Origin of the sequence: Flavobacterium haoranii (genome assembly GCF_009363055.1) — a bacterium.
Taxonomy (GTDB): domain Bacteria; phylum Bacteroidota; class Bacteroidia; order Flavobacteriales; family Flavobacteriaceae; genus Flavobacterium; species Flavobacterium haoranii.
Map to the genome: position 1 here is coordinate 2,768,229 of NZ_CP045292.1, position 57,671 is coordinate 2,825,899.

Below are 57,671 nucleotides of genomic sequence, written 5' to 3' on the forward strand. Positions count from 1 at the left end.
TAGCTTAAATATTAATGTTCCAAATGATTTATCAGTTATCGCCTTTACTGATGGAATTATTTCTAAATTCTCTACACCAACCATAACAACTGTGAGTCAAAATGGAGTTAAGATGGGTAGAAAAGCGGCAGAAATGCTTATCAGAAGATTAGAAGAAGAGGAGCATGAATTGGAAGAGTATGATAGTGAGTATTATAGAACTGAAGTTATCGAGACAAGCTTGATTTTAAGAGAGTCTACGAAAACGAGATAGTTTTTATAAACAACTAATAGTCAATAAATTAGTTTTTTATTTTTAAAATACATTTATTTTTTTTGTTAAATTTGGATTAACTTTCTATACATAAAAATAAATTTGTGAAATCAAAGCTTATATCACTTCCACAATTAAGTTTTGATAAGCACATAAGTGCGCTTGTCGAGTAATTTAAAATTACAATAATGGAAAAGCGTAGATTAAGTTTCTGGGAAATTTGGAACATGAGTTTCGGTTTCTTAGGGATCCAGATGGGTTTTGCCTTGCAAAATGCCAATGCAAGTAGAATTCTTCAAATTTTTGGTGCCGATGTTCATGAATTATCTTGGTTTTGGATTATTGCCCCATTAATGGGTTTAATAGTTCAGCCAATAATTGGACATTACAGCGATAATACTTGGGGAAAATTTGGTAGAAGGAAACCTTACTTCTTAACTGGAGCTCTTTTAGCATCTATAGGTTTAGTGCTAATGCCACAAGCTGAAATTTTTATTGCGTTGATGCCAGCTCTTTGGGTTGGTGCGGGAATGTTAATGATTATGGATGCCTCTTTTAATATCGCAATGGAACCTTTCCGTGCATTAGTAGGAGATAATCTTAGAGCCGATCAACACACACTTGGTTTTAGTGTGCAAACTGCATTAATTGGTATTGGTGCTGTTGTAGGTTCATGGTTGCCATATGTTTTAACACATTGGTTTGGAATTAGTAATCAATCTACTGAAACATCAGCAGTTCCCCAAAACCTAATCTATTCTTTTATCATAGGAGCACTTATTTTAGTCGCTTCCATCTTAATTACAATATTTACAACCAAAGAATATTCACCTGAAGAATTAGCTCAATTTACTGAAGAGAAAATTAGTAATGAATCAGAAGAAGAAGTTAAAGAATCAAAATTAACTGATATTTTTTCTGATTTTGCTAAAATGCCTGAAACAATGCGCCAATTAAGTTGGGTGCAATTCTTTTCATGGTTTGGACTTTTCGGAATGTGGGTTTTTACAACTCCAGCGATAGCTCAACACATTTATGGTTTAGCTCCCGATGATATTAAAAATCCTGACTTTCAATCCGCTGGTGATTGGGTAGGAATTATCTTCGGAGTTTACAATTTTGTTTCTGCCATTTTCGCATTTGCTTTACCAGTAATTGCTAAACAAGTAGGAAGAAAGAAAACACATGCTATTTCTTTAGTCTTAGGTGGAATTGGTTTAATTTCTATGTATTTCATGCCAACAAAAGAAGCGCTAATATTTTCAATGGTATTAGTCGGAATTGCTTGGGCAAGTATTTTAGCAATGCCTTATGCGATTTTAGCGGGCTCAATTAAGCCTAAGAAAATGGGTGTCTACATGGGAATTTTCAACTTCTTTATTGTAATTCCTCAAATCATTAATGCATTAATAGGTGGGCCAATTGTAAAATACCTTTACAACGACCATGCAATTTATGCAATTGTAACTAGTGGTGTAAGTTTCTTAATTGCAGCATTATTAGTAATGAAAGTTAAAGATATCAAAGGAGAATAAGCAATGAAACAAAAAACTTTCATATTCGATTTAGACGGAGTGATTGTTGATACCGCAAAATATCACTTTTTTGCATGGCAAAACTTAGCCAAAAGTATTGGTGTCAATTTCACACACGAAGACAACGAACAGTTAAAGGGTGTTAGTCGCGTTCAATCGCTTGAATTAATTTTAGGTTTGGGAAACAAAAAGGCAACACAAGAAGAAAAAGATATATGGCTTGTTCAAAAAAATGAAGAGTATTTAACTTTTATCGAAAAAATGGATGAGTCAGAAATTCTTCCAGATGTAGAAAGAGTATTACAATTCTTAAAAGAACATAACCAAAAAATCGTATTGGGTTCGGCAAGTAAAAATGCGAAACCAATTTTAGAAAAAGTAAACTTGTTTCGATATTTTGATGCTATTGTAGATGGAAATGATGTGTCAAAAGCAAAACCAGATCCTGAAGTATTTTTAGTAGGAGCTGACAAAGTTTATTCTAAACCCAAAAGCTGTATTGTGTTCGAAGATTCTGTGGCTGGCGTCCAAGCGGCTAATCAAGCAGCTATGCTTAGCATCGGAATTGGAGAACAAAATGTATTACATGAAGCAAAATTTTGCTTTACAGATTTTACAAAAATTTCTAATGAGTTTTTATTAGACTTAATTAATTGTTAAAACAGATGAACCAAGATTATATAGTACCAAACGAATGGTCAATTATTGAAGAAGGATTTGATGCAGGCAGAGTAAAATCGTCTGAAAGTTTATTTAGTATAGGAAATGGAGCTATGGGGCAACGTGCCAACTTTGAAGAGTTTTATTCTGGTAAAACATTTCAAGGTTCTTACATTGCCGGAGTTTATTATCCTGATAAAACGAAAGTGGGTTGGTGGAAAAATGGCTACCCAGAGTATTTTGCAAAAGTATTAAATGCACCAAACTGGATAGGAATTAATGTTGAAATTAACGGTGAAAAATTAGATTTAGCATCATGTAAAGACATCAAAAATTTCCGCCGTGAGTTAAATATGAAAGAAGGTTGGTACAATCGTTCTTTCGAAATTACATTGAAAAACGGTGTTGATGTTGCAGTTAATGTTAATCGTTTTCTTTCTTTAGAAATTGATGAATTAGGTGCTATTCAATACGAAGTTACGCCACTAAATCAAGATGCAAAGCTTGTTTTTAAACCGTATGTTGATGCCGGAATCGAAAATGAAGACACCAATTGGGAAGAACGTTTTTGGGAAACTTTAGAAGTTAAAAATCAAGACAATCAAGCGTATGTTGTAGCGCGAACTTTAAAAACAAAGTTTACGGTTTCAACGTATATGCACAATTCGGTTTTAGTCAATGATGCAGTTTCTGATGTAAAACTTGTTGAGGTAGAAAAAGAAGCTTCGAAAATTTCATTCTCTTACGAAATAGCCGCTTCAAAAGGGCAAAAAGTAACACTTCAAAAATTTGGTGGATATGTTTCAAGTATGAATCATCCGGTTGAAGAATTAATTTTGGCTTCAAAAAAAGTAATTGAAAAAGCAAACGGAATAGGCTACAATCAATTATTAGAAAACCAAAAACAAGCATGGGCTAAAATTTGGGAAATGAGCGACATTACTATCAATGGAGATGTAAAAGCGCAACAAGGAATTCGTTTTAATATTTTCCAGTTAAACCAAACGTATTTAGGAAAAGATTCAAGATTAAATATTGGTCCAAAAGGATTTACTGGTGAAAAATACGGGGGTTCTACGTATTGGGATACCGAAGCGTATTGTATTCCGTTCTATATGGCAACCAAAGACCAACAAGTAGCTCGTAACCTATTAGCTTATCGTTATAATCAATTGGATAAAGCGATTGAAAATGCTGAGAAGTTAGGTTTCAAAAATGGTGCAGCTTTGTATCCAATGGTAACTATGAATGGAGAAGAATGTCATAACGAATGGGAAATTACATTCGAAGAAATTCACCGTAATGGAGCTATCGCTTTCGCTATTTATAACTACTATCGTTTTACTGGAGATTATTCTTACATTCCTGAAAAAGGATTAGAAGTTTTAATCGGAATTGCACGTTTTTGGCATCAAAGAGCTACGTTTTCAACGTATAGAAATCAGTATGTAATTCTTGGTGTTACTGGACCAAATGAATACGAAAACAACGTAAACAACAATTGGTATACAAATTATATTGCCAAATGGTGTATTCAATATACTTTAGAACAAATTCAAAAAGTGAATTCAGATTACCAATCTGATTTTACTAGAATTATGAATAAGGTAAAATTATCGCAAACTGAAATGGATTCATGGAAAGAAGTTGCTGATAATATGTATTTTCCTTATTCTGAAGAATATGGCGTATATTTACAACAAGACGGATTTTTAGATAAAGAATTGGTAACGGTTGCCGAATTAGATAAAGCGCAACGTCCAATCAATCAAAAGTGGTCTTGGGATAGAATTTTACGTTCGCCATATATCAAACAAGCCGATACATTACAAGGTTTCTATTTCTTTGAAGATCATTTTACAAAAGAAGAATTAGAGAAGCATTTTAATTTTTACGAACCTTTTACCGTTCATGAAAGTTCACTTTCGCCTTGTGTACATTCTATTCAAGCTGCTGTTTTAGGTAGAATGGAACAAGCGTATACGTTCTATTTACGAACGTCTCGTTTGGATTTAGATGATTATAACAAAGAAGTTCACGAAGGTTTACACATTACATCAATGGCGGGAACGTGGATGAGTATTGTAGAAGGTTTCGGAGGAATGCGTGTGAAAGACGGAAAATTATCTTTCGAACCAAAAATTCCTTCACAATGGAAAGGATTCTCGTTTAAAGTAAACTTCAGAAATACAATCGTAAAAGTTGAAGTAAACCAAAACGAAGTTTCTATAAAAGTAGATGGTGAAAACGATTTTACGGTTTTAGTAAATGGAAAAGAAACTATTGCGAAGACATTACAAACAAATTAGTACCAAATGAAAAAAATTGCAGTAATCTTAGTTGTCGTTCTAAACCTTTTTAATGGTTATGCACAAAAACTAAAATCTCCAAACGGAGCATTTGAAATGGATTTTTCACTTTCTAAAAGTGGTGAACCAACGTATGCTTTGTATTTGAAAGGAAAAGAAGTAATCAAACCTAGTAAATTAGGTTTTTATATTAAAGATGATAAAAAGTCTTTAGTTAATGATTTTGAATTAATAAATGAAGCTAGAGGTGCCCATAATGAAATGTGGAATCCGGTTTGGGGAGAAGAATCTGCAATCAAAAATCATTACAACGAGTTAGCGGTAACGCTTAAACAGAAAGAAACCAATAGAAAATTAATTGTTCGTTTCCGTTTGTTTGATGAAGGTTTGGGTTTCCGTTATGAGTTTCCTGAACAAAAAGAGTTGATCTATTTTATCATCAAAGAAGAACGTACAGAATTTGCAATGACTGGCGATCACACTGCTTTGTGGATTCCAGGCGATTATGATACACAAGAATACGATTATACTGAATCAAAATTATCAGAAATCAGATCGTTATTTAAATCGGCTTTGACTTCAAATGCTTCGCAAACGCAATTTTCTGAAACTGGAGTGCAAACATCATTAATGATGAAATCGGCTGACGGATTGTATATCAATTTACACGAGGCGGCTTTAATCAATTATTCGTTAATGAATTTGGATTTAGACGATAAAAACATGGTGTTTAAATCGCATTTAACTCCTGACGCTCGTGGCGATAAAGGTCACATGCAAGCGCCGTTTACTTCACCATGGAGAACAATTATTGCAAGTTACGATGCACGTGATATTTTAGCTTCGCGTATGACATTGAACTTAAACGATCCTTGTAAACTTGAAGATACTTCTTGGATTAAACCAGTAAAATACGTTGGTGTTTGGTGGGAAATGATTACAGGAAAAAGTTCTTGGGCTTATACAGATGATGTTCCTTCAGTACAATTAGGAATTACGGATTATGCTAAAACGAAACCAAACGGAAAACATGGTGCTACTACTAAACATGTAAAAGAGTTAATCGATTTTGCTGCGCTTCATGGTTTTGATGGTGTTTTAGTAGAGGGTTGGAACCAAGGTTGGGAAGATTGGTTTGGTCACGAAAAAGATTATGTTTTCGATTTCGTGTCGCCTTATCCTGATTTTAATGTGGTGGAAATTGAAAATTATGCCAAATCAAAAGGTGTAAAAATGATTATGCATCATGAGACTTCAGGTTCAACCAGAAATTATGAGCGTCATTTGGACAAAGCGTTTAGATTTATGAACGACCATGGTTACGATGCTGCTAAAACAGGTTATGTGGGGAATATTTTGCCATTAGGTGAGCATCATTATTCGCAATCAATAATTAATCACTACCAATTTGTAATTGAAAAAGCAGCTGATTATAAAATTATGATTAATGCACATGAAGCGGTTCGTCCAACAGGAATTTACAGAACGTATCCAAATATGATTGGAAACGAATCCGCTCGTGGAACAGAATTCCAAGCTTTCGGTGGTTCAAAAGCAAATCACACTACGATTTTACCTTTCACAAGATTAATTGGAGGGCCAATGGATTATACTCCTGGAGTTTTTGAAATGGATATTGCAAAATTAAATCCGGATAATAATTCTCATGTAAATGCTACAATTGCGAACCAATTGGCATTGTATGTAACCATGTACAGTCCACTTCAAATGGCAGCCGATTTACCTGAAAATTACAATCGTTTCTTGGATGCATTCCAATTCATTAAAGATGTTCCGGTTGATTGGTCAACAACAAAATATTTAGAAGCTGAGCCAGGTTACTATTTAACTATTGCTAGAAAAGATAAAAATTCAAACAATTGGTTTGTTGGTAACACTAACGGATACAATAAAAGAAGTGCAACAATTAGCTTAGATTTCTTAGAAAAAGGTAAAAAATATGAAGCAACTATTTATGCTGATGCAAAAGATGCAGACTATAAAACAAATCCTCAAGCTTATGTAATTTCGAATCAAAAAGTTACCAATAAAACAAAACTAAAAATGACTTCAGCTGCAGGTGGTGGTTACGCTATCAGTATTGTTGAAGTGAAATAATCATAAATTCCTCCTTTTGTCATGCTGGCGATAGGAGGAATTTTATTAAGTAGACAATTTTAGATTATGAAAAAACTACTGTACATACTTACAACGCTATTTACAATTTCAATTTCTGCCCAAATCGATAAAATGGAACCGCCATTTTGGTTTGAAGGAATGAACAAAAGCGAAATTCAAATTCTGTTTTACGGAAAAAATATAGCACAAAATTCAGTTTCAGTTTCTAATAATGTTGTGATTACAAATGTCACTAAAACTGAAAATCCGAATTATCTTTTCGTTACGATTGACACAAAAAATGTTGTAGCACAAACTTTGAAATTTCAATTTAAAAACGGTAAAAAATCGTTTTCAAAAGATTTCGAAATCCAAAAGAGAAAAGAAAATTCAGCTAATAGAAAAAGCTTCGATGCTTCAGATGTAATGTATTTGCTAATGCCAGATCGTTTTGCAAATGGTGACGAAAGCAACGATTCCTCTTCAAAATTACAAGAAAAAGGAAACAGAAGTTTACCAGGTGGAAGACACGGTGGCGACATTCAAGGAATTATAGATCATTTAGATTATATCCAAGAATTAGGTGCAACGGCAATTTGGTCAACCCCACTTTGCGAAGACAACGATAAAGGCTATTCGTATCACACCTACGGACAATCGGATGTGTATCAAATTGATGCTAGATATGGAACCAATGAAGATTACAAACGTTTAGCTGCGGAAATGCACAAACGTGACATGAAATTAATCAAAGATTATGTTACCAATCATTGGGGAGCAGAGCATTGGATGTTTAAAGATATTCCAACATACGATTGGTTTCATCAATTTCCGGGTTATGCACAAAGTAACTATCGAATGACTACTCAATTTGATTCAAATGCTTCAAAACGAGATGCCAAATATTGTATGGATGGTTGGTTTGTGCCAAGTATGCCCGATTTAAATCAATCCAATCCTTTAGTGTTGAATTACTTAATTCAAAATGCAATTTGGTGGATTGAATATGCTGATTTAGACGGTTTACGTGTAGATACTTACTCTTATAATGATAAAGACGGCATTGCAAAGTGGACCAAAGCCATTACAGATGAATATCCATATTTCAATATAGTTGGCGAAGTTTGGATGCACGATCAAGCTCAAATGTCTTATTGGCAAAAAGATAGTCCAATTGCTAAAATCCAAAGTTATAATTCGTATTTGCCAAGTGTAATGGATTTTACATTGCACGATGCTTTTGGAAATGTTTTCAATGAAAACAATGCAGGTTGGAATGATGGTGTAATCAAATTCTATGATAATTTTACCAATGATTTCTTGTATGCCAACCCAAATAATCTATTGATTTTCCTAGAGAATCACGATACGGGTCGTTTCAATCAAATCTATCAAAACGACATTAAGAAGTACCAATTAGGAATTACGTTATTGGCAACCACTCGCGGAATTCCACAATTGTATTATGGTTCCGAAATTGGAATGGCAGGTGATAAAGGAAAAGGCGATGCTGATATTCGTCAAGATTTCCCTGGCGGATGGAAAGGCGATGCAAATAATGCGTTTACCAATTCTGGACGAACTGAAATACAAAAGCAATTTTTTGATTTCACCAAAAAACTATTGAATTGGAGAAAAAATAAAGAAGTCATTCATTCGGGGAAATTAACGCATTACATTCCGGAAAATAATGTGTATGTGTATTTCCGGCACAACGATACAGAAAGCGTGATGGTAGTTTTGAATAATTCGTTAGACAATCAAAAAATAAAATTGAATCGATTCCAAGAAAATCTAAAGGGATTTACGTCTGGAAATGATATTCTTACTGGAAAAACTATCGATTTAAAAGAAGAATTATCAGTTGAAGGAAAATCAAGTTTAATTTTAGAATTAAAATAATGTTACATTGTCATTTCGAGCGTTAGCGAGAAATCTCATAAAGCATATTTTTTTAAAATAACTAACATAATGAAGAAAATAATTGTATCAGTTTTAACCATTTTGATTTTGTTTAGCTGTAAAAAAGAACAGCCGACAGAAATTCAACCTGAAGAGCAGAAATTAGAAGCTATAAACGAAACAACAGCAGAAAACGCGGTTATTTACGAAGTAAACGTTCGTCAATATTCTCCTGAAGGAACTTTTAATGCATTTACAAAAGATATTCCGCAATTAAAAGAATTAGGTGTAAAAATTATTTGGGTAATGCCCATTTTTCCTATTTCGGAAACCAAAAGAAAAGCAACCGGTGGCGATGATAGTAAATTTGCTTCTGAAATGCCAGAAGCGGAACAACACAAATATTTAGGAAGTTATTATGCAGTTTCCGACTTTAAAAAAGTGAATCCTGAGTTTGGAACTATTGAAGATTTTAGAAATTTGGTAAAAACGGCTCATGAAAACGGGATGTATGTTATTTTAGATTGGGTTCCAAATCACACGGGTTGGGATCATGTTTGGATAAAAGAACATCCAGAATTTTACACTCAAAATGCTAAAGGGGAAATTATCGATCCAATTAATCCTGAAAATGGAAAATCTTGGGGTTGGTCAGATGTAGCGGATTTAAATTACGATAATCAAGAATTGCGCAAAGAAATGACTTCTGATATGTTGCATTGGGTGAAGAACGAAAATATTGATGGTTTCCGTTGTGATGTAGCAAGTAATGTGCCTTTAGATTTTTGGCAACAAGCGATTCCGCAATTAAGAAAAGAAAAAAATATCTTCATGTTAGCAGAAGCTTGGGAACCAGAATTATTAAAAGAGGGTTTGTTTGATATGGCGTATGCTTGGGAAGGTCATCATTTAATGAATGATATTGCAAAAGGCAAAAAGCTGGTTGCTGATTGGGATAACTACATGCAAAAAGTTTCTAAAGAATATGAAGCAAATGATATTCTAATGAATTTTGTGGATAATCATGATGAAAATTCTTGGAATGGAACAATCAATTCAAGGTTAGGTAAAGCTAGAGAAGCTATGATAGCTTTGTCTTATGTGACGCCGGGAATGCCTTTGATTTATAGCGGAGATGAATATGGATTAGACCATAGTTTAAAGTTTTTTGAAAAGGATTCTATTCCAAAAATAAAAGGGAAGGAATGGGATTTGCTAACGAAGTTAGGAAAATTGAAAAATAACAGAATCGCTTTAGCTGGAGGAAAACAAAAAGCGAGTTATAAGAAAATTGAAACGTCTAATCCTAACATTTTAGCATTTGAAAGAGCTAAAGATGGTAATAAAATAATTTTCATAGCTAATTTAAGTAATGAAGTACAAGGATTTGAAAATCCATTTCATCAATCTTTTACAGATTATATAAAAAATGAAAAATATGATTTGTCATCTACATCTTATTTAAAATTAAAACCTTGGCAGTATTTTATATTAGAAGAATAAAATAGCTTTCATTTAAAATTTTACAGCATTTGGTTCGTACCAAATGCTTTTTGTTTTAAATAACTTGAAAATTAAATAATTAAGGTTTGGATTATAAAAAATAATTTCTACCTTTGCCGTCCCTAAAATAGGGTAGTTAAAAAAAGTATTAATTTATTAGTAATTATGCCAACAATTCAACAATTAGTAAGAACTGGAAGAGCCAAAATAACTAAGAAGAGTAAATCGGCTGCTTTAGATTCTTGTCCTCAAAGAAGAGGGGTTTGTACGCGTGTTTACACTACAACACCTAAAAAACCAAACTCAGCAATGCGTAAAGTTGCGCGTGTGCGTTTGACAAATGGTAATGAAGTAAATGCTTACATCCCAGGAGAAGGACACAATCTACAAGAGCACTCGATAGTATTAGTTAGAGGTGGAAGGGTAAAAGATTTACCAGGAGTTAGATACCACATCGTTCGTGGTGCTTTGGATACAGCCGGAGTTAACGGTCGTTTACAAAGAAGATCTAAATATGGTGCTAAACGCCCTAAAGACAAAAAGTAATTTTAAAAACTTTTAAAGAAAAGACATGAGAAAAAGACAGGCCAAAAAAAGACCTCTTTTACCAGATCCAAAGTTTAACGATCAATTAGTAACACGTTTTGTGAATAACTTAATGTGGGATGGTAAAAAATCAGTTGCTTTCAAAGTGTTCTACGATGCTTTAGAAATTGTAGAAAACAAAAAGCAAGATGCTGAAAAATCAGCATTAGAAACTTGGAAAGACGCTTTAACTAATGTTATGCCTCACGTAGAAGTTCGTTCTCGTCGTGTGGGTGGAGCTACTTTCCAAATCCCAATGCCAATTCGTCCAGATAGAAAAATTTCTATGGCGATGAAATGGATGATTCTTTATGCAAGAAGAAGAAATGAGAAATCTATGGCTGCTCGTTTAGCGTCTGAAATTTTAGCTGCTGCTAAAGAAGAAGGTGCTGCAGTTAAGAAAAGAATGGATACTCACAAAATGGCTGAGGCTAACAAAGCATTCTCTCACTTTAGATTTTAATTCATAAAGAACACAACAAAATGGCAAGAGATTTAAAATATACAAGAAATATCGGTATTGCAGCTCACATTGATGCGGGTAAAACTACAACAACTGAGCGTATTTTATTCTATACTGGTAAAACTCATAAAATTGGTGAGGTTCACGAAGGTGCCGCTACAATGGACTGGATGGAGCAAGAAGCTGAAAGAGGTATTACAATTACTTCTGCAGCTACTACTTGTGAGTGGAATTTCCCAACTGAGCAAGGTAAGCCAACAGCAGATTCGCATTCTTACCACTTTAATATTATCGATACTCCAGGTCACGTTGACTTTACAGTTGAGGTAAACCGTTCGTTACGTGTATTAGATGGTTTAGTATTCTTATTTTCTGCGGTAGATGGTGTTGAGCCACAATCAGAAACTAACTGGAGATTAGCTGATAACTATAAAGTTCCTCGTATGGGATTTGTTAACAAGATGGACCGTCAAGGGTCTAACTTCTTAGCAGTTTGTCAGCAAGTTAAAGATATGTTGAAATCAAACGCTGTGCCTTTAGTGTTACCTATTGGTGATGAGGCTGATTTCAAAGGAGTAGTTGATTTAATCAAAAACCAAGCAATTGTTTGGCATGATGATACTCAAGGAGCTACTTTTGATATCGTTGCAATCCCAGAAGATATGATTGCTGATACTAAGAAATATAGAGCGCAATTAATCGAAGAGGTTGCTGCATATGATGAAAACTTATTAGAGAAATTCATGGAAGATGAAGACTCTATTACAGAAGAAGAAATCAATAATGCATTAAGAAGAGCAACAATTGATATGGCTATTATTCCAATGTTATGTGGATCTTCATTCAAAAACAAAGGAGTTCAGTTTATGTTAGATGCTGTTTGTAAATTCTTACCTTCTCCATTAGATAAAGAAGCTATTGAAGGAACAAACCCTGATACTGATGAGCCAATTTCAAGAAAACCATCTGTAAATGATCCATTCGCGGCTTTAGCATTTAAAATTGCTACTGACCCTTATGTTGGTCGTTTGGCTTTCTTCCGTGCTTATTCAGGACGTTTAGATGCTGGTTCTTATGTGTTGAACAACCGTTCAGGTAACAAAGAGCGTATCTCTCGTATCTATCAAATGCACGCTAACAAGCAAAATGCAATTGAATATATTGAGGCTGGAGATATTGGAGCAGCTGTAGGATTTAAAGATATCAAAACTGGAGATACTTTATCAGATGAAAAACACCCAATCGTGTTAGAATCAATGGTATTCCCTGATCCAGTAATCGGTATCGCAGTTGAGCCTAAAACAAAAGCTGATGTTGATAAAATGGGTATGGCTTTAGCTAAATTGGCTGAAGAAGATCCTACTTTTACAGTAAGAACTGACCATGCTTCAGGACAAACAATTATTTCTGGAATGGGTGAGCTTCACTTAGATATCATCGTGGATCGTATGAGACGTGAGTTTAAAGTGGAAGTTAACCAAGGTGAGCCACAAGTTGAGTACAAAGAGGCATTTACTAGAAAAGCACAACACAGAGAGGTTTATAAAAAACAATCTGGAGGTCGTGGTAAATTTGGTGATATCGTATTCGAAATTGGACCAGCTGACGAAGTTGACGGAAAAGTTCCAATGGGATTACAATTCGTTAACGAAGTTAAAGGTGGTAACGTACCAAAAGAGTATATTCCAGCTGTAGAAAAAGGTTTCAGAGAAGCTATGAAATCAGGACCTTTAGCAGGTTATGAAGTTGATAGTTTGAAAGTAACTTTAACGGATGGATCTTTCCACCCTGTGGATTCGGATGCTCTTTCTTTCGAATTGGCTGCTAAATTAGGATATAAAGAATCTGCAAAAGCTGCAGGTGCTGTAATCCTTGAGCCAATCATGAAATTAGAAGTGTTAACTCCAGAAGAGAACATGGGTGATATCGTTGGGGATTTAAATAGAAGAAGAGGTCAAGTAAACAATATGGATGATAGAGCTGGTGCTAAAGTTATTAAAGCGTCTGTGCCTCTTTCTGAAATGTTTGGTTATGTAACTACTTTAAGAACATTATCTTCAGGTAGAGCAACTTCAACTATGGAATTCTCTCACTATGCAGAAACTCCTTCTAATATTTCTGAAGAAGTTATCAAAAAAGCTAAAGGTGGTAATTAATTTTTAAAAAGATGAGTCAAAAAATTAGAATAAAATTAAAATCTTACGATCATAACTTAGTTGATAAATCAGCTGAGAAAATCGTAAAGACTGTAAAAAGTACAGGTGCTGTTGTAACTGGTCCAATTCCGTTACCAACGCATAAAAAGATTTTTACTGTATTACGTTCTCCACACGTAAACAAAAAATCTAGAGAGCAATTTGAATTAAGCTCATATAAAAGATTATTAGATATTTATAGTTCTTCTTCAAAAACTATTGATGCTTTAATGAAATTAGAGTTGCCAAGTGGTGTTGAAGTAGAAATTAAAGTTTGATAGAATTTTTAACTACTTAGAGTAACTCCCAGCGAAAGTTGGGAGTTTTTTTGTTTTTAAAATAGTTAAAACGAATAGAATATGTGAAGTTGAATTTAAAAAAAATAAAAAACATAAGTTAAAAACGGAAATAAATTATGTTTTTCTTGCACATGTCATTTTTTTTTTTTTTCGCATGTATAATTTTTAAAACATTATACAATGAAAAAAGTTCTTTTAATTTTAGCTTTAATGCTAAGCGTGGTAAGTTTTGCTAACAATAGCGAAGCAAAGACAGAAATTGCTGAAGTAGTATCTTATACTTTAGAAGTAAGAAACAATAAAGGTACGGTTTTACATACAAGACAGTTTAGTACTGAAAAAGATTTATTGACATATTGTTATGATTCTGTAATGATGTATTATATGTATTCATATACAGATTTTGAAACAGGTCAATCGATGGATATGTATCAAGTTGTAACAACTAGACGCTGTATAACAGTTTAATAACACTTAAATAATCCCAAATTTAAGTTTGGGATTTTTATTTTTTATATGAAAAAAATCTATAAAATAATTATAATTTATTTGGGGTTTACAATTTCTACATTCGGACAAACTTTACTAGTTAAATATTGTGAAAATTCTATTATTTCAGAGGAAAGATTAAAGGAGTTGCCAGAAGAAATTAGGAATGAAAGAATGAAGAAAAAAAATATAATTTATTTGTTGATGTAAATAAAGGTTTGTCTTATTATGTGAATGATGTTTATACTAAAAACTCTAGTTATAACACTGAATATGAAAAAGAGACGCAATATGACGATCATGTAGAAATAATTACTACAAAAGTAATTGTTGACCTGAAGAATACTGAAAAATTTTATTATAAAGATTTTGGTAAGGATGAAATGCTCTTTGAGTTTTTTAACGGTGACCAGTTGTTTACGGGTAAAGACTCTTTAAAAAATTGGAATTGGCAATTAACAAATGAAACTAAAATAATTTATGGTTATACTTGTAAAAAAGCAACGGCTGTTTGGGGTAGAGGTGAGTATGTTGCATGGTTTACTGAAGATATTCCTGTACAGGCAGGTCCTGAAAAATTTGATGGTTTACCTGGTTTGATTTTATATGTGGGAACTCCGTATTATGAATATTCTGCTGTGTTGGTTAAAGAGATGAAAGATAAGGTTAATATTGAAAAACCAAATTTTGATAAAATAAAAACATATACGCTTGAGGAAATTAATGATATAATTAAACAAAAGATAAAAGGATTACAGTCTTCAAGCATTACAACTCAAGATGGTGATAAAACAATTACCCGCGAAACAATTATTTACAAAAACTAAATGCAAAAAAGATTAATTTGGTTATTATTATTTTATCCTTTTTCATCTTTTTGCCAAAGTTTAGAAGGAATAGTTCTTGATAGTCTACAAAAACCCATACCGTTTGCAAATGTGCAGTTAATAGAAAAAAACACTTTTAAAAGTGTTTTTTTTTCGCAAACAAATGACGATGGGCAATTTTCAATTAATTGTAAAACTATTGATTTTCCAATAGTTTTAAAAATTACACATTTATCTTTTCAAAAAGAAGAAATAGAAATAAATAATTGTGATAAGATACGTCTCATACTAAAAAGCAAAACTACTCTTTTAAAAGAAATTATTCTTGAGCAAAATGTTTTTGATGTTGTAGAACAAAATGATACTTTAAAGTATAATTTAAAAAGACTTTTAAATGGTTCCGAGAGTAAACTTAAAGATATTATTGAAAAACTTCCAGGTTTATCAATTGACGAAAATGGAAAAATACGTTATAATGGAAAAAAGATAGATCATTTACTTTTAGACGGTGACGATTTTTATAACGACCAGCACCAACTGGCGACAGAAAATTTAACACCCGAAATGATCGAAAAAATTGAAGTTCTCAAAAATTACCAAGACTTATCTTCAATTAAAGGATTTGAAAATTCAGGAGCAACTGCATTGAACATTGGCTTGAATGAAAAATTTAAAAATATGTTTAAGGGAACTGTTGAGGTAGAAGGTGGTTATAAAGAAAAATATAAACTCAATGCCAATACATTTAATTTTGGTAAAAGCCTTAAATACAATTTATTATTGAATACAAACAACATCAATAAGAATGTATTTACAATAAACGATTTTTTAAATATAAAAAAGAGTTTAGGTTCAAAAGCGTTGAGTGAAAGCTCAGGTAATTCAGAGATAATACAAGAAGAAGATTTGCCGGAGTTTTTATTTAGCACTGATCTAATTAAGGGTAAAACGGTTCAAAATTATACATTCAATTTGTCCCAAAAACAGAACAATAAAAAAATCGATTTTTTTTCAGTTTTAAATAAAATAAATCAAAATGAATTTACTAATGGTAAACAGATATTTTTTGACGGTAGTCCATCTGTTTTAAAACATAACACAATTGGTGGAGTTTCGGTATATTCAACTAATATTCTAAAATTTGAGAACAAAATAAATGAAAAAAAATACTTTTCTATAAATTCCTATCTTATATTTAATAAAGACATTCAGGATTCCTACATAGGCAATCAAATTTTAACAACAGGTGGTGAAACTGCTTTTGAAAATGATTTGGTAAATAAACATCTGAAATTGGGCTTTAATACCAAGTATAAAAATAAACTTTCCGAAAAAATTCTTTTAGAAGCAAATCTAATTGGTGATTATTCAAAGGTTTCTAATAATCTTGAAATTGTTTCAACCAAAGTTTTAACCCAATTTGATTCAAATGAAAATTGGTTAACACAAAAAAATAATTACAATTCTTTTTTTTAGGAGCAAAAGGTAGCTTGGTGGTTAAGATAAATAGTAAAAGTAGTCTTAATTTAGGGTTAAAATCGATAAATAGAAATGAAACATTGCAAAATAGAAATACACTACAAGAATCATATATTTTTAGAACTAATTTTCAAACAACTGAGAATAGTATGTTAATTAAATATAATTGTAAAATAAATAAGTTTTTTAAATATTCAGCGGGTATTGACTTTATAAGTAAAAATTACTCAATAAATTCAGTAAATGATAAATTTTTCATAGTGCTACCAAGTGCTGAATTTACATATACACCAAGTAAAAATTTAAACTTCGGAATTTTTTATAATGCTGCAAAATCCGATTATTCGGTATATCAAATGGCAAATGGTAAAATAATTCAAGATTATAGAACTTTAACTCAAAAAAGTAATTTGACAATTGAAAAAATTAGAACTAATAATTTACAATTCAACACTTCTTATTCAAAGCCAACTGCGAATATTTTTTCTTTTTTAAATATTTCATATTCGCAACTTCCTAAATCAATTAATAAGTCATTTGATAATAATAATCAATTAACGAAAGAACAATATATATATTCAAACTTAGATAAATCTTTATATATGCTTTTCTTTGGTGAAAAAAAATTTAATAAGATTCCACTTGGCTTTAACATAGAATCATTAAATTCAGTTTTTAAGAAAGCAACTTATATTAATGAGATAAGAAATGTAAATGAAAATTCTCAAAATAAAATTACAGTTGAAGCAAAATCCTATTTTAAAAAGAACAATTTCAATTTGGCAACAGGTTTTGAATATTTATCAAGTAAAAATGATAACCTGACAAGCAATATAACTAATAGTTATAAGCAATACAGTCCATACTTAAAATTCAATGGAAAGATTTTAGAAGATAAAATTTATTGGGAAACCAAAGTGACATTGCATAAATTTGAAACATCTTCCACTGCTGTTGATGATATTTACGATATTGGCTTTTTGTTGAAATATGATTTAAAAAATTTTAACTTTTATCTTTTGGGTAGCAATATTCTTAATATTAGTGAGAATAATACTAAAAACTCGATTAATTATAATCAAGTATTTGCAGAAGAAACAACTGTAAGTTCTTTTTCAGGATTTGTCAATTTAGGAATTTCTTTTTCGTTTTAATATAGACTATTTAAAGTCATTTTATATGGTTTAAAATTCATCAAAAAAAAATCTTTGTAAAATTTCTTAAAAAAAAGAAAATCAATTGTTTGTATAATAAAATAAAAAGTTTACCTTTGCACCCCATTGGGAAAAGTGTTTTTCTCAACGAAATAAGAATATTAATTAATAATTGTTAAATATGTCTGGGTTAATCGGAAGAAAAATCGGCATGACTAGTATCTTTGACGAAAACGGAAAAAACATTCCGTGTACAGTTATTGAAGCAGGTCCATGCGTTGTTACCCAAGTCAGAACCAACGAGGTTGACGGGTACGAAGCTCTTCAACTTGGTTTCGATGACAAGACTGAAAAGCATACAGTTAAAGCTGAAGCAGGTCACTTCAAAAAAGCTGGTACTGATGCTAAGAAGAAAGTCGTTGAATTCAAGTATTTTGAAGAAAAACACAATTTAGGAGATGTGTTAACTGTTGATTTATTCAACGAAGGAGAATTTGTAGATGTACAAGGTGTGTCTAAAGGTAAAGGTTTTCAAGGGGTTGTTAAACGTCACGGATTTGGTGGTGTTGGTCAAGCAACTCACGGTCAACATAACCGTTTAAGAGCGCCAGGTTCTGTAGGAGCATCTTCTTATCCATCAAGAGTATTCAAAGGAATGCGTATGGCGGGTAGAACAGGAGGAGAAAATGTAACAGTTCAAAACCTTAGAGTTTTAAAAGTAGTAGCTGAGAAAAACCTTTTAGTTGTTAAAGGTTGTGTTCCTGGTCACAAAAACTCTTACGTAATCATTCAGAAGTAATGGAAGTAAAAGTATTAGATATCAACGGAAAAGATACAGGTCGTAAAGTACAACTTTCTGACTCTGTTTTCGCAATTGAGCCTAATAACCATGCTCTTTATCTTGATGTTAAACAATATTTAGCAAATCAAAGACAAGGTACTCACAAGTCTAAAGAGAGAGCTGAGGTAGCTGGAAGTACTCGTAAAATTAAAAAACAAAAAGGTACAGGTACAGCGCGTGCAGGTAGTGTTAAATCTCCTGTATTTGTAGGTGGTGGTAGAATTTTTGGTCCAAAACCAAGAAACTATTCTTTCAAATTAAATAAAAACTTAAAAAGATTAGCTCGTAAATCTGCTTTATCATTAAAAGCTCAAGAGTCTAACTTAGTAGTTGTTGAGGATTTTACATTTGAAGCACCAAGCACTAAAAATTTCATTAATGTATTGAAAGCTTTAGGGTTAGAAAGTAAAAAGTCATTATTCGTATTGGGTGATACAAATAAAAATGTATATTTGTCGTCGCGCAATTTACAATCAACTTCTGTTGTAACCGCTTCAGAATTAAACACTTATGCAGTAATGAATGCAAAAAGTTTAGTTTTAACTGAAGGTTCAGTAAACGGAATTGAATCTAATTTAAGTTAATAATAAGGTTATGAGTATCATTATTAAGCCAATTATTACTGAAAAAATTACCAAAGATGGTGAAGTTTTTAACCGTTTTGGTTTTGTAGTTGCAAAGAATGCTAACAAAATTCAAATCAAAAATGCAGTAGAAGCTGCTTATGGTGTGAATGTAGTTGCTGTAAACACTATGAACTATAGAGCTGATAGAAGTGTTAAATATACCAAAAGTGGTTTAATCAGTGGAAAAACAAATGCTTACAAAAAAGCAGTTGTTCAAGTTCAAGAGGGTGAAACAATAGATTTTTATAATAATATCTAATAGAAAATGTCAGTTAGAAAATTAAAACCTATTACCCCGGGTCAGCGTTTTAGAGTTGTGAATAGCTTTGACACTATTACAACTGATAAGCCGGAAAAGTCATTATTGGCTCCGAAAAAAAACTCTGGAGGTAGAAATAGTCAAGGAAAAATGACCATGCGCTACACAGGTGGTGGTCACAAACAAAAGTATCGTGTTGTAGATTTTAAAAGAGCTAAAGCTGGAGTTCCAGCTGTAGTTAAAACTATTGAGTACGATCCAAATCGTTCAGCTTTTATTTCATTAATCGCTTATGCTGATGGAGCTAAAACTTACATCATTGCACAAAACGGTTTACAAGTTGGACAAACTGTAGTTTCTGGTGAGAATGCAGCTCCTGAAATTGGAAATGCATTACCTTTAAGTAAAATTCCTCTAGGTACAGTTATTTCTTGTATCGAATTAAGACCAGGTCAAGGAGCAGTTATTGCTCGTTCTGCAGGAACTTTTGCTCAGTTAATGGCAAGAGATGGAAAATATGCTACAATTAAAATGCCTTCTGGTGAAACAAGATTAATCTTGTTAACTTGTACGGCTACAATTGGTGCAGTATCTAACTCAGATCACCAATTAGTTGTATCAGGTAAAGCTGGTAGATCTAGATGGTTAGGTAGAAGACCTAGAACTAGACCAGTAGCAATGAACCCTGTTGATCACCCAATGGGTGGTGGTGAAGGACGTTCTTCTGGAGGTCACCCACGTTCAAGAAAAGGTTTACCTGCTAAAGGTTATAGAACTCGTTCTTTAACTAATCCGAGCAACAAGTATATTGTAGAACGTAGAAAGAAATAATTAGATAGACATGGCACGTTCATTAAAAAAAGGACCTTACGTACACTATAAATTAGAGAAGAAAGTTTTAGAAAACGCTGAGAATGGAAACAAAGCCGTGATCAAAACATGGTCAAGAGCTTCTATGATTACTCCAGACTTCGTTGGACAAACTATCGCTGTACATAATGGTCGTCAATTTGTTCCTGTTTACGTAACTGAGAACATGGTAGGTCATAAATTAGGAGAATTTTCGCCAACTAGATCATTTCGTGGTCACGCTGGTGCAAAAAATAAAGGTAAAAAATAATAAGAAGCTATGGGAGTTCGTAAAAGAGAAAGAGCCGAGCAAGTTAAGGAAGCTAAAGCACAAGTTGCTTTTGCTAAATTAAACAATTGCCCTACTTCACCTAGAAAGATGCGTTTAGTAGCTGACTTAGTAAGAGGTAAGAAAGTAGAATTAGCTCTAAATATATTAAGATTTAGTCAAAAAGAAGCTTCTAGAAAATTAGAGAAATTGTTGTTATCAGCAATTAACAACTATCAGCAAAAAAACGCTGAAGCTAATTTAGAAGAAGCTGGCTTATTTGTAAAAGAGATCCGTGTAGATGGTGGTATGATGTTAAAAAGACTTCGTCCAGCTCCACAAGGTCGCGCACACAGAATTAGAAAACGCTCTAACCACGTAACAATCGTGTTAGGAGAAAATAATAACACACAAAGCTAATAAACAGTATGGGACAAAAGACAAATCCAATCGGAAATAGACTTGGTATCATCAGAGGATGGGACTCAAACTGGTACGGTGGAAATGACTACGGAGATAAAATCGCTGAGGATTATAAAATCCGTAAGTATATCCATGCGCGTTTATCTAAAGCTAGTGTTTCTAAGATAATTATCGAGAGAACTTTAAAACTTGTAACCGTTACTATCACTACTGCTAGACCTGGTATCATTATCGGAAAAGGTGGACAAGAGGTAGACAAGTTAAAAGAAGAACTTAAGAAAATTACTGACAAAGAGGTTCAAATTAACATCTTTGAAATCAAAAGACCTGAGTTAGATGCTTATTTAGTAGCTAACAGTATTGCACGTCAAATTGAAAGCAGAATTTCTTATAGAAGAGCTATTAAAATGGCTATCGCTGCAGCAATGAGAATGAATGCAGAAGGAATTAAAGTTATGATTTCTGGTCGTTTAAACGGAGCTGAAATGGCACGTTCTGAGCACTTCAAAGAAGGTAGAATTCCTCTATCAACTTTTAGAGCAGACATCGATTATGCTTTAGCTGAAGCTCACACTACTTACGGTAGAATGGGTATTAAAGTATGGATCATGAAAGGTGAAGTTTACGGTAAAAGAGATTTATCTCCACTTGTAGGTATGGACAAACAAAAGTCTTCTAAATCTGCAGGAAATGGTCAAGGTAAATCTGGTAAGCCAAACGCTCGTAAAAGAAAGTAATTATTTTAAATTAAAGAAAAATGTTACAGCCTAAAAGAACAAAATACCGTAAGGTACAGAAAGGTAAAATGAAAGGTGTATCTCAAAGAGGTCACGAACTTTCTAACGGAATGTTCGGAATTAAATCTTTAGATTATTCTTTCATTACTTCTCGTCAAATCGAAGCTGCACGTATTGCTGCAACTCGTTTTATGAAAAGAGAAGGACAGTTATGGATTAAAATCTTCCCAGATAAGCCTATTACAAAGAAACCTCTTGAAGTACGTATGGGTAAAGGTAAAGGTGCAGTTGAATATTGGGCTGCAGTTGTAAAACCAGGAAGAATTATGTTTGAAGTTGGTGGTGTTCCACTATCTGTTGCAAAAGAGGCTTTACGTCTTGCAGCTCAAAAACTTCCTGTAAAAACTAAGTTTATTGTTGCTAGAGATTTCGAAGCATAATTAATTAAGTATTATGAAACAATCAGAAGTAAAAAATCTATCTGCAGCTGAGTTACAAGAGAAACTTAGTGAGTTAAGAAGAACTTATGCCGACCTTAAAAATGCTCACACTATTTCTCCTATTGAAAATCCTCTTCAATTAAGAAATGTTAGAAGAGCGGTTGCGAGAATAGCTACAGAGTTAACTAAAAGAGAGTTACAATAATTGTATTCTGCTGAAAGATGGAAAATAGAAATTTAAGAAAAGAAAGAATTGGTGTTGTTACAAGTAACAAAATGGAGAAATCTATTGTTGTTTCTGAAACTAGAAGAGTTAAACACCCATTATATGGTAAGTTCGTGTTGAAAACTAAAAAATATGTTGCACACGACGAAACAAACGATTGTAATATTGGAGATACTGTAAGAATCATGGAAACACGTCCTTTAAGTAAATCTAAATGTTGGAGATTAGTTGAAATCATTGAAAGAGCGAAGTAATTATGGTACAACAAGAGTCAAGATTAAAAGTAGCAGATAACACGGGAGCTAAAGAAGTTTTAACTATTCGTGTTTTAGGAGGAACGAAACGTCGTTACGCCTCTGTAGGTGACAAAATTGTAGTTGCAATTAAAGATGCAACTCCTAACGGAAACGTTAAAAAAGGAGCTGTTTCAACTGCAGTTGTTGTTCGTACTAAGAAAGAAGTTAGAAGAGCCGATGGATCTTACATCCGTTTCGATGATAATGCTTGTGTTTTATTAAACGCAGCAGGTGAAATGAGAGGTACTCGTGTATTCGGTCCTGTAGCTAGAGAACTTCGTGAAAAACAATTCATGAAAATTGTATCATTAGCACCTGAGGTGCTTTAATTCTAAAAATGATGGCAAAGCTAAAAATTAAATCAGGAGACGTAGTTAAAGTTATCGCAGGTGACCATAAAGGTACTGAAGGTAAAGTTGTACGCGTTCTTCGTGAAGCAAATAAAGCGATAGTTGAAGGTGTTAACATGGTTTCTAAACACACAAAACCAAGTGCAAAAAACCCTCAAGGTGGTATCGTTAAGAAAGAAGCTCCTATTCATATTTCTAACTTATCTTTAATCGATTCTAAAACGAAATCGGTTACTAAAGTAGGTTACAAAATGGAAGGAGATAAGAAAGTAAGATTTTCAAAAAAATCTAATCAAGTATTATAGTTATGGCTTATATACCTAGATTAAAAGAAGAATATAAGAGTAGAGTTATCGCTGCTCTTACAGAAGAGTTCGGTTACAAAAACGTAATGCAAGTTCCTAAACTTGAAAAAATTATTGTAAGCCGTGGAGTTGGTGCAGCTGTATCTGATAAAAAATTAGTTGATCACGCTGTAGAAGAAATCACCAAAATTACTGGTCAAAAAGCAGTAGCTACAATTTCTAAGAAAGACGTTGCGTCTTTCAAATTAAGAAAAGGTATGCCAATTGGTGCTAAAGTTACTTTACGTGGCGAAAGAATGTATGAGTTTTTAGATAGACTTGTTACTTCATCTTTACCTCGTGTGCGTGACTTCGGTGGAATTAAATCTAATGGTTTCGACGGTAGAGGTAACTATAACTTAGGTGTTGTTGAGCAAATCATCTTCCCTGAGATTGATATCGATAAAGTAAATAGAATTGCTGGATTCGATATCACTTTTGTTACATCTGCAAACACAGATAAAGAAGCAAAATCATTATTAGCAGAATTAGGTTTACCTTTTAAAAAGAATTAAGACATGGCTAAAGAATCTATGAAAGCCCGTGAGGCTAAAAGAGAAGCGTTAGTAGCTAAATATGCTGAAAAAAGAAAAGCTTTAAAAGAAGCTGGAGATTATGAAGCATTACAAAAATTACCTAAAAATGGATCTCCTGTACGTTTACACAATCGTTGTAAATTAACTGGAAGACCAAGAGGCTACATGCGTCAATTCGGTATTTCACGTGTAACATTCCGTGAAATGGCAAACCAAGGATTAATTCCAGGTGTTAAAAAATCAAGCTGGTAATAAAAATTTGTTATTATAAATAAAAAGTGTACATTTGCACACTTTTTGTTTGAAAAAGTATTCTTGTAAGTCGCAAAAGTGCTCTAAAAAGAGTGCTCTTGCGGCTTATAGGAGTAAATAGAAATTTGAAATTAATTGGTTTTAGGTTCAAGGAGTGGGTTGCCTCTTGAAAACCGAAACCGCAAATTGTTTAATATGTATACAGATCCAATTGCAGATTTTCTTACGAGAGTTAGAAATGCGTCAAGAGCTCAACACAAAGTTGTTGAAATTCCTGCGTCTAACTTAAAAAAGGAAATCACAAAAATTTTATTCGATCAAGGTTATATCTTGAGTTACAAATTCGAAGATAATACTGTACAAGGTACTATCAAAATTGCTCTTAAGTACGACAAAGAAACTAAAGAGTCTGTAATTAGAGATATCCAAAGAATTAGTAAACCAGGTTTGCGTAAATATGCTGGCTCTTCTAACTTACCAAGAATTTTAAATGGTTTAGGTTGTGCTATTGTTTCTACATCTAAAGGTGTTATGACAGGGAAACAAGCAAAACAACTTAATGTTGGTGGAGAAGTAATTTGTTACGTATATTAATAAAAAGACGAAAGCATGTCAAGAATAGGTAAAAATCCAATTGCAATTCCAGCAGGAGTAACTGTAGAAGTGAAAGATGCTGTAGTTACAGTAAAAGGAAAATTAGGCGAGCTTTCTCAAGAGTTTTCTGATGTGACGATTAATGTTGAAGACAATCAAGTGATTGTTGAGCGTTCATCAGATAATAAAGTTGAGAGAGCGAAACATGGGTTATATCGTGCTCTAATCAACAATATGGTTGTTGGAGTTTCTGAAGGTTTTACTAAACAATTAGAATTAGTAGGTGTTGGTTACCGTGCTTCTAATCAAGGTCAAAAACTTGATTTAGCATTAGGTTATTCTCACAATATAGTTCTTGAGGTTGTACCAGAAGTAACGGTAGAAACTATCTCTGAAAAAGGGAAAAACCCAATAGTGAAATTATCATCATTTGACAAACAATTATTAGGACAGGTAACTGCAAAAATCAGATCTTTCCGTAAGCCTGAACCTTATAAAGGAAAAGGAATTAAGTTTGTTGGTGAAGAATTAAGAAGAAAAGCAGGTAAATCAGCTTAAAAATTAAGGTTATGTCATTAACAAAAACTGAAAGAAGACAAAGAATTAAGTTCAGAATAAGAAAGATTGTAAGCGGTACTGCTTCTCAACCTAGACTTTCTGTCTTTAGATCTAATAAAGAAATCTATGCGCAAATCATAGATGATGTAAACGGTGTTACATTAGTTTCTGCATCTTCTCGTGAAAAAGAAGTAGCAAAAGGTACAAAAACTGAAACTGCAACTGCAGTAGGTAAATTAGTAGCTGAAAGAGCTCTTAAAGCAGGTGTAACTGAAATCTCTTTTGATAGAGGAGGTAATTTATACCACGGACGTGTTAAATCATTAGCTGAAGGAGCTAGAGAAGCTGGATTAAAATTCTAAGAAGTTATGTATCAAAATTATAAAAATGTAGAGCTAGTAAAACCAGGTGGTCTTGAATTAAAAGATCGTTTGGTTAGTGTAAATCGTGTTACTAAGGTTACTAAAGGTGGTAGAGCATTTGGTTTCTCTGCTATCGTAGTAGTAGGTGATGAAAACGGTGTAGTAGGTCACGGATTAGGTAAATCGAAAGATGTTTCTGAAGCAATTGCGAAAGCAGTTGAAGATGCAAAGAAAAATTTAGTAAGAATTCCTTTAAGTGGTGTTACTGTTCCTCATGAGCAAAAAGGTAAGTTTGGTGGAGCTAGAGTATTTTTAATGCCTGCTTCTCACGGTACTGGAGTAATTGCTGGTGGTGCTGTGCGTGCGGTATTAGAATCAGTTGGGATTCATGACGTATTGTCAAAATCTCAAGGTTCTTCTAACCCTCATAACGTTGTTAAAGCTACTTTTGATGCTTTATTACAAATGAGAAGTGCTGCTACTGTTGCAAAACAAAGAGGAGTTTCTCTTGATAAAGTATTTAAAGGTTAAAAAATTCAAGGAAAATGGCAAAAATTTTAGTAAAACAAGTTAAAAGTAGAATTAACTGTCCAGAAACTCAAAAAAGAACGTTAGATTCTTTAGGGTTAAGAAAATTAGGGCAAGTTGTTGAGCATGACGCAAGTCCTGCTGTCCTTGGAATGGTAAATAAAGTTAAACACTTAGTTTCTGTAGAAGAAACTAAATAATAATTTTCGTTATGAATTTAAGTAACTTACAGCCAGCTGAAGGTTCAGTTCACAACCAAAATAAAAGAGTAGGTAGAGGACAAGGTTCTGGTAAAGGTGGTACTTCAACAAGAGGTCACAAAGGAGCTAAGTCGCGTTCTGGTTATTCTAAGAAAATTGGTTTTGAAGGAGGTCAAATGCCACTTCAAAGACGTGTACCTAAGTTCGGATTTAAAAATATAAATAGAGTTGAGTATCAAGGTGTAAACTTAGATACATTACAATTGTTAGTAGACAATGGTTTAATTACTGATACTGTTGATTTCAACGTTTTAGTAGAAAATCGTTTAGCTACAAAAAATAGCTTAGTAAAGATTTTAGGAAGAGGTGAGCTAAAAGCTAAACTTAAAGTAAGTGCTCACAAGTTTACTGCATCTGCAAAAGCTGCTATAGAAGCTGCTGGAGGAGAAGTTGTAACATTATAATCCTTTTAGTAACATGAAGAAATTTATAGATTCTTTTATCAATGTTTGGAAAATTGAAGAGTTAAAAAATAGAATTTTATTAACTCTAGGTTTGTTATTAGTGTATCGTTTCGGTGCTCAAGTAACACTTCCAGGTATTGATGCTACTAAATTAGGAAATCTTACTAATCAAACAGAAGGTGGTATCGGATGGTTAATAAATGTATTTACAGGGGGAGCGTTTTCGCAAGCCTCTGTATTTGCTTTAGGTATTATGCCATACATTTCTGCATCAATCGTAGTTCAGTTAATGGGAATTGCTATTCCTTATTTACAGAAATTACAAAGTGATGGAGAAAGCGGTAGAAAGAAAATCAACCAAATTACAAGATGGTTAACTATCTTAATTACTCTAGTTCAAGGGCCGGGTTATATCTATAACTTGTATAGAACACTACCAAGTGATGCCTTTTTATTAGGATTTAGCTCGTTTGCATTCTTGTTTTCTTCTGTTTTAATTTTAGTTACAGGAACTATTTTTGCAATGTGGTTAGGTGAAAAAATTACTGATAAAGGTATCGGTAATGGTATTTCATTATTGATCATGGTAGGTATTATTGCTAGAATGCCACAAGCTTTCATTCAAGAAGTGATGTCAAGAACTTCTCAAGAAGTTGGTGGTGGAGCAATGATGATAATTATTGAAGTAATCTTGTGGTTCTTGGTAATTATTACATCTATCTTATTAGTAATGGCAGTACGAAAAGTACCTGTGCAATACGCAAGAAGAACAGTTTCTGGAGATTTTGAGCAAGATGGTGCAAGACAATTCATTCCGTTGAAGTTAAATGCTTCTGGAGTTATGCCAATCATTTTCGCTCAAGCTATCATGTTTATTCCAGCTGCAATTTCAGGTTTCGCTAAAGAATCTGAAACTGCTCAATCGTTAACAACAATGTTTAACAATCCTTTCGGATTAGTTTATAATATAGTGTTTGGTTTACTAATCGTAATTTTTACGTATTTTTACACCGCAATTACTGTACCAACAAACAAAATGGCTGACGATTTAAAAAGAAGTGGTGGATTCATTCCTGGTGTTAGACCTGGAGTTGAAACTAGTGATTATTTAGATAATTTGATGTCTTTAATTACTTTCCCAGGATCATTATTCTTAGCTTTAATCGCAATCTTACCTGCAATTGTGGTAAGTTTATTAAATGTTCAAGGAGCTTGGGGTTATTTCTACGGTGGAACTTCTTTGTTAATTATGGTTGGAGTTGCAATTGATACTATTCAACAAATAAATTCTTATTTATTGAATAGACATTACGATGGTTTGATGAAAAGTGGTAAAAATAGAAAGGCAATAGCTTAATATATTTATGGCAAAACAATCAGCAATAGAACAAGACGGAACAATTGTAGAAGCATTATCAAATGCTATGTTTCGAGTTGAATTAGAAAATGGACATGTTGTAATTGCTCATATTTCTGGTAAAATGCGTATGCATTACATTAAATTGTTACCAGGAGACAAGGTTAAACTTGAAATGAGTCCTTACGATTTGTCAAAAGCAAGAATTACATACAGATACTAAAGCTATTAAAATGAAAGTAAGAGCATCAGTAAAAAAGAGAAGTGCAGAGTGCATTATCGTACGTAGAAAAGGAAGATTATACGTGATCAATAAAAAGAATCCTAGATTTAAACAAAGACAAGGATAATTATGGCAAGAATCGCAGGGGTAGATGTACCTAAACAAAAAAGAGGAATAATTGCTTTAACTTATATCTTTGGTATAGGTAAAAGTAGAGCTAAAGAAATCTTAGCTAAAGCTCAAGTGAGTGAAGATAAAAAAGTTCAAGATTGGAATGATGATGAAATCAGCGCAATTCGTGAGGCTGTTTCTTATTTCAAAATTGAAGGTGAATTACGTTCAGAAATTCAATTAAACATCAAACGTTTAATGGATATTGGATGTCAAAGAGGTATTCGTCACAGAGCTGGACTTCCATTAAGAGGTCAAAGAACTAAGAATAATTCTAGAACTAGAAAAGGTAAGAGAAAAACTGTTGCTAACAAGAAAAAAGCAACTAAATAATAAGTAAGTAATATGGCTAAGACTACAGCAAAAAAACGTAAAGTTATCGTTGAATCTTCAGGAGAAGCACATATTAATGCTACTTTTAATAACATCATTATCTCTTTAACTAACAAAAAAGGGGAAGTTATTTCTTGGTCTTCAGCAGGTAAAATGGGCTTTAGAGGTTCTAAAAAGAATACTCCATATGCAGCTCAAATGGCAGCAGAAGATTGTGCAAAAGTAGCACTTGAGGCAGGACTTAAAAAAGTAAAAGTTTACGTTAAAGGTCCAGGTAACGGTAGAGAATCTGCAATTCGTTCTATCCACAATGGTGGTATCGAAGTTACAGAAATTATCGATGTTACTCCAATACCTCACAATGGATGTCGTCCTCCAAAGAGAAGAAGAGTATAATTTTTTTAGTATAAACTAAGGTAGGTTTACGATTATCGAAGGATATAGACCTGAATTCATAATCCCTACCTTTATAATTTTTTTTAAAATGGCAAGATATACTGGTCCACAAACTAAAATCGCACGTAAATTTGGTGAAGCAATTTTCGGTGACGACAAATCTTTCGAAAGAAGAAATTACCCTCCAGGGCAACATGGTTTAGCTCGTAAAAGAGGTAAAAAATCTGAATATGCTGTTCAGTTAATGGAGAAGCAAAAAGCTAAATATACTTATGGTATTTTAGAAAAACAATTCAGAAACTTATATGAAAAAGCATCTGCTGCATCTGGGGTAACTGGTGAAATTTTATTACAATTATGTGAAGCTCGTTTAGATAACGTTGTTTTCAGAATGGGTATTGCTCCTTCAAGAAGAGCTGCACGTCAAATTGTTTCTCACCGTCATATTACTGTAAATGGAGAAGTTGTAAATATTCCTTCTTATCACTTAAAACCAGGTGATAAAGTAGCAGTTCGTGAAAAATCTAAATCTTTAGATGTAATCGATCGTTCTTTATCTAGTTCATCTACTGTATATGAGTGGATTACTTGGAATAATGATACTAAAGAAGGTACTTTTGTTGCTGTTCCACAAAGAATTCAGATTCCTGAAAATATTAAAGAGCAACTAATCGTTGAGTTGTATAACAAATAATAATTGACTTTAGTCGAATATGGCATTATTTAATTTTCAAAAGCCCGATAAAGTTATCATGATCGATTCAACCGATTTTGAAGGTAAATTTGAATTTAGACCTTTAGAACCGGGATATGGATTGACTGTTGGTAATGCATTAAGAAGAGTATTACTATCTTCATTAGAAGGTCATGCTGTTACTTCAGTTCGCATTGAAGGAGTTGAGCACGAGTTTTCTACAATTACTGGAGTAGTTGAAGATGTAACTGAAATCATTTTAAATCTTAAACAAGTACGTTTCAAACGTCAAATTGAAGATATTGATAACGAATCAGTTTCAATTTCATTGTCTGGTAAAGAGCAAATTACTGCTGGAGATTTCCAAAAATTTATTTCTGGATTTCAAGTTTTAAACCCAGATTTAGTAATTTGTAATTTAGATAGTAAAACAACTATCAACATGGAGCTTTCTATCGAAAAAGGTAGAGGTTATGTTCCTGCTGAAGAAAACAAAAAAGCAAATGCACCTATTGGTACTATTTTTACAGATTCTATCTATACACCGGTAAAAAATGTAAAATATTCAATTGAGAACTATCGTGTTGAGCAAAAAACTGATTATGAAAAATTAGTTTTCGAAATCATTACCGATGGTTCAATACATCCAAAAGATGCTTTAACTGAAGCAGCTAAAACGTTGATTCATCACTTTATGTTGTTTTCAGATGAGAGAATTACATTGGAGGCTGATGAAATTGCTCAAACAGAATCTTATGATGAAGAATCTTTACACATGCGTCAGTTGTTAAAAACTAAGCTTGTTGATATGGATTTATCTGTAAGAGCATTAAATTGTTTAAAAGCGGCAGAAGTTGATACATTAGGAGACTTAGTTTCTTTCAACAAAAACGACTTAATGAAGTTCCGTAATTTTGGAAAAAAATCTTTAACAGAGCTAGATGAATTAGTAGCGTCTAAAGGTTTAAACTTCGGAATGGATTTAAGTAAATACAAATTAGATAAAGAATAAATTACTTCATATTTTGCGCTCCACAAAGGATTGATGCAAGATGAAGGTTAAATAGAAACGTCATGAGACACGGAAAAAAAGTAAATCACTTAAGTAGACAAACAGGTCATAGAAAAGCTATGTTAGCTAATATGGCATGTTCGTTAATCGAGCACAAGCGTATTAACACAACAGTTGCTAAGGCTAAAGCTTTAAAACAGTTTGTTGAACCTTTAGTAACAAAATCTAAAGAAGATACTACACACAACAGACGTATTGTTTTCTCTTATTTAAGAAATAAATATGCTGTAACTGAGTTATTCAGAGAAGTTGCTGCTAAAGTTGGTGACCGTCCAGGAGGATACACTCGTATCATCAAGTTAGGTAATCGTTTAGGAGATAACGCTGATATGGCTATGATTGAGTTAGTAGACTTCAATACAGTTTACAACGGAGGTAAAAAAGAAGTTAAGAAAACTACTCGTCGTGGTAGATCTAAAAAAGCTGAGACAGCTGCTCCTGAAGCACCTGCAGCTGATGCTTCTGAAACTTCAGAAACTCAAGAATAATCATGAAATTATGTTAAATATAAAAGGGATAAATTAACAGTTTATCCCTTTTTTTATATTTACCCAAAAATTTAAAAAAATAAAATATGAAAAAGTTTTTTCTTTTAGTTTTCTGTATTTCTTTTAGTGTAGTTTTTTCACAAGATACTACAAACTTTAGAACTCAAAGTACGGGTGATTTACTAACGTCAGGTTTTTGGATTCCTGCTTCAAGCATTAATAAAAATATAAAAGGGTCTAATTATTTGTTTGAAAAATGGGAAAATTTTGCAAACATATACTCTGATAATGGTAATGTTTTTAGAATTACCAATTTAAATTATAATATCAAGAGTAAAAAATTAGAAGCAAAAATTTCAAATGATTCGGTTTTTCAATTCAATACTGAAGGAATTAGTAAAGTGAGAATCATGAATTCTACTTTCAAATTAATTGATTCAGAGTTCATGAAAGAATTGATGACAGGTAAAGTTGGTTTATATATTAAATATAGTTTAAAAACTAAGGACGCTGTTTTTAATCCTTTAACACATGATGAATTAACGCCGGAGGAAATTATCAAAGTAGAGAATTATTTAATTCAAGTAGAAGGTAAAAGTTTTGACATAAAATTGAAAAAAGGAGACATATTAAAATTTTTAAAGGATAAAGAGAAGGAAGTGAAAGATTTTGTTAAAAGGAATAAGTTATCTTTTTCAAATGAAAAAGATGTCGTAAAAATATTAGGTTATTATAATTCATTATAATTTAAAAGGATAAACTAAAATAGTTTATCCTTTTTTTATGTTTTATTTTTAAATACTTTGAAATAGAATTAAATTTGCAAAAAATACACAACAACACAATAATGAAATACACAAATCGCAAGCAAGCAGTTTTACTGCTAAAAGATGGAACAATTTTTTATGGTAAATCAATTGGTATTGAAGGTAAAACTTTTGGTGAAGTTGCTTTTAATACGGGTACAACTGGTTATCAAGAAATTTTTACTGATCCATCTTATTATGGACAAATAATGGTAACTACAAACGCTCATATTGGAAACTACGGAGTAAGTGTAGAGGATGTTGAGTCGAACGGAGTGAAAATAGCTGGTTTGGTTTGTAAAAATTTTAGTTTTAATTATTCTCGAACTAGTGCTTCTGAAAGTTTATTCGATTATTTTGAAAAACAAAATTTGATTGTTATTTCGGATGTTGATACAAGAGCTTTGGTTAGTTATATTAGAGATAATGGGGCAATGAATGCTGTTATTTGTACAGACGGAACTCCAATTGAAGAATTGAAAACTTTATTGGCTGATGTTCCTGATATGAACGGATTAGAATTGGCATCTGTAGTTTCTACAAAAGAACCTTATTTCTTTGGCGACGAAAATGCTAAGTATAAAATTTCTGCTTTAGATTTAGGAATTAAAACTAATATCCTTAGAAATTTAGCTAAAAGAGATTGTTATATAAAAGTGTTCCCTTTTAATGCTACTTATGCTGATTTAAAATCGTTTAGTCCTGATGGTTATTTCTTGTCAAATGGGCCTGGTGATCCTGAACCACTTACTTCTGCTCAACAAGTAGCGCGTGATATTTTAAATGAGAACCAACCTTTATTTGGAATTTGCCTAGGTCATCAAGTAATTGCATTAGCAAATGGAATTTCTACCTATAAAATGTTTAACGGACATAGAGGAATAAATCATCCTGTTAAGAATTTAATTACTGGCAAAGGAGAAATTACTTCGCAAAATCATGGATTTGCAGTTTCAAAAGAAGATTTAGACAAGAATAACGATTTTGAGTTAACTCATGTGCATTTGAATGATGGCACAGTTGCCGGTATGAAAATGAAATCTAAAAATTGTTTTTCAGTACAATATCACCCAGAAGCTAGTCCAGGACCACACGATTCTTCATATCTTTTTGATCAGTTTATTGAAAATATTAAGGCTTCAAAGAACTAAAACGTTATCGTTTATAAGTTTTTTTAGAAATAGGAATTATTAAAAATAATAGTTATATTTTTGTTTAAAACACAAAACTAATAACAAAAAATTATAAAAAAATGAGCATTATTATAAAAGTACATGCAAGACAGATTTTGGATTCTAGAGGAAATCCAACAGTTGAAGTAGATGTAGTAACTGAAAATGGAGTTTTAGGTAGAGCTGCGGTTCCAAGTGGAGCTTCAACGGGTGAGCATGAAGCAGTTGAGTTAAGAGATGGTGGTAAAAATTACATGGGTAAAGGTGTTTTAAAAGCAGTTGAAAATGTAAATACTACTATTGCTTCTGAAATTGTTGGAATGTCTGTTTTTGGTCAAAATGCAATTGATAAAGCTATGATCGAATTAGACGGTACAGCAAATAAATCAAACTTAGGTGCGAATGCTATTTTAGGTGTTTCGTTAGCAGTGGCTAAAGCTGCAGCAAACGAATTAGGAATGCCTTTATATCGTTATGTTGGTGGTGTTTCTGCTAATACATTGCCAGTTCCAATGATGAATATCATCAATGGTGGCTCGCATTCGGATGCTCCAATTGCGTTTCAAGAATTTATGATTATGCCTGTTAAAGCGAAATCGTTCACACATGCTATGCAAATGGGAACTGAAATTTTCCATAACTTGAAAAAAGTATTACACGATAGAAATTTATCAACTGCAGTTGGAGATGAAGGTGGTTTTGCACCAAATTTAGCTGGTGGGACAGAAGATGCATTAGATTCTATCAAATTAGCTGTGGAAAAAGCAGGTTATACTTTTGGTGATGATGTTATGGTTGCTTTAGATTGTGCCGCTTCAGAATTTTATGTAGACGGTAAATATGATTACACAAAATTTGAAGGAGAAACAGGTAAAGTAAGAACTTCTGCTGAACAAGCTGAATACTTAGCTGAATTAGCAGCAAAATATCCTATTATTTCTATCGAAGACGGAATGTACGAAGATGATTGGGCAGGTTGGAAATTATTAACTGAGAAAATTGGAGATAAAGTGCAATTAGTTGGAGATGATTTATATGTGACTAATGTTGAACGTTTATCAAGAGGTATTTCTGAAGGAATTGCGAACTCAATCTTAATTAAAGTAAATCAAATTGGTACTTTAACTGAAACTATTGCAGCGGTAAATATGGCACATAATGCTGGATATACTTCTGTAATGTCTCATCGTTCTGGAGAAACTGAAGATAATACGATTGCTGATTTAGCGGTTGCTTTAAACTGCGGACAAATTAAAACGGGTTCAGCTTCACGTTCAGATCGTATGTCAAAATACAATCAATTATTAAGAATTGAAGAAGAATTAGCTGAAGTGGCTTATTTTCCCGGCGTAAATGCTTTTAAAGTGAAATAGTTTATAGAAATAATTTAAAAAACCCAACATCAATGTGTTGGGTTTTTTTATATATAATAATTAAGCATAAAATAATATTAAATTCTTTAGAAATCGATTGAAATTGATTAAATTCGCAGAGTTTCATTATAAAAAAATATTAATATATATGTCTAAAACTGCAATATTAGAGTTAGATGGTAATAAGTTTGAGTTTCCTGTAATTCTAGGAACTGAAAATGAAGTTGCTATCGATGTTGAAAAGTTGCGTGGAGCAACAGGAGCAATCACAATTGATCCAGGTTACAAAAATACAGGTTCATGTAAAAGTGAAATTACTTTCTTAGATGGTGAAGAAGGAATTTTACGTTATAGAGGATATGCTATCGAAGATTTAGCTGACAAAGCTAACTTCTTAGAAGTATCTTATTTATTAGTTTTTGGTGAATTACCAACGGCTGCTCAATTAGAGAAATTTGAAAATGATATTCGCAAGTATACACTTGTTCATGAAGAAATGAAAAATATCATTGACGGTTTTCCTAAGACAGCTCACCCAATGGGTGTCTTATCTTCGTTAACAAGTGCTTTAACTGCTTTTAATCCTAAATCTGTTAATGTTGATAATGAAAAAGAAATGTATGAGGCAGTTTGTAAAACTATGGGTAAATTCTTAGTTATTGCAACTTGGACTTATAGAAAAAGAATGGGTTATCCATTAAATTATTATGATAACACTAAAGGCTATGTAGAGAATTTCATGCGTTTAATGTTTGAATTACCAACAGGTCCTTACAAGGCAGATGCAAAAGTTGTTAGTGCATTAGATAAATTATTCATTCTTCATGCTGATCATGAACAAAACTGTTCTACTTCTACTGTAAGGATTGTTGGTTCTTCTCATGCTGGTTTATTTGCTTCTATTTCTGCAGGTGTTTCTGCACTTTGGGGTCCATTACATGGTGGTGCTAACCAAGCGGTGTTAGAAATGTTACAAGAAATTCATGATAATGGTGGTGATGTTGCTAAATTCGTTTTAAAAGCAAAAGATAAAGACGATCCATTCCGTTTAATGGGATTCGGACACAGAGTTTACAAAAACTTCGATCCAAGAGCAACGATTATTAAAAAAGCTGCTGATGATGTTTTAACTGCTTTAGGTGTTGATGATCCATTATTAGATATTGCTAAGCAATTAGAAAAAGTAGCTTTAGAAGATGAATATTTCAAAGCAAGAAATTTATATCCAAACGTAGATTTCTATTCTGGAATTATTTACCGTGCTATGGGAATTCCTGTTGAAATGTTTACAGTGTTATTTGCTATTGGTCGTTTACCAGGTTGGATTGCGCAATGGAAAGAAATGCGTTTAAATAAAGAACCAATCGGACGTCCTCGTCAAGTATACACTGGTTCTCCACTTAGAGCTTTCAAAGAAGTAAAAGATAGATAATAAAAATCCCGAGAAATCGGGATTTTTTTGTTTATAACTCTTTTTTTCTAGTAGTGCTATTTTTCTATCTTTGCTACAAATCAAACTAGAAAACTAAACCAAACTTTATGTTACAGTTAAATATAAAAGATGAAACATCTAGATTATGTGCTGTAGTTTTAGGTACTGCTGTAAGTAATGGACCTACACCTACAATAGATGGAGCATATGATCCAAAATCATTAGAACATATTAAAGCAGGAACTTATCCTGTTGAGGAAGATATGGTGAAAGAAATGGAAGCTTTTAATCAAGTGTTTCAAAAATATAATGTTCAAGTTTTTCGTCCCGAAGTAATTGAAAATTATAACCAAATTTTTTCTCGGGATATTGGTTTCGTAATTGATGATATTTTTATTAAAGCGAATATCTTACCAGATAGAGAAAGAGAATTAGACGCTATTCAATATGTAATTGATCAAATTGATCCGCTTAAAGTTGTTCGTCCTCCAGAAGAAGTTCACGTAGAAGGCGGAGATGTAATGTTATGGAACGATCATATTTTTGTGGGAACTTATAAAGGTTCAGATTATAAAGATTACATTACTGCGCGAACAAACATGCATGGCGTAAATTATTTGAAAGAATTGTTTCCAAATAAAATTGTAAAAGAATTTGATTTGGTTAAATCTAAAATTGAACCGCGCGATAATGCATTGCATTTAGATTGTTGTTTTCAGCCAGTTGGTACAAATAAAGGAATTATTTATAAAAGTGGCTTCCGTGAAGAAGCAGATTATATGTATTTAGTAGATTTATTTGGTAAAGAAAATTTATTTCATATCGAAAGAGAAGAAATGTATCACATGAATTCAAATGTATTTTCTATTGCTCCTGATGTTGTAGTTTCAGAAAAAAACTTTACAAGATTAAATAATTGGTTACGAGATAATGGATTTACTGTAGAAGAAATTCCGTATGCTGAAATTGCAAAACAAGAAGGACTTTTAAGATGTTCAACATTACCGTTAATTAGAGATTAAAAAGTTTGTAGTTTAGAGTTTGTGGTTTATTGTTAGTAAACTAAAAACGATGAACAATTAACATAAACATAAAAAAATGAATCAAACAACTAATACTATTTTAATGATTCGTCCGGTTGCATTCCGAATGAACGAACAAACTGCGGTTAATAATTATTACCAAAAAGTTTTAGATAATTTAACGCCAGCAACAGTTAATGCTAAAGCTCAGGCAGAATTTGATGCGTATGTTGAAAAATTACGATCTGTTGGTGTAAATGTTGTTGTGGTAGACGATACTTTAGATCCTGATACGCCAGATAGTATTTTTCCAAATAATTGGATTTCTTTTCATGAAACTGGTGATGTTGTTTTGTATCCAATGTTTGCCGAAAATCGTCGTTTAGAACGTAGAGAAGATGTCTTAGATATCTTAGAAGAATCTGGATTTCAAATCAATGAAATAATGGATTACACTTCTGCTGAAGAAGATAATATTTTTCTAGAAGGTACAGGAAGTATCATTTTGGATAGAGCAAATGAAATTGCTTATTGTGCTTTATCTCCTAGAGCAGATGAAGAATTGTTTATCGAATTTTGTGAAGATTTTGAATATAATCCAATTATTTTTGAAGCATTTCAAACAGTAGAGGGTGAAAGAAAACATATTTATCATACTAATGTTATGATGTGTATTGCGGAAACATTTGCAGTTATTTGTGCAGATTGCATTGACGATAAAGCAGAGCGCAAAATGGTTTTAGAAAGCTTGAAGAATAATGGAAAAGAAATTATTTTAATCACAGAAGCTCAAGTTAATAATTTTGCTGGGAATATGTTGCAAGTTCGCGGAGCAAATGATGAACGTTTTCTTGTAATGAGTAATGCAGCGTATCAGTCTTTAACAAAAAATCAAGTCACTAAAATCGAAAAACATTGTAAAATTGTTTACGCTAGTTTAGATATTATTGAAGCTTGTGGCGGTGGAAGTGCTCGTTGTATGATGGCAGAAGTATTTTTACCAAAAGCATAAATATGTTATCAAGAAAAACAAAATATGGGTTAAAAGCGCTGATTTATATTGCAAAGCAAGATAAATCAGCACCCGTATTGATTTCAGAAATTTCTGATAAAGAAAAAATATCCAAAAATTCCTAGAATCTATCTTATTAGATTTGAAAAAAAACGGAATTTTAGGCTCTAAAATGGGAAAAGGTGGAGGATATTATTTGCTTAAAGATTCGAAAGAAATAAAAGTTGCAAGTGTAATTAGGGTTTTAGAAGGACCAATTGCCATGTTACCTTGTGTAAGTATCAATTTTTATGAAAGATGTGAAGATTGTCCTAGTGAAGAAACATGTGCTTTAAATAAATTGATGATTCAAGTGCGTGATAATGCCTTGGTAATTTTAGAAAATAAGACATTATTTGATTTAGCAAATACATAAAAAAATTTACAATATTAGTCTACTAATTCTATAGATTAATAGTATATTTGCATATTAATTTTTAGACGAGTATGATACTAGATATATTGCGTTCAAAAAAAACTAATGAAATATTTAGTCGAAATACTAAAATTTCAGCATTAAAAGCTGTAACCTGGCGTTTACTAGGGACTATTGATACAATGGTAATTTCTTATTTTATGACAGGAAGTGTAAAAATTGCGTTTTCAATAGGCAGTTTCGAGGTTTTTACAAAAATGGTACTTTATTTTATACATGAAAAAGTTTGGGATAGATGGACAAGATAACAAAAGAGAATTTGCAATATTGGAATGATAAATTAAATAACATTTCATTAGAAAATATTTTAGATATAGTTTTAAAAAATGTAGAAGGAAGAGTTGTGTTTTCTACTTCATTCGGAATTGAAGATCAAGTTTTAACACATTATTTAAATCCTTTTCATAATAAAGTTGAAGTTTTTACTTTAGATACTGGTCGCCAGTTTAATGAAACTTATGAAGTTTTTCAAAAAACACAAAGTAAGTATCCTAATTTAACTATAAAAACTTATTATCCGGAAGAAGCTGATATTCAAGAATATTATCAAAAATCTGGTGTAAATGGTTTTTATAATAGCATTGAAGAGCGTAAACAATGTTGTTTTATTCGAAAGGTAAAACCTTTGAATAGAGCTTTAAAAGGTGCTTCTGTTTGGATTACAGGTTTACGTGCTGAACAATCTGCTAATAGAGAAAGTATGCAGTTTTTAGAATGGGATGAAGATCATCAATTGGTTAAATTCAACCCATTGTTGCATTATACTTTAAAAGATGTTGAAGCAGAAATAAATGAGTTTAATATTCCAATAAATAGTTTGTATAAAAAAGGTTTCCTAAGTATTGGTTGTGCGCCTTGTACTAGAGCTTTGGAACCAGGAGAAGACTTTAGAGCTGGCCGTTGGTGGTGGGAAGATGGTAAAAAAGAATGTGGTTTGCATCTTCATGAAAGTAAAAATAATTAAATAAATGAAAATGAGAAATCATTTAGATGAATTAGAAAACGAAAGTATCTACATTTTACGTGAAATTGTAGCGCAATTTCAAAAGCCTGTGTTATTGTTTTCAGGAGGAAAAGATTCTATTACTGTAGCTCGTTTAGCACAAAAGGCTTTTTATCCTGCTAAAATTCCATTTGCTTTTATGCATATTGATACCGGACATAATTTCCCGGAAACTATTGAATTTAGAGATAAGTTAATTAATGAGTTAGGTGTAGAGCTGATTGTTCGTTATGTTCAAGATAGTATTAATCAAAATAAGGTTCAAGAAGAAACTGGGAAATATGCAAGTAGAAATGCATTGCAAACTATTACATTGTTAGATGCTATAGAAGAATTTGGTTTTGACGCTTGTATTGGCGGTGCTCGTAGAGATGAAGAAAAATCAAGAGCAAAAGAACGAATATTTTCAGTTCGAGATGATTTTGGACAATGGGATGCTAAAAAACAGCGACCTGAGATGTTTTCAATTTTAAATGGAAGAATCAATTTTGGAGAAAATGTAAGAGCTTTTCCTATTAGTAATTGGACAGAAGAAGATGTGTGGAGTTATATAAAAAGAGAAAATCTTGAGTTACCTTCCATATATTTTTCGCACGAAAGAAAATTAGTAAAACGTGATGGCGCAATTTTAGCTTTTTCAGAATATTTAAATTTAGTTGAAACTGATGAAATTGTTATGGGTCAAGTTCGTTTTAGAACTGTTGGCGATATGACATGTACTGCAGCATTATATTCTGAAGCTAATTCAATTGATACTATTATGTTTGAAAATAAAAACTCTAAATCTTCAGAAAGAGGAGCAAGAATTGATGATAAACGTTCTGAAGCAGCTTTAGAACAAAGAAAAAAAGGAGGTTATTTTTAATTTATGGAATTACTAAAAATAAATACAGCAGGAAGTGTAGATGACGGAAAAAGTACCTTAATAGGTCGATTTTTATATGATAGTAATGCACTTACTTTAGAACAAGAAGAGTTAGTTAGAAAAAAAACAACAGAAAAAGGATTAAAAGATTTAGACTTCTCTGTAATAACAGATGGTTTAATCGCTGAAAGAGAACAAGGAATTACAATTGATGTTGCTCATATTTATTTTTCAACAGAAACTCGAAAGTTTATTATAGCCGATAGTCCAGGTCATATTGAATATACGCGAAATATGGTTACAGGAGCTTCAAATTCTGAAGTTTCTATTGTTTTAATCGACGCGAGAAAAGGTTTGTTAGAGCAAACGTATAGACATTTTTTTATCAGTCATTTATTGCGATTAGAATCGATAGTTTTTTGTGTAAATAAAATGGATTTAGTCGATTTTAGCGAAGATGTTTTTTTGAAAATCGCCTCAGATATTGAAAAAATGACCAATAAACTCGAAGGATTTAAACAAAAAATTTCTATAGTTCCAATTAGTTCGTTAAAAGGAGATAATGTCGTTTTTCCTACAAAAAACATGAATTGGTACAAAGGAGATACATTATCTAATATTTTACATAATTTTAGTAAAAGTGAAAATGAAAATTGCGATTTTAGAATGGATGTTCAACAAGTTTTTCATGTACAAAATGACGAGTTTGTAGATTATAGATCATATGCTGGGAAAATTAGTTCAGGGAAGATTAAAGTTGGTGATTCTGTTATTGTTTTGCCTTCAGAAAAAAAATCTAAAATTATTGAGATTAGAAAATTTGAAACTGTTTTAGAAGAAGCTATAAAAGGTGATTCTATTCAAATTAGATTACAAGATGATATTGATATTAGTAGAGGAATGATGTTTGTTAAAGAAAATGATGAATTTCTATTCGAAAAAGAATTACAATCTAAAATAGTTTGGTTAGATGAGAAGCCAATGAATCCGTTATTAAAATATTTAATTCAATCTGGTTCGAGAATTCAAGTTTGTAAAATACAAGAAGTTATAAATTCAATTCAACCTGAATCTCCTTTAGGAAATCATTCAGTAAATGAGATTAAATTAAATGATATTGCGACTGTAAAAATAAAATTAGCCAATCCACTTTTTGTTGATCGATATGATGAAAATAAATCGAATGGATCGTTTATATTAATTGACCAACAAACAAATAATACTGTTGCAGTTGGTTTTGTAGAATAAAAAATCCCGATTTTTCGGGATTTTTTTATGGTTTATATTTCGTTAATAATACTTACAATAGCACTTATAATGTATTGAATTCCTATCGCAATGGTAAGAAACCCGATGACTCTGGAAATTGCAACAATTCCAGAAGAACCTAAAATCCTTGCCAAATAATGTCCGCTTCTCAAAATGGCATAAATTGCAATAGCAATTGCTAAAATAGCAAAACTTGAAGCGATGATTTCTAATGTTGTGTTGTGATCTTGGTAATAAGCAATTAATAATGAAATTGAACCAGGCCCTGCTAGCATGGGCATTGCAAGTGGAGTAAGAGCAATATGATGTCTTTCCTCTACTTCTTTTCTTACTTTTTTATTAATTCCTTTATTTTTACTAAACTGACCGTTTAATAAACCAAATCCTGAACTCGTAATTATAAGTCCACCTGCAATACGTAAAGCGGTAATTGTTATTCCAAAGAAACTCAAAACATATTGTCCTAAAAAGAACGATATAACTAAAATAATAAAAACATTTAGTGATGTTTTTAAAGAAACAATAGCTCTTTCTTTTTGGTGTAATCAGATGTTAATCCAACAAAAATAGGAATGGTTCCTAAAGGATTTAAAACCGAAAAAAGTGCGGCGAACAAATAAATAAAAGTATCCATAGAATTTTTTTACAAAATTAAATCTTTAATTGAAATTATAAATTTAAAATAAAGTTATTTCAAAGTTATCAATCACTCATTTTTTTTATTAATTTTATGAAAACAATTTAAAAGATGAAAACATTAGTATTAGGTGCCACAACAAATAAAGAACGCTATTCTTATAAAGCGATTCATAATTTGATAGGAAAAAGTCATCAAGTTGTTGCTATTGGTTCAAAACAAGGAATGGCTTTAGATGTACCTATTGAAACTGAAAAAATGCCTTATCATGGAATAGATACGGTAACTTTATATTTAAACCCAATTCATCAGCGCGAATATTACGATTACATTATATCGTTAAAACCAAGACGTGTGATCTTTAATCCTGGAACTGAAAACCCTGAATTTTATACAATTTTAATGGAAAACGGAATTGAGTACGAAATTGCCTGTACGTTAGTTCTTTTGGCTACGAATCAATACTAAACCTAAGAAAGTTAAAATTCCGTTTACAATTAGTATTTCAAAACCAAAATCAAACCCAAACCAGTCGTTGCTTTTAGCGTTTAGAAGTAATGAAATTGCAACAGCACTAAGAGCAATGATTGGCGAAAGTTTATCTTTAATTTGCCATTTTGTAAATAAACCAAAAGCAAATAAACCTAATAAAGGTCCATAAGTAAAACCAGCATATTTTAATACTTTGTCAATAATACTTTTGTCTTCAAAACCATATTTGAAAAATAAAATAACAAGTATAGAAATAATTACAAATGAGAAATGAATACGCTTTCTTATTTGTATTTGTTTTGCTTCACTATGTTTAGATTCTATGTCTAAAATATCTACACAAAAACATGTAGTTAAAGAAGTTAAAGAACTATCGGCACTAGAATAAGCGGCTGCAATAAGTCCTAGTATAAAACTAAAAGCAACTACAATTCCTAAATGATGATTGGCTAAAATTGGAAATAAATTATCTCCATGTGCGTCAATACCATTTTTTGCAGCATATTCTGTAAATAACAATCCCATTACTAGGAAAAAGAAATTCACAATGGTTAAAACTATGGTAAACCAAAACATGTTTTTTTGAGCATCTTTTAAACTTCTACATGTTAAGTTTTTTTGCATCATATCTTGATCAAGTCCTGTCATAACAATGGCAATAAAAGCACCTGAAAGAAACTGTTTCCAAAAATATTTGGGTGAACTCACTTCTTCAAAAAAGAATGTTTTAGAAAATGAACTTTCCGCTAAATAATCTGAAAAATTCGATATAGAAATTCCTAAATCTGCTGAAACTACATAAATACAAATTCCTACTGAAACTAGCATAAAAAGAGTTTGTAAAGTATCGGTCCAAATAATAGTTTTTATTCCCGATTTAAAAGTGTATAACCAAATTAATAAGATAGTTGCCGTTACGGTAACCCAGTAAGGGATGTTTAACGGATCGAAAACTAAGGTTTGTAAAACATTGGCAACTAATAATAATCTTAAGTTGGAACCAACGGTTCTTGAAATTAAAAAGAACCAAGCTCCGGTTTTATATGAATAGTTCCCAAATCTATCTTTCAAATAAGTATAAATTGTAGTTAAGTTTAATTTGTAATATAGCGGAAGTAAAACTGTTCCAATTACAAAATATCCTAAAATGTAACCTAAAACTAATTGAAAATATACAAACTGAGAAGTTTCAACTTTTCCTGGAACTGAAATAAAAGTGACTCCAGATAGCGAAGCACCAATCATTCCAAATGCAACTAAATACCATGGTGATTGTTTGTTTGCCTTAAAAAACGAATTGTTGTTACTGGTTTCGTTTCTTCCAGTAAAGTAGGAAAACAGTATTAAAACAGAAAAATAGGCGAGTATTAAAAATAAAATGGTAGTAGGTTGCATATCGATTAATTTTAGCAAATATAAAAGAATAAATACTTATCTAAAATTAGACTTTTGTATTTTTGCAGTTATGGAATTACCTTCTAAACTTTTAGAAAATGCTGTAAACGAAATTTCGCAATTACCTGGTATAGGTAAGCGTACTGCTTTGCGTTTAGTTTTGCATTTATTAAAGCAACCACAAGAACAAACAAATGATTTAGCAAATTCACTTTTGGTATTGCGAAATAAAATACAATATTGTAAAAGTTGTCATAATATTTCCGATTTAGAGATTTGTGATATTTGTTCAAATGTTTCAAGAGAACAATCATTGGTTTGTGTGGTAGAAGATGTTCGTGATGTAATGGCAATTGAAAACACAGGTATTTTTAAAGGAGTTTATCATGTACTTGGTGGAAAAATTAATCCAATTGAAGGTGTTGGTCCAAGTCAGTTAAATATAAAAACATTGGAAGAAAAAGTAGCTTCAGGAAATGTCCAAGAAGTTATTTTCGCTTTGAGTTCTACTATGGAAGGTGACACAACTAATTTTTATATCTATAAACAGATTAAAGATTATAATGTTAAAACTTCTACAATAGCAAGAGGAATAGCTGTTGGAGATGAATTGGAATATGCCGATGAAGTTACCTTAGGCAGAAGTTTGCTTAATAGAATTCCATTTGAAACTTCAATCAAACCATATTGATAAAATTTTAATCAAAAATTAGTAATAAGTTCGTTTTTTTAATTGTAAAAACTATATTTGTTATCTAATTTAGTATGCTTTGCATTTTTGATTTTAAAAATGGGAAAGCATTCAAAATAAGTATAGATTTTACATGAAAAAAATATTTTTTTTATCCATAATTGCAGTATTGTTTACATCTTGTATTTCTACTAAAGACTTAACATATTTGCAGTCAAATCAAACTTCAAAATCAGATTCTATAAAGGTGTCTCAAGAAGTTTCTAAGCCTTATAGAATACAGACTAATGATATCTTAAGTATTAATATAAAAGCTTTGGATCAAAAATTGGTTGAGATGTTTTCAGTTTCTCAGTCAACAAGTCAAAATCAAACATCACCTCAAACTTTGTTTTTTCAAGGATATACAGTTGATGATCACGGAAATATTCGTGTGCCAATACTAGGCGAAGTAAATGTTTTAGGATATACTGCAGATGAGGTAAGGCAAAAAGTTGAAAAGCAATTGCTTGAAGAATACTTTAAAAAAGATGCAAATATTTTTGTTACCTTTAAATTGGCAGGTTTAAGATATACAATTAATGGAGAAATTGGAAGCCCTGGGACTAATGTATTGTACCAAGATAGAGCAACTATAATGGAAGCTATTGCAAATTCAGGTGATATAACTACAACTGGAAATCGAAAAGAAGTACAAATTATTAGAAAGTTTGCTCACGGTTTTTAAACCTATAGTATCGATTTGACAAAGGAAAGTGCTATGAATTCTCCGTTTTTTTACATTCAGCCAAATGATTACATCATTGTTAAGCCATTGAAACAAAAAACTTGGCGTACAGGAGTTACAGGAGTACAGTCAGTGGCAACTATTATGACTGCAATTTCTTTAATTACAACATTATTAGTTTTGTCTAAAACATTGTAATTGAAATGCTAGATACTAAAGATTTTAATTTTTTTGAATCACAAAATTCATTTGATTTTAAAGGATTCCTTTTAAAAATACTTGGTTATTGGAAGTGGTTTGTATTATCATTGATTTTAACTTTTGTATATGCTTATAATGTAAATATCCGTAAAGAAAAGATTTATGGGATGGAATCACATATAGTGGTTGAAGATCAAAATAACCCTTTCTTTACTTCAAATACAAGTTTGATTTTTAACTGGGGTGGAACTTCAGACAAGGTTCAGACAATCATTACGACTTTAAAATCACGTTCTCATAACGAAATTGTTGTTGATAAATTACAATACTATATAAAGTATCTTAAAAAAGGTGAATATTTTTATCAAGATGTTTATGGTGAAGTGCCTTTTTATGTAGAAATTGATAAAAATAAAGGACAACTTTTTGGGCAATTAATAAAAATTAAATTTCTGTCACCTTCTCAGTATGAATTAAGTGTCGATTTTGCTGAATCAACATCAACACAAGTAATTCAATATTCAGATTTATCTTTTAAACCTGTAAATGTTTCTGCAGGTGAGTTTAAAAAAGTTTTTAAAATTAATGAAGAAGTAGATTTACCTTTTCTAAATTTAAAAGTTATCATTAAACCTGATGCGTTAGAATATGCAAATCAAGAATATTACGTAAGATTTGATGATTTCAATGGAACTGTAGCTGCGTATAAAGGAATTGATGTTAGTGCTGATGCAAAAGCGTTATCCGTTGTTAGATTGCAAATGGAAGGTTCTAATAAGTATCGATTGGTTGAATATTTGAATACTACAGTTGATGTATTAAGAAAAATTCAATTTGATAGTAAAAATCAGTTTGCGAATAATACAATTCGATTCATAGATAGTACTTTGAAAGAAATGGAAGATCAAATCAAAGAAGCCGAAAATGAATTGAAAGAATTTAGAAGAGGTAAAAATATATTTGAACTTGAAGAAGAAGGAGGTAGTGGACTTTTGAGTGCTAAGTTGTCTGGTTATGATGTAGAAAAAGATGCAATTAATAGAAAAATTGCATACTATAATTTGCTTAAAAATTATTTAGAAAAAACTACTGATTATTCAAAATTACCTGCTCCTACAGTTGCCGGAATAGACGATCCAAATGTTATAGGGAATATTTCAAAGTTAATCCAGCTTTCAGCAGAAAGAGCAAATATGTCGTATTCTGTTAAGAATAAAAAATTATTTTCTGATTTCGATGTTGAAATGGAATCGATAAAGAAAGTATTGCTAGAAAATATTGCTAGTGCAAAAAGCGCTCTGAATTTAGATTTATCTTTAATCAACAGAAATATTGCAAAAGCAGAAGGTGAAGCAAGCTTACTCCCTGAAAATAAGCAAGAGCATATTAAAATCACAAGAAAATATAATTTAAAAGATAAAATTTACAGCACTTTTTTAGAGAAAAGAAGTGAAGCTGAAATTGTAAAAGCAGCTAATATTTCAGATATTAGTTTCTTAGATCGAGCTAAAGATGTTGGTGGTGGTTTACGAGGTCCAAAAACTAGTATTAATTATATTTTAGCGGCAATGTTGGGCTTTTTAGTTCCATTGTTAGTGATTTTTGTTATCATATTGTTAGATAATAGTATCAATACAACTGACGATATTCAAAAACTAACCAAAATTCCATTAATTGGAGTTATTGGTAAGAAAAATACAGAAAATAATTTATCCGTTTTTGAAAAACCGAAGTCTCCGCTTGCTGAATCTTTTAGAGCAATTCGTTCTTCTTTACAGTTTATGTATAAAAAACAACAAAAAGAAGGAGCAAAAATTTTGATGCTTACATCTTCTGTTAGTGGTGAAGGTAAAACGTTTTGTTCTATAAATTTAGCGACAGTTTTTGCTTTGAGTGAAAAGAAAACAGTTATCGTGGGTCTTGATTTAAGAAAACCTAAAATATTTGGTGACTTCAATATCGATAATGTTACGGGTGTAGTAAACTATTTAATCGGTCAAAAAACTATTGATGAGGTAATTCAAAAAACACATATTCCTAATTTAGATGTAATTCCATCTGGACCAATTCCTCCAAATCCTTCCGAATTATTAATGAGTGAAGCTATGGCAGAAATGATAGAGGAATTAAAAACCAAATACGATTATATTGTGCTAGATACACCACCAGTAGGTTTAGTTTCTGATGCATTGGAATTAGCTCATTTTTGTGATGCCACATTATATGTTACTCGTCAAGGCTTTACCAAAAAAGGAATGTTAAGTGTTGTTAATGAAAAGCACAAACGAGGTGAATTGCATAATATTAGTATAATTTTAATGGTTTTACAAATAAGGCACATTACGGTTATGGTTACGGCTATGGCGCGTATGGTGAAGGTTATCATGATGAACCAATTGAGCCAAAAGGGATAAAAAAGATTATAAAAAACATAAAAAATTAAATTTAAATAAAATGATTACAAATATTTGTTGTATTGGAGCGGGTTATGTTGGTGGACCTACAATGGCAATAATAGCTCAAAAATGTCCTCATATTAAAGTTACAGTAGTAGATTTAAATGAGAAAAGAATTGCTGCATGGAATGACGAAAATGTATTGAATATCCCTATTTATGAGCCTGGACTTAGTGATGTTGTAGCGGAGGCGAGAGGAAGAAACTTATTTTTTTCTACCGATGTTGATGCCGCAATTGATGCTGCTGATATGATATTTATATCTGTTAATACGCCTACAAAAACATATGGAGTAGGAAAGGGTATGGCAGCAGACTTAAAATATATTGAATTATGTGCTCGTCAAATTGCGCGAGTTGCTAAAAATGATAAAATTGTGGTAGAAAAATCTACCTTACCAGTTCGTACTGCTAGTGCCATAAAGAATATATTAGATCATACCGGTAACGGAGTTAATTTCCAAATTTTATCAAACCCTGAGTTTTTGGCTGAGGGAACAGCTGTAGAAGATTTATTAGCTCCTGATCGCGTTTTAATTGGTGGAGACACTACTCCTGAAGGACAAAAAGCTATAGATCTTTTGGTAGAAGTTTATGCAAATTGGGTTCCAAAACAGAATATTTTAACTACAAATGTATGGTCTTCTGAGTTATCAAAATTAACGGCGAATGCTTTTCTAGCTCAACGTGTTTCTTCTATTAATGCATTAAGTGAATTGTGTGAAAAAACAGGTGCGGATGTTAATGAAGTAGCAAGAGCCATTGGAATGGATAGTAGAATTGGACCAAAATTTTTAAAATCATCTGTTGGTTTTGGAGGTTCGTGTTTTCAAAAAGACATTTTAAATTTAGTTTATATTGCTAAATCTTACGGATTAAATGAAGTGGCTGATTATTGGGAACAAGTTATCATAATGAACGACCATCAAAAAAGACGTTTTGCCAAAAATATCGTTAAGACTTTATACAACACCGTTTCTGGAAAAAAATAGCATTTTTAGGTTGGGCATTTAAAAAAGATACAAACGATACAAGAGAATCTGCAGCTATCTATGTGGCAGATGATTTGTTAAATGAGCAAGCCTCTATTCATGTGTATGATCCAAAAGTAGGGGCAGTTCAAATTCAATCGGATTTGAATTATTTAGAAACTCGTTCAGAAGCTTCTAATTCAGAAGGAGTACATGTGTATGACAATCCATATGAAGCGTGCAAAGATGCGCATGCTATTGCTGTATTAACAGAATGGGATGAATTTAAGGCGTATGATTGGCAAAAAATATACGATGCTATGTTAAAACCAGCTTTTGTTTTTGATGGAAGAAACATCTTAGATGCAGAAAAAATGAATGCAATAGGTTTTCAATATTATAAAATTGGATAATATATTAATATCCTGGGCAACCAAAACATTTTCTAGCATCAACATCAAATTGATATACTAATCCTAGTTCGAAAACACCTCCAGTATTACCTATCTTGGAGGTGTTTGCGTCATAGGAAAATCCGAATTTAAAATTCTCATATTTTAATCCACTAAAAAGATTTACCGAAGTTAAGGTGTGACTATTGTCTGCTTTTTTCATTGGATTTAATGCCGTAGTAACTCCTATAGTAAAGTGATTAAAGATGTAGGTGCCTCCAATATCTAATCGATTGTATTGTCCTTGTTTCATGAAGTTGGCAGTAACCATCATTCTGGTTTCAAGTGGTAAAAATGTTGAAATCATTTGTCCTAATTCAAATTCATAACCTCCTGAAATATTATAGAACATTTCTAAAGGAATATTTCCTTCTTCTGCCATTGCAATATTGGGTTTGTTGAGGTGTTTTACCGCTGTTCCAAACCACATATTGTCTTTATAGAATAACAATCCTGTAGAGAAATCAATGAAATGTATCCTATTGTTTAATTGTAGTGGATCTATACTTACTGGATTTATGGTTTCTGAACTAATGTTAATTTGATCTCTCAATAATAGATTTTGAAAACCAAAACTTTTACTTCCATACCCAACTTCAATACCAGGTCTAAAATACCATTCGTAATTTAGTTCAATTCGATAAGCATAATTTATGTTGGCTTGTAAAAAATTATACCCTGTAAAGTTTTCTCTGTGATTAAGAAAAGTTACCCCTATGCCACTATTGCTATTTTCTAGCCAAGTGCTAGCATATGCGTAGTTTGTATCCATTTTGTATTGTAAACTAGTCCATTGTGAACGATGCATTACTCCAGCACTAGTAGTTTCTAGAAATCCTGTAAATCCGGGATTAATTGTTTCTGGCACCAAAAAATATTGGGTAAAAATAGGATCTTGAGCTTTTACAGCTGTGCTTACTAATCCTATGAATATACTGTATATTACTGTTTTTATTTTCATAGTTTTGATTATTTAAGTAAGACAAAAGCTCCATTTTGTTCAATTTTTTTACCAAAAAATGTACTTGCGCTTAATTTGTAATAATAATTTCCGTTTTCTGCAGGGATATTGTTTATGGTTCCGTTCCATCCCGCTAAATTGTCTCCTTCTTCAAAGAAAATTAAATTTCCCCAACTGTCATAAATGCTCAATTGTAATGATTTTAAACCTTCAAATGCTGGTCCAAAATTATCATTAATAGTATCATTATTCGCTGTAAACCCATTTGGAACAATTAATTTATAGCCTTTTGTAATATTTATTGTTACGGTGTAAGTGTTGCTACATCCTAATTCATATGTTGCAGTCAATGTTACACTATACGTTCCTTCAATTAAATAGGTATGTGTTGGATTTTCTTCATTTGAAAATATTCCATCTCCAAAATCCCAAATGTATCCAATTGGTGTACCTGTTGATAAGTTGGTAAATTGGATTGGGTCTTCTATAGCATAATCTCCCAATGTCGTATATCCAATTGAAGTTTGGCTAAATAATGCGTTACCAATATCTGGATTTGAAATGGTGTAACTGGCCGTATTTGAGCATGAATTTGCATCTGTAACTATTACTGAAATTAATCCATTTTGAGTTGTTGTCATGAATTGGTTAAACTGTCCAGATGGAGTTCCGTTGCTCCAATTGATTTGATAAGGAGGTACACCTCCACTTACAAATGCTTCAAATTCATTACTAACTTCTCCGTTTTCACAATCTACTCTTTGCGATTGGGTTAAATTTACAACAAGGGGTTGAGGTCTAAAAACACTATATTGTCCCACCACACTACAACCTCTTGAATCTGTAACTACAACGGAATAATTACCACTTGTAATATTGATAAGATCTTCTGTTGTTGCTCCATTAGACCAATTATAGCTGTAAGGCGGACTTCCTCCTGACGGAATTAAATTGATACTACCTGAATTGCTAGATGAACAATCTATGTCATTTTGAACAATACCGTTAATTATCAAGACTTGCGGTGCTGTTATGGCAAATGTTCTTTGAATGGTACAACCCATTCCATCGGTAACAACTGCAGTGTATATACCTTCTGATAAGTTGTTTCTAACTAAGCCCGCAGTACTTCCGTCATCCCAAGTTACTGTAACAGGTGCTACTCCTCCAATTAGTCCTAAATCAATACTTCCATCTGTTTCACCAAAACAAGTGATTTGATTTACAACAGGTTGCAACATAAAAACAGGTAAGTCGGTAATTGTAGTTTGTACTAGTTTAACACAACCTTTGGCATCGGTTACCGTTGCTGTGTAAGTTCCTGCTCCTAAGTTATTTAATTGATTACCTGTTGCAAAGTTATTCCAATTGATATTATAAGGAGGTGTTCCCCCGATAATTGATAGTGTTATGCTGGCATCATTTGAACCAAAACAACTTATCTGAGTAGCAGTTGTAGTTGCAATTAATTCAGTAGGTTCAGAAATGACTAAATTAGAAATGGTTTTGGTATTACCATTAGCATCAATGATTTGAATATCATAAATACCTGCACTTAACCCATTAAAAGTAGGAGTTGAACTGTACGAATTTGTAATGGTTTGAATTGCGTTCCCATTGTTATTGACTATAAATGTATAAGGAGGTACAGATTCTTGAGTAATTGAAATTCCTAATGTTCCTGTAGCAGTTCCAAAGCAATCAACATTTATTAGTGCACTATTGTTATTAATTGCTAGTAATTCATCTGGTTGGTTTAAACTAAAGTTTAAAATTATGGGAGTACATATGCCATCATTAATTGTAACCATATAGTCTCCTGCAATTAAATTATATGCATTTTCAGTAACTGCTACATAGCCATTTGGTCCCGTCCAATTGTAACTATAACTACCGGAACCACCAAATATATCTAATTCAATAAATCCATTGTTGCCACCAAACCCACTAATATTATATCCATTATAATTTGAAATAGTACTAGAAGCCGAGAACGATGGATTTACTGTTATCTCATAAGTACTTACAGGACCTGTACAAGAAGATCCTAAATTATCAAATATAGCATATGATTCATACGTTATGGTTAATGGTAAATTTGTATTATTTTGTAAAGTTTGAATTGGGATATTTCCAGTACCATTACTTATTGCCCCTGAAATGCCTGCTGGAATTGTTGTATTCCAAATATAAGTATAATTACCTGGAATAGTTGAGTACAATTCTATAGGCGATGAAGTACTGCCATTACATAACGTTTGATTAGGGATGTTAAATAAAACATCTGGTTTTGGTAAGACTGTAAAATTAAGTGTAAAATTATTTCCTAAACAGCCATTAGTCTCTGGTGTTACTATATACGTTATGGTTTGAGGTGTTGCAGTTGTGTTTGTCAATGTTTGATTTATTTCACTACCCGAACCATTACTTGCGCCTAAAATATTTGAATTTGGTGTAATTATCCAGTTATAATTTGTATTGGATGGTACAATAATAGTAGCATTAGGAACACCATTAGTGGGTGAAAAAATATATGTTTGTTCACTACATAGTAAAATATCTTCGTTGATTAAATTTGGTTTTGGATTAACTGTTACAGAGTAGAAATAAGCTAATCCTTGACACGCATTTAAATCATTAGTGCTTGCATAAGCTTCATAAGTAACAGTAATAGGAACGTTTGTTAAATTTATTAAATTCTGTATTGGGATGCTATCTGTGCCAGATGTTATTACCCCTTCAATACCTGCAGGTTGTGTTGCAGTCCAAGAAAAATTTATATTTGATGATGAACTAGATAAAAGCACTTCTGATGTATTTTCTTGTGAGCAAATGGTTTGATTTGGTAATGAAAACAGGATTTCAGGACTTGGATTAACCGTAATGTTAAATGGAATGCTATTTCCTATGCAACTTATGCCGTTATAAGTGAAAGTTGGTGTGACTGTTATAGTTGCTGTAATTGGGTTTTGAGTTGGATTTAAGGCTGTAAAAGCATTTATATCTCCAGTTCCATTTGTCGATAGGCCAATAGATGGTGTATTGTTCGTCCATTCATAAGTAGTAATTCCTAGCGTATTTAATGTTGAAAATTCAATGATATTAGTGTTTGTTCCATTACAAACTATCTGGTTTATTGGTTGATTTACTTGCGCTAATGGATTAACAGTAATAGTAAAAGTTTCACTATTTCCATTGCAACTGATTCCACTATTAGTAAAAAATGGTGTTACTGTAATCGTTGCTACTATAGGTTCAGATGTGGTATTAGTAGCTATAAAACTTGGTATGTCACCACTTCCATTTGAAGGTAAACCAATATTGGGATTGTCATTAGTCCATTGATACGTTGTAATTCCTGTTAAATTATTTGTTGTAAATTGAATTGGAGTAGTTGACGAATTCTGGCAAACTGTACTATCTGCTATTGGGTTAACTTGAGCGGTTGGATTTATCGTGATTCTAATTTCTTCCGTGTTTCCATTACAACTTATTCCGTTATAGGTATAGGTTGGTGTAACGCTAATAGTTGCAGTTATAGGACTATTCGTGTTATTAATTGCAACAAAACTTGGAATATCGCCACTGCCATTAGCACTTAAACCTATGTTTGGATTGTCATTAGTCCAGTTAAATACGGTGTTTCCAATAGTTGTATTTGTTGAAAATTGTATCGTATTTGTGTTATCACCATTACAAAGTGATTGATCGCTTATTGGGTTAATTTGGATTAGGGTTAACCGTAATAGTAAAAGTTTCACTACTACCATTACATGAAATTCCATTGTTTGTAAAAATAGGTGTAACTGTAATGTTTGCTATAAGTGGGACTATAGTATTGTTTGTAGTTGTAAAATTGATATTTCCATTTCCTGTTGCTGCAAGTCCAATTGCGGGATTGTCATTTGTCCATTCAAATGTATTGGTGCCACCTAGGTTTGTTGTTGTAAAAATAATTGGGGTAATTGCTACATTATTACAATAAGTTGCATCTGAAATTACTTCAACTTGTGCTGTTGGATTCACAGTTATTGTAAAGTTTATACTATCTCCAATACAGCTTATTCCATTATTGGTATATGTTGGTGTTACAGTAATAGTCGCTACTGTTGGGCTATTTGTAGTATTGATTACTGTAAATGGTGCTATAGTTCCAGTTCCACTTGACGCCAATCCAATAGTAGAATTGTTATTTGTCCATTCATAAGTTGTAGTACCATCTACATTTACAGTTGAAAACTCAATTAAAGCTGAGGTGTCTCCATTACAAAACGTTTGATTGTTAATGCTATTTACTTGTGCTTTTGGGTTTACAGTAATAGAAAACGTGATAGGATTTCCATCACAAAATGAAGTGCTTACATTGTTAACAGGGGTTACTGTTATAGTGCTTGTAATTGCACTATTTGATGTGTTATTTGGTGTAAAATTAATATCTCCGGAGCCAGTAGCAGGTAAACCAATGTTAGTATCAGAATTTGTCCAAGTAAAAACATTTGCATTGTTTCCTGTAAAGGTAATAGGCGTTATTGCTGTATTATCACAACTAAAAATATCTACTATAGGATTAACAGTTGGTGTTGGTAATACTGTTATTGTTGTTGTGTCAATTACAGCATCACAAGGTCCTGGTGGATCATTTGTTGTTAAAGTTAATAGTATGTCTCCAATATATCCAGTAGGTGGAGTGTAAGTGCTATTTATGTTATTGATATCTGAAAATAAACCTCCAACTGAATCGCTCCATGTGGCAGAAGCTGCAGCTCCTCCAAAAGCGCCATTTAATAGTATACTTGAATTTTCACATAATGGTTCATAGCTGCCTGCATTTGCTGTTGCTTCTGTATTAAATACGGTGCTAAAAGATGCTGTAATAATGGTACATGGTGCTGTAGGAGCATCAGAAGTTAAAGTAAATGTAATGGTTCCGATGAAGTCTGTTGGTGGAACATACATAGGGTTTAAATCGTTTGCATTTGGGATAAATGTTCCTCCTGATTCAGATGCCGTCCATACTCCTGTAGTTGCGCCACCTGTAATGGTTCCGTTTAATTGTAAAGTTGTATTTACGCAGGTTGCAGCTGATCCTACAGCTGTTACATTTACTTTCGGATTTACTGTAATACTACTGCTGTATGAATTACTACCACATTCATTTGAAATGGTTAAAGTGTAATTATATATACCAGGTGTGTCGAATGTGACAATTGGTGCTGGGTCGTTGTTACTTGATATACTGGTTGGTGGATTTGCTCCAAAGTCCCATAAATAACTCACCGGATTTGTTGCGTAACAATTAAAAACGGTGGGGTTTAAAGTGATTGTTTCGCCTTCGCAAATGGTTTCTGGACTCAAAGAAGTAACAGGTTTCCCAGCAATGGTTATTATTTCTGTTTTTGTGTTAGTAGTGCATAAGGCTCCAGCAGTTGGTATAGCTAAAGATGCGGCTAATGAAATTTCGTAAATTCCTGGTGAATTTAAAGTGATTTCTGGTGTTGGATCTGTAGCGGTTCCATTTGAAAATAGCCAGCCATTGGAATCAAAGCTTGGGCAATTATCTGGATTACTTGGTGTAATGGTCCAATTGTAATTTATTGCATTACCACATCCTGGGACACTTGAATTGTTAGTTGTATTAAGTATAGCAGGCGCACAATTTGAGTTAGTAGCAAAACTGAAATCTGAAGTAACTCTCGGTGTTACACAAATTGTTTGAGAAGTTGTACTTATTCCGCATAAATTAGAGCCTGTGTAAAAGTCAATAGTGTAATTTCCTGGTAATAAAAAAGTAACATTAAGAACATTTGATGCTATGGGCAACCAGGCGCCTGGATTGTTAGGTTGATTATTATTGTAACCAAAATTATTTGGACAAGAAATGTAAGGATTAGCAATTAAAAGTCCTCCACTACTTGTTGCTATTAAACCAGAGGGTCCAGTTATGGTCCAATATTTTCTGTAGGTTTGAGTACAGGTGTAGGTTGGTGGGCCACCAATATTATAACCGCCTTGAGTACTATCGCTTATAGCAACAGTAGTTCCTTCACAAACTATATTTTCACTTGGGATTCTGGTAAAGTTGGCAATAGGAGCTGATTGAATATTAATTGGTCCTACAGCATTCGTACTATTCCCACAGGGATTATTTACGGTAATTGATGCTTGATAGGAATTTGGATATACCGTACTATTGATATTGGATGTAGTGCCGCATGAGCTATCTAAAAACTGATGTGTTATAGTTGCTGGTGGCGGGTGATTAAACGTTACTGGAGGTGTTCCATCATTAACTTGAAAGGTATAAGTGGTGCCTGGTGTGTTTTGTGCCCCAATTAATAAATCATAAGTTACACTTCCCGGGTTGCATAAAGTGGGAATACCAACGGCGCTAATGGTAGCGGTGGGTATGGCTCCTACATATAGATTGTAAGTTCTTGTACTACTACAGGCATTGTCTAGTAGTACCGTATAGGTTAAAGTATAATTTCCAGCAGCAGCATAAAAATGGAAAGTGTCCGATAAATTAGTACCTGTAAAAGTATCAGAAGTTCCATCACCCCAATCAAACACATGTTGGGTGTTGTTGTTGGTTTGGGTTGATT

60 protein-coding genes and 5 pseudogenes (2 of these 65 cut by a window edge) are annotated in these 57,671 nt (G+C 32.3%); 60 read left to right on the forward strand and 5 right to left on the reverse strand.

The window, feature by feature from the left end; translation table 11 throughout:
- The 54 genes and pseudogenes from GCU34_RS13020 to GCU34_RS13285 form a co-directional block, all read left to right on the forward strand.
- Positions 1-253: pseudogene (locus tag GCU34_RS13020) on the forward strand (LacI family DNA-binding transcriptional regulator); it begins 787 nt to the left of the window's first position.
- A 188-nt stretch (positions 254-441) separates the two neighbouring features.
- Positions 442-1,788: an MFS transporter gene (locus GCU34_RS13025; RefSeq protein WP_072781296.1), complete on the forward strand. Its 1,347-nt coding sequence runs from the start codon at positions 442-444 to the stop codon at positions 1,786-1,788.
- Between the two features lie 3 nt (positions 1,789-1,791).
- The gene (pgmB, locus tag GCU34_RS13030) at positions 1,792-2,448 is read left to right on the forward strand and encodes a beta-phosphoglucomutase (protein WP_072781294.1); all 657 of its coding nucleotides are present in this window, start codon (positions 1,792-1,794) and stop codon (positions 2,446-2,448) included.
- Between the two features lie 5 nt (positions 2,449-2,453).
- On the forward strand, positions 2,454-4,757 hold the full coding sequence (locus GCU34_RS13035) for a glycoside hydrolase family 65 protein (RefSeq protein WP_072781292.1): 2,304 nt from the start codon (positions 2,454-2,456) through the stop codon (positions 4,755-4,757).
- 6 nt (positions 4,758-4,763) lie between these two features.
- Positions 4,764-6,875: a glycoside hydrolase family 97 protein gene (locus tag GCU34_RS13040; RefSeq protein WP_072781289.1), complete on the forward strand. Its 2,112-nt coding sequence runs from the start codon at positions 4,764-4,766 to the stop codon at positions 6,873-6,875.
- A 66-nt stretch (positions 6,876-6,941) separates the two neighbouring features.
- Positions 6,942-8,777 (forward strand): glycoside hydrolase family 13 protein, encoded by a 1,836-nt coding sequence (locus tag GCU34_RS13045; protein ID WP_072781286.1) that lies wholly within the window; start codon positions 6,942-6,944, stop codon positions 8,775-8,777.
- Between the two features lie 69 nt (positions 8,778-8,846).
- On the forward strand, positions 8,847-10,280 hold the full coding sequence (locus tag GCU34_RS13050; protein WP_072781283.1) for an alpha-amylase family glycosyl hydrolase: 1,434 nt from the start codon (positions 8,847-8,849) through the stop codon (positions 10,278-10,280).
- A 165-nt stretch (positions 10,281-10,445) separates the two neighbouring features.
- A complete protein-coding gene (gene rpsL / locus GCU34_RS13055) occupies positions 10,446-10,826 on the forward strand; it encodes a 30S ribosomal protein S12 (protein ID WP_072781281.1) in 381 nt (126 codons plus the stop codon).
- A gap of 25 nt (positions 10,827-10,851) precedes the next feature.
- Positions 10,852-11,328, forward strand: a complete 477-nt coding sequence (gene rpsG, locus GCU34_RS13060; protein WP_072781278.1) for a 30S ribosomal protein S7 — start codon at positions 10,852-10,854, stop codon at positions 11,326-11,328.
- Between the two features lie 20 nt (positions 11,329-11,348).
- Positions 11,349-13,484, forward strand: coding sequence for an elongation factor G (gene fusA, locus GCU34_RS13065; protein WP_072781276.1), 2,136 nt, complete (start codon positions 11,349-11,351; stop codon positions 13,482-13,484).
- Positions 13,485-13,495: 11 nt separating this feature from the next.
- Entirely contained in the window at positions 13,496-13,801 is a 306-nt protein-coding gene (gene rpsJ, locus GCU34_RS13070) for a 30S ribosomal protein S10 (protein WP_009779180.1), read from the forward strand.
- Between the two features lie 201 nt (positions 13,802-14,002).
- Complete coding sequence (locus GCU34_RS13075; protein WP_072781274.1) at positions 14,003-14,290, forward strand: hypothetical protein; 288 nt, start codon at positions 14,003-14,005, stop codon at positions 14,288-14,290.
- 206 nt (positions 14,291-14,496) lie between these two features.
- Positions 14,497-15,138: pseudogene (locus GCU34_RS13080) on the forward strand (GLPGLI family protein); the annotation flags it as partial.
- Entirely contained in the window at positions 15,139-16,614 is a 1,476-nt protein-coding gene (locus GCU34_RS13085; protein WP_152378487.1) for a peptidase associated/transthyretin-like domain-containing protein, read from the forward strand. It abuts the pseudogene before it with no gap.
- A 17-nt stretch (positions 16,615-16,631) separates the two neighbouring features.
- On the forward strand, positions 16,632-17,771 hold the full coding sequence (locus GCU34_RS13090) for a hypothetical protein (RefSeq protein WP_152378488.1): 1,140 nt from the start codon (positions 16,632-16,634) through the stop codon (positions 17,769-17,771).
- Positions 17,772-17,952: 181 nt separating this feature from the next.
- A complete protein-coding gene (gene rplC / locus GCU34_RS13095) occupies positions 17,953-18,570 on the forward strand; it encodes a 50S ribosomal protein L3 (RefSeq protein ID WP_072781269.1) in 618 nt (205 codons plus the stop codon).
- Positions 18,570-19,196, forward strand: a complete 627-nt coding sequence (rplD, locus tag GCU34_RS13100) for a 50S ribosomal protein L4 (protein ID WP_072781267.1) — start codon at positions 18,570-18,572, stop codon at positions 19,194-19,196. The genes rplC and rplD overlap by 1 nt, the downstream gene beginning before the upstream one ends.
- A 10-nt stretch (positions 19,197-19,206) precedes the next feature.
- Entirely contained in the window at positions 19,207-19,497 is a 291-nt protein-coding gene (gene rplW / locus GCU34_RS13105; protein ID WP_072781264.1) for a 50S ribosomal protein L23, read from the forward strand.
- Positions 19,498-19,503: 6 nt separating this feature from the next.
- Positions 19,504-20,328 (forward strand): 50S ribosomal protein L2, encoded by an 825-nt coding sequence (rplB, locus tag GCU34_RS13110; protein ID WP_072781262.1) that lies wholly within the window; start codon positions 19,504-19,506, stop codon positions 20,326-20,328.
- 10 nt (positions 20,329-20,338) lie between these two features.
- A complete protein-coding gene (rpsS, locus tag GCU34_RS13115; protein ID WP_072781259.1) occupies positions 20,339-20,617 on the forward strand; it encodes a 30S ribosomal protein S19 in 279 nt (92 codons plus the stop codon).
- Positions 20,618-20,626: 9 nt separating this feature from the next.
- Positions 20,627-21,034 carry a 50S ribosomal protein L22 gene (gene rplV, locus GCU34_RS13120; RefSeq protein ID WP_072781256.1) on the forward strand — a complete coding sequence of 136 codons (408 nt, stop codon included), beginning with the start codon at positions 20,627-20,629 and terminating at the stop codon, positions 21,032-21,034.
- An 8-nt stretch (positions 21,035-21,042) separates the two neighbouring features.
- The gene (rpsC, locus tag GCU34_RS13125; RefSeq protein WP_072781254.1) at positions 21,043-21,774 is read left to right on the forward strand and encodes a 30S ribosomal protein S3; all 732 of its coding nucleotides are present in this window, start codon (positions 21,043-21,045) and stop codon (positions 21,772-21,774) included.
- A gap of 20 nt (positions 21,775-21,794) precedes the next feature.
- On the forward strand, positions 21,795-22,214 hold the full coding sequence (rplP, locus tag GCU34_RS13130) for a 50S ribosomal protein L16 (RefSeq protein ID WP_072781252.1): 420 nt from the start codon (positions 21,795-21,797) through the stop codon (positions 22,212-22,214).
- Positions 22,215-22,227: 13 nt separating this feature from the next.
- Positions 22,228-22,419 (forward strand): 50S ribosomal protein L29, encoded by a 192-nt coding sequence (rpmC, locus tag GCU34_RS13135; RefSeq protein ID WP_072781249.1) that lies wholly within the window; start codon positions 22,228-22,230, stop codon positions 22,417-22,419.
- 17 nt (positions 22,420-22,436) lie between these two features.
- Complete coding sequence (gene rpsQ / locus GCU34_RS13140; protein ID WP_072781246.1) at positions 22,437-22,694, forward strand: 30S ribosomal protein S17; 258 nt, start codon at positions 22,437-22,439, stop codon at positions 22,692-22,694.
- Positions 22,695-22,696: 2 nt separating this feature from the next.
- The gene (gene rplN, locus GCU34_RS13145) at positions 22,697-23,065 is read left to right on the forward strand and encodes a 50S ribosomal protein L14 (protein ID WP_014166275.1); all 369 of its coding nucleotides are present in this window, start codon (positions 22,697-22,699) and stop codon (positions 23,063-23,065) included.
- A gap of 11 nt (positions 23,066-23,076) precedes the next feature.
- Positions 23,077-23,391 (forward strand): 50S ribosomal protein L24, encoded by a 315-nt coding sequence (gene rplX / locus GCU34_RS13150; RefSeq protein WP_072783366.1) that lies wholly within the window; start codon positions 23,077-23,079, stop codon positions 23,389-23,391.
- 2 nt (positions 23,392-23,393) lie between these two features.
- Entirely contained in the window at positions 23,394-23,945 is a 552-nt protein-coding gene (gene rplE / locus GCU34_RS13155; protein WP_072781244.1) for a 50S ribosomal protein L5, read from the forward strand.
- 3 nt (positions 23,946-23,948) lie between these two features.
- Positions 23,949-24,218: a 30S ribosomal protein S14 gene (gene rpsN / locus GCU34_RS13160; RefSeq protein ID WP_072781241.1), complete on the forward strand. Its 270-nt coding sequence runs from the start codon at positions 23,949-23,951 to the stop codon at positions 24,216-24,218.
- Positions 24,219-24,413: 195 nt separating this feature from the next.
- Entirely contained in the window at positions 24,414-24,812 is a 399-nt protein-coding gene (rpsH, locus tag GCU34_RS13165) for a 30S ribosomal protein S8 (protein WP_072781238.1), read from the forward strand.
- A gap of 15 nt (positions 24,813-24,827) precedes the next feature.
- Positions 24,828-25,370, forward strand: a complete 543-nt coding sequence (gene rplF, locus GCU34_RS13170) for a 50S ribosomal protein L6 (protein ID WP_072781236.1) — start codon at positions 24,828-24,830, stop codon at positions 25,368-25,370.
- An 11-nt stretch (positions 25,371-25,381) separates the two neighbouring features.
- Positions 25,382-25,732 (forward strand): 50S ribosomal protein L18, encoded by a 351-nt coding sequence (gene rplR, locus GCU34_RS13175; protein WP_072781233.1) that lies wholly within the window; start codon positions 25,382-25,384, stop codon positions 25,730-25,732.
- Between the two features lie 6 nt (positions 25,733-25,738).
- The gene (rpsE, locus tag GCU34_RS13180; RefSeq protein WP_072781231.1) at positions 25,739-26,263 is read left to right on the forward strand and encodes a 30S ribosomal protein S5; all 525 of its coding nucleotides are present in this window, start codon (positions 25,739-25,741) and stop codon (positions 26,261-26,263) included.
- 14 nt (positions 26,264-26,277) lie between these two features.
- A complete protein-coding gene (gene rpmD, locus GCU34_RS13185; RefSeq protein ID WP_072781229.1) occupies positions 26,278-26,460 on the forward strand; it encodes a 50S ribosomal protein L30 in 183 nt (60 codons plus the stop codon).
- A gap of 11 nt (positions 26,461-26,471) precedes the next feature.
- Positions 26,472-26,924, forward strand: coding sequence for a 50S ribosomal protein L15 (rplO, locus tag GCU34_RS13190; RefSeq protein WP_072781226.1), 453 nt, complete (start codon positions 26,472-26,474; stop codon positions 26,922-26,924).
- A gap of 13 nt (positions 26,925-26,937) precedes the next feature.
- The gene (gene secY / locus GCU34_RS13195; RefSeq protein ID WP_072781223.1) at positions 26,938-28,281 is read left to right on the forward strand and encodes a preprotein translocase subunit SecY; all 1,344 of its coding nucleotides are present in this window, start codon (positions 26,938-26,940) and stop codon (positions 28,279-28,281) included.
- Positions 28,282-28,288: 7 nt separating this feature from the next.
- Entirely contained in the window at positions 28,289-28,504 is a 216-nt protein-coding gene (infA, locus tag GCU34_RS13200; protein ID WP_014387717.1) for a translation initiation factor IF-1, read from the forward strand.
- A gap of 10 nt (positions 28,505-28,514) precedes the next feature.
- Entirely contained in the window at positions 28,515-28,631 is a 117-nt protein-coding gene (gene ykgO / locus GCU34_RS13205; RefSeq protein ID WP_002987490.1) for a type B 50S ribosomal protein L36, read from the forward strand.
- 2 nt (positions 28,632-28,633) lie between these two features.
- Positions 28,634-29,008, forward strand: coding sequence for a 30S ribosomal protein S13 (rpsM, locus tag GCU34_RS13210; protein ID WP_072781221.1), 375 nt, complete (start codon positions 28,634-28,636; stop codon positions 29,006-29,008).
- Positions 29,009-29,020: 12 nt separating this feature from the next.
- The gene (rpsK, locus tag GCU34_RS13215) at positions 29,021-29,404 is read left to right on the forward strand and encodes a 30S ribosomal protein S11 (RefSeq protein WP_072781218.1); all 384 of its coding nucleotides are present in this window, start codon (positions 29,021-29,023) and stop codon (positions 29,402-29,404) included.
- Positions 29,405-29,492: 88 nt separating this feature from the next.
- On the forward strand, positions 29,493-30,098 hold the full coding sequence (rpsD, locus tag GCU34_RS13220; RefSeq protein WP_072781215.1) for a 30S ribosomal protein S4: 606 nt from the start codon (positions 29,493-29,495) through the stop codon (positions 30,096-30,098).
- Positions 30,099-30,117: 19 nt separating this feature from the next.
- On the forward strand, positions 30,118-31,110 hold the full coding sequence (locus GCU34_RS13225; protein WP_072781213.1) for a DNA-directed RNA polymerase subunit alpha: 993 nt from the start codon (positions 30,118-30,120) through the stop codon (positions 31,108-31,110).
- 62 nt (positions 31,111-31,172) lie between these two features.
- Complete coding sequence (gene rplQ / locus GCU34_RS13230; RefSeq protein WP_072781210.1) at positions 31,173-31,658, forward strand: 50S ribosomal protein L17; 486 nt, start codon at positions 31,173-31,175, stop codon at positions 31,656-31,658.
- 86 nt (positions 31,659-31,744) lie between these two features.
- Positions 31,745-32,404, forward strand: coding sequence for a hypothetical protein (locus tag GCU34_RS13235; RefSeq protein WP_072781207.1), 660 nt, complete (start codon positions 31,745-31,747; stop codon positions 32,402-32,404).
- A 101-nt stretch (positions 32,405-32,505) separates the two neighbouring features.
- The gene (gene carA / locus GCU34_RS13240) at positions 32,506-33,615 is read left to right on the forward strand and encodes a glutamine-hydrolyzing carbamoyl-phosphate synthase small subunit (protein ID WP_072781204.1); all 1,110 of its coding nucleotides are present in this window, start codon (positions 32,506-32,508) and stop codon (positions 33,613-33,615) included.
- Positions 33,616-33,716: 101 nt separating this feature from the next.
- Positions 33,717-35,009 carry a phosphopyruvate hydratase gene (eno, locus tag GCU34_RS13245; RefSeq protein ID WP_072781202.1) on the forward strand — a complete coding sequence of 431 codons (1,293 nt, stop codon included), beginning with the start codon at positions 33,717-33,719 and terminating at the stop codon, positions 35,007-35,009.
- 148 nt (positions 35,010-35,157) lie between these two features.
- Positions 35,158-36,441 carry a citrate synthase gene (locus GCU34_RS13250; RefSeq protein ID WP_072781199.1) on the forward strand — a complete coding sequence of 428 codons (1,284 nt, stop codon included), beginning with the start codon at positions 35,158-35,160 and terminating at the stop codon, positions 36,439-36,441.
- A 107-nt stretch (positions 36,442-36,548) separates the two neighbouring features.
- Positions 36,549-37,463 carry a dimethylarginine dimethylaminohydrolase family protein gene (locus tag GCU34_RS13255; RefSeq protein ID WP_072781196.1) on the forward strand — a complete coding sequence of 305 codons (915 nt, stop codon included), beginning with the start codon at positions 36,549-36,551 and terminating at the stop codon, positions 37,461-37,463.
- Positions 37,464-37,539: 76 nt separating this feature from the next.
- Positions 37,540-38,475, forward strand: a complete 936-nt coding sequence (gene ctlX / locus GCU34_RS13260; RefSeq protein ID WP_072781194.1) for a citrulline utilization hydrolase CtlX — start codon at positions 37,540-37,542, stop codon at positions 38,473-38,475.
- A 2-nt stretch (positions 38,476-38,477) separates the two neighbouring features.
- A pseudogene (locus tag GCU34_RS13265) lies at positions 38,478-38,890 on the forward strand (RrF2 family transcriptional regulator).
- 71 nt (positions 38,891-38,961) lie between these two features.
- Positions 38,962-39,198, forward strand: coding sequence for a DUF2061 domain-containing protein (locus tag GCU34_RS13270; protein ID WP_072781189.1), 237 nt, complete (start codon positions 38,962-38,964; stop codon positions 39,196-39,198).
- Positions 39,186-39,914: a phosphoadenylyl-sulfate reductase gene (locus GCU34_RS13275; protein WP_072781186.1), complete on the forward strand. Its 729-nt coding sequence runs from the start codon at positions 39,186-39,188 to the stop codon at positions 39,912-39,914. Before GCU34_RS13270 ends, GCU34_RS13275 begins: the two co-directional genes overlap by 13 nt.
- Before the next feature lie 10 nt (positions 39,915-39,924).
- Positions 39,925-40,818: a sulfate adenylyltransferase subunit CysD gene (gene cysD / locus GCU34_RS13280; protein WP_394332667.1), complete on the forward strand. Its 894-nt coding sequence runs from the start codon at positions 39,925-39,927 to the stop codon at positions 40,816-40,818.
- Between the two features lie 3 nt (positions 40,819-40,821).
- On the forward strand, positions 40,822-42,066 hold the full coding sequence (locus tag GCU34_RS13285) for a sulfate adenylyltransferase subunit 1 (protein WP_072781180.1): 1,245 nt from the start codon (positions 40,822-40,824) through the stop codon (positions 42,064-42,066).
- 32 nt (positions 42,067-42,098) lie between these two features.
- Here GCU34_RS13285 and GCU34_RS13290 read toward each other — a convergent pair.
- A pseudogene (locus GCU34_RS13290) lies at positions 42,099-42,721 on the reverse strand (MarC family NAAT transporter).
- A 114-nt stretch (positions 42,722-42,835) separates the two neighbouring features.
- Between GCU34_RS13290 and GCU34_RS13295 the strand changes: the two are divergent.
- A complete protein-coding gene (locus GCU34_RS13295; RefSeq protein WP_072781175.1) occupies positions 42,836-43,192 on the forward strand; it encodes a CoA-binding protein in 357 nt (118 codons plus the stop codon).
- Here GCU34_RS13295 and GCU34_RS13300 read toward each other — a convergent pair.
- The gene (locus tag GCU34_RS13300) at positions 43,163-44,611 is read right to left on the reverse strand and encodes a sodium:solute symporter (RefSeq protein WP_072781173.1); all 1,449 of its coding nucleotides are present in this window, start codon (positions 44,609-44,611) and stop codon (positions 43,163-43,165) included. The two genes, GCU34_RS13295 and GCU34_RS13300, sit on opposite strands and share 30 nt — an antisense overlap.
- Positions 44,612-44,681: 70 nt before the next feature.
- On the opposite strand from GCU34_RS13300, the gene recR reads away from it, so the two are divergent.
- From recR to GCU34_RS13320, 5 genes and pseudogenes are all read left to right on the forward strand, one after another.
- The gene (recR, locus tag GCU34_RS13305; protein WP_072781170.1) at positions 44,682-45,302 is read left to right on the forward strand and encodes a recombination mediator RecR; all 621 of its coding nucleotides are present in this window, start codon (positions 44,682-44,684) and stop codon (positions 45,300-45,302) included.
- A gap of 133 nt (positions 45,303-45,435) precedes the next feature.
- Positions 45,436-46,029, forward strand: coding sequence for a polysaccharide biosynthesis/export family protein (locus GCU34_RS13310; protein ID WP_317040801.1), 594 nt, complete (start codon positions 45,436-45,438; stop codon positions 46,027-46,029).
- Between the two features lie 33 nt (positions 46,030-46,062).
- Positions 46,063-46,227 carry a hypothetical protein gene (locus GCU34_RS14325; protein WP_317040800.1) on the forward strand — a complete coding sequence of 55 codons (165 nt, stop codon included), beginning with the start codon at positions 46,063-46,065 and terminating at the stop codon, positions 46,225-46,227.
- A gap of 5 nt (positions 46,228-46,232) precedes the next feature.
- Positions 46,233-48,644, forward strand: a complete 2,412-nt coding sequence (locus GCU34_RS13315) for a polysaccharide biosynthesis tyrosine autokinase (RefSeq protein ID WP_317040799.1) — start codon at positions 46,233-46,235, stop codon at positions 48,642-48,644.
- A 40-nt stretch (positions 48,645-48,684) separates the two neighbouring features.
- A pseudogene (locus GCU34_RS13320) lies at positions 48,685-50,069 on the forward strand (UDP-glucose 6-dehydrogenase).
- 4 nt (positions 50,070-50,073) lie between these two features.
- Here the strand turns inward: GCU34_RS13320 and GCU34_RS13325 are convergent.
- The 3 genes in view from GCU34_RS13325 to GCU34_RS13335 are tightly spaced (at most 8 nt apart) and all read right to left on the reverse strand, a layout consistent with a single transcriptional unit that may run on beyond the window.
- Positions 50,074-51,069: a PorP/SprF family type IX secretion system membrane protein gene (locus GCU34_RS13325; protein ID WP_072781165.1), complete on the reverse strand. Its 996-nt coding sequence runs from the start codon at positions 51,067-51,069 to the stop codon at positions 50,074-50,076.
- A gap of 8 nt (positions 51,070-51,077) precedes the next feature.
- Entirely contained in the window at positions 51,078-54,854 is a 3,777-nt protein-coding gene (locus tag GCU34_RS13330) for a PKD-like domain-containing protein (protein ID WP_072781162.1), read from the reverse strand.
- Positions 54,790-57,671, reverse strand: partial view of a PKD domain-containing protein gene (locus GCU34_RS13335; protein ID WP_084656789.1) — the 3' portion only. The gene runs 475 nt beyond the window's last position; only the last 2,882 of its 3,357 coding nucleotides appear in the window; its start codon lies off the right edge, out of view — the gene reads right to left on this strand; its stop codon occupies positions 54,790-54,792. The genes GCU34_RS13330 and GCU34_RS13335 overlap by 65 nt, the downstream gene beginning before the upstream one ends.

Coding starts and splice junctions, on each gene's coding strand:
- GCU34_RS13025 (WP_072781296.1), top strand. CDS start 442: ATGGAAAAGCGTAGATTAAGTTTCTGGGAAATTTGGAACATGAGTTTC.
- pgmB (WP_072781294.1), top strand. CDS start 1,792: ATGAAACAAAAAACTTTCATATTCGATTTAGACGGAGTGATTGTTGAT.
- GCU34_RS13035 (WP_072781292.1), top strand. CDS start 2,454: ATGAACCAAGATTATATAGTACCAAACGAATGGTCAATTATTGAAGAA.
- GCU34_RS13040 (WP_072781289.1), top strand. CDS start 4,764: ATGAAAAAAATTGCAGTAATCTTAGTTGTCGTTCTAAACCTTTTTAAT.
- GCU34_RS13045 (WP_072781286.1), top strand. CDS start 6,942: ATGAAAAAACTACTGTACATACTTACAACGCTATTTACAATTTCAATT.
- GCU34_RS13050 (WP_072781283.1), top strand. CDS start 8,847: ATGAAGAAAATAATTGTATCAGTTTTAACCATTTTGATTTTGTTTAGC.
- rpsL (WP_072781281.1), top strand. CDS start 10,446: ATGCCAACAATTCAACAATTAGTAAGAACTGGAAGAGCCAAAATAACT.
- rpsG (WP_072781278.1), top strand. CDS start 10,852: ATGAGAAAAAGACAGGCCAAAAAAAGACCTCTTTTACCAGATCCAAAG.
- fusA (WP_072781276.1), top strand. CDS start 11,349: ATGGCAAGAGATTTAAAATATACAAGAAATATCGGTATTGCAGCTCAC.
- rpsJ (WP_009779180.1), top strand. CDS start 13,496: ATGAGTCAAAAAATTAGAATAAAATTAAAATCTTACGATCATAACTTA.
- GCU34_RS13075 (WP_072781274.1), top strand. CDS start 14,003: ATGAAAAAAGTTCTTTTAATTTTAGCTTTAATGCTAAGCGTGGTAAGT.
- GCU34_RS13085 (WP_152378487.1), top strand. CDS start 15,139: ATGCAAAAAAGATTAATTTGGTTATTATTATTTTATCCTTTTTCATCT.
- rplC (WP_072781269.1), top strand. CDS start 17,953: ATGTCTGGGTTAATCGGAAGAAAAATCGGCATGACTAGTATCTTTGAC.
- rplD (WP_072781267.1), top strand. CDS start 18,570: ATGGAAGTAAAAGTATTAGATATCAACGGAAAAGATACAGGTCGTAAA.
- rplW (WP_072781264.1), top strand. CDS start 19,207: ATGAGTATCATTATTAAGCCAATTATTACTGAAAAAATTACCAAAGAT.
- rplB (WP_072781262.1), top strand. CDS start 19,504: ATGTCAGTTAGAAAATTAAAACCTATTACCCCGGGTCAGCGTTTTAGA.
- rpsS (WP_072781259.1), top strand. CDS start 20,339: ATGGCACGTTCATTAAAAAAAGGACCTTACGTACACTATAAATTAGAG.
- rplV (WP_072781256.1), top strand. CDS start 20,627: ATGGGAGTTCGTAAAAGAGAAAGAGCCGAGCAAGTTAAGGAAGCTAAA.
- rpsC (WP_072781254.1), top strand. CDS start 21,043: ATGGGACAAAAGACAAATCCAATCGGAAATAGACTTGGTATCATCAGA.
- rplP (WP_072781252.1), top strand. CDS start 21,795: ATGTTACAGCCTAAAAGAACAAAATACCGTAAGGTACAGAAAGGTAAA.
- rpmC (WP_072781249.1), top strand. CDS start 22,228: ATGAAACAATCAGAAGTAAAAAATCTATCTGCAGCTGAGTTACAAGAG.
- rpsQ (WP_072781246.1), top strand. CDS start 22,437: ATGGAAAATAGAAATTTAAGAAAAGAAAGAATTGGTGTTGTTACAAGT.
- rplN (WP_014166275.1), top strand. CDS start 22,697: ATGGTACAACAAGAGTCAAGATTAAAAGTAGCAGATAACACGGGAGCT.
- rplX (WP_072783366.1), top strand. CDS start 23,077: ATGGCAAAGCTAAAAATTAAATCAGGAGACGTAGTTAAAGTTATCGCA.
- rplE (WP_072781244.1), top strand. CDS start 23,394: ATGGCTTATATACCTAGATTAAAAGAAGAATATAAGAGTAGAGTTATC.
- rpsN (WP_072781241.1), top strand. CDS start 23,949: ATGGCTAAAGAATCTATGAAAGCCCGTGAGGCTAAAAGAGAAGCGTTA.
- rpsH (WP_072781238.1), top strand. CDS start 24,414: ATGTATACAGATCCAATTGCAGATTTTCTTACGAGAGTTAGAAATGCG.
- rplF (WP_072781236.1), top strand. CDS start 24,828: ATGTCAAGAATAGGTAAAAATCCAATTGCAATTCCAGCAGGAGTAACT.
- rplR (WP_072781233.1), top strand. CDS start 25,382: ATGTCATTAACAAAAACTGAAAGAAGACAAAGAATTAAGTTCAGAATA.
- rpsE (WP_072781231.1), top strand. CDS start 25,739: ATGTATCAAAATTATAAAAATGTAGAGCTAGTAAAACCAGGTGGTCTT.
- rpmD (WP_072781229.1), top strand. CDS start 26,278: ATGGCAAAAATTTTAGTAAAACAAGTTAAAAGTAGAATTAACTGTCCA.
- rplO (WP_072781226.1), top strand. CDS start 26,472: ATGAATTTAAGTAACTTACAGCCAGCTGAAGGTTCAGTTCACAACCAA.
- secY (WP_072781223.1), top strand. CDS start 26,938: ATGAAGAAATTTATAGATTCTTTTATCAATGTTTGGAAAATTGAAGAG.
- infA (WP_014387717.1), top strand. CDS start 28,289: ATGGCAAAACAATCAGCAATAGAACAAGACGGAACAATTGTAGAAGCA.
- ykgO (WP_002987490.1), top strand. CDS start 28,515: ATGAAAGTAAGAGCATCAGTAAAAAAGAGAAGTGCAGAGTGCATTATC.
- rpsM (WP_072781221.1), top strand. CDS start 28,634: ATGGCAAGAATCGCAGGGGTAGATGTACCTAAACAAAAAAGAGGAATA.
- rpsK (WP_072781218.1), top strand. CDS start 29,021: ATGGCTAAGACTACAGCAAAAAAACGTAAAGTTATCGTTGAATCTTCA.
- rpsD (WP_072781215.1), top strand. CDS start 29,493: ATGGCAAGATATACTGGTCCACAAACTAAAATCGCACGTAAATTTGGT.
- GCU34_RS13225 (WP_072781213.1), top strand. CDS start 30,118: ATGGCATTATTTAATTTTCAAAAGCCCGATAAAGTTATCATGATCGAT.
- rplQ (WP_072781210.1), top strand. CDS start 31,173: ATGAGACACGGAAAAAAAGTAAATCACTTAAGTAGACAAACAGGTCAT.
- GCU34_RS13235 (WP_072781207.1), top strand. CDS start 31,745: ATGAAAAAGTTTTTTCTTTTAGTTTTCTGTATTTCTTTTAGTGTAGTT.
- carA (WP_072781204.1), top strand. CDS start 32,506: ATGAAATACACAAATCGCAAGCAAGCAGTTTTACTGCTAAAAGATGGA.
- eno (WP_072781202.1), top strand. CDS start 33,717: ATGAGCATTATTATAAAAGTACATGCAAGACAGATTTTGGATTCTAGA.
- GCU34_RS13250 (WP_072781199.1), top strand. CDS start 35,158: ATGTCTAAAACTGCAATATTAGAGTTAGATGGTAATAAGTTTGAGTTT.
- GCU34_RS13255 (WP_072781196.1), top strand. CDS start 36,549: ATGTTACAGTTAAATATAAAAGATGAAACATCTAGATTATGTGCTGTA.
- ctlX (WP_072781194.1), top strand. CDS start 37,540: ATGAATCAAACAACTAATACTATTTTAATGATTCGTCCGGTTGCATTC.
- GCU34_RS13270 (WP_072781189.1), top strand. CDS start 38,962: ATGATACTAGATATATTGCGTTCAAAAAAAACTAATGAAATATTTAGT.
- GCU34_RS13275 (WP_072781186.1), top strand. CDS start 39,186: ATGGACAAGATAACAAAAGAGAATTTGCAATATTGGAATGATAAATTA.
- cysD (WP_394332667.1), top strand. CDS start 39,925: ATGAGAAATCATTTAGATGAATTAGAAAACGAAAGTATCTACATTTTA.
- GCU34_RS13285 (WP_072781180.1), top strand. CDS start 40,822: ATGGAATTACTAAAAATAAATACAGCAGGAAGTGTAGATGACGGAAAA.
- GCU34_RS13295 (WP_072781175.1), top strand. CDS start 42,836: ATGAAAACATTAGTATTAGGTGCCACAACAAATAAAGAACGCTATTCT.
- GCU34_RS13300 (WP_072781173.1), bottom strand. CDS start 44,611: ATGCAACCTACTACCATTTTATTTTTAATACTCGCCTATTTTTCTGTT.
- recR (WP_072781170.1), top strand. CDS start 44,682: ATGGAATTACCTTCTAAACTTTTAGAAAATGCTGTAAACGAAATTTCG.
- GCU34_RS13310 (WP_317040801.1), top strand. CDS start 45,436: ATGAAAAAAATATTTTTTTTATCCATAATTGCAGTATTGTTTACATCT.
- GCU34_RS14325 (WP_317040800.1), top strand. CDS start 46,063: ATGAATTCTCCGTTTTTTTACATTCAGCCAAATGATTACATCATTGTT.
- GCU34_RS13315 (WP_317040799.1), top strand. CDS start 46,233: ATGCTAGATACTAAAGATTTTAATTTTTTTGAATCACAAAATTCATTT.
- GCU34_RS13325 (WP_072781165.1), bottom strand. CDS start 51,069: ATGAAAATAAAAACAGTAATATACAGTATATTCATAGGATTAGTAAGC.
- GCU34_RS13330 (WP_072781162.1), bottom strand. CDS start 54,854: ATGGAATTTCATGTAATGGTAGTAGTGAAACTTTTACTATTACGGTTA.